The following is a 57,671-nucleotide window of genomic DNA, read 5'->3' as shown; positions in this document are numbered from 1 at the left end:
GGTTGCGATCATCGTCGCACCTTCAGGTAAACGCTCTACCAAAGGTGCAGAAACAAATTCATAAATGTGGTTGGAGAAATAAATTAGCCCAACAAACACGACCAATACTGCGGCAATTGCTTTTAGCAGTCGATTGCGAAGTTCTAATAGATGACTAATTAAAGGTTGTGTCTGCTCGACGGTAGACATGGCAAACCTCTTTTTAAAAACCAGATCAAAAAGGAGCTACCAATATGTCTAGTAGCTCCTCCTAATGAGACTATTCGGCTTTCTTATCTGCCGCTGTAACCTTAATCTCTTCCGCTTTCTCAACGGTTTCAGTCGCTTTTGCAGCTTCTTGCGGCTCTGCGTCTGATTTGGTTGGTTCCGCGTAAGGGCGGTTTACAGATTGCGCGGCTTTCTTCAGTTCTTCAACAGAAGACTTTAGCTCAGGAGACAGATCATCCATCCCCATTTGCTCAGCTTTACGCAAGTTTTCTTGCAGTTCTTGGACTTTTAGCTCGTGTGACAATTCGTCTTTGACGCTATTTGCCATACTCTTCGCTGCTCCGACAAAACGAGAGACACTGCGGATGGCATGTGGCAAACGCTCGGGACCAAGAACAACCAGACCAACAACAGATATTAATACCAGTTCCCAAAAACCGATATCAAACACGTTTTACGCCTGCTCTTTGTCTTTTTTCGTTTCAGGAGCAGCTTCTTTCTTTTGCTGCTCTTCTAAACTTTTTGGCTCGAAGTCTGCGTCTTTGTCTTCTTTCTTCGCAGAATCATCTTCGCTCATCGCTTTCTTGAAGCCCTTAACGGCACCACCCAGATCGCCACCGATACCGCGCAGTTTCTTAGTTCCGAATAGCAATACAACAATTACAGCAATGATTAAAAGTTGCCAAACACTGATACCACCCATTCTTTTTACCTCGGGTCTTTAAACAAAATTATTTCAAGAGTTTAACGTCTATCGACGATAAGCTCGCCAACTAAGCAGCCAAAATGTGACACCTGCGATACCGCTGGCCATCGATAGCTGCTCATAAGCGTTATCCACCAATATTGCCGAGCATACGACTAAAGTGGCTCCAACACCAAATAAAAACTTTCCTGTCGCCTGCTGACGCTTGCTGTGACGGTAGCCTTGATAGAGCTGATCCATGCGTTGATTCATGGCTTTACCTTGTTTAAGGCTATCGTAAAGCAGCTCAGGCAGTTCCGGTAACTTCTCTGCCCAAAACGGCGCACGGTCTTTAATGGCATTCACTAAAGCTTGCGGACCGACTTGGTTCATCATCCATTCTTCAAGGAAAGGTTTCGCGGTCTCCCACAAATCTAGTTGCGGGTACAACTGGCGACCCAGTCCTTCGACGTACAACAGCGTTTTTTGTAGCAATACAAGCTGCGGCTGCACTTCCATATTGAATCGACGCGCAGTGTTGAACAGATTCAACAGTACGTGACCGAAAGAGATTTCACACAGTGGTTTAGCAAAGATTGGTTCACACACGATGCGAATCGCAAATTCAAATTCATCGACATTGGTATCGGCAGGTACCCACCCCGAATCAACGTGCAATTCCGCTACGCGGCGGTAATCACGATTGAAGAAAGCGAGGAAGTTTTCCGCCAGATAGCGTTTGTCTTCAGTGTTAAGTGTACCAACGATCCCGCAATCCAGCCCAATCCACATCGGATTATCGGGATGCTCCGGTTTAACAAACACGTTGCCCGGGTGCATGTCGGCATGGAAAAAGCTGTCTCGGAACACCTGAGTGAAGAATACACTCACACCGCGTTCCGCGAGCAATTTCATATTGGTGCCATTCGCTTCCAAGCCTTCAATATCAGAGACTTGGATGCCATATATTCGCTCAGAAACCATGACAGTTTCATTACTAAAGTCAGGAAAAACTTCTGGTACGTAAAGCTCTTCACTGCCTTCGAAGTTGCGACGCAGTTGAATCGCGTTCGCCGCTTCACGACGCAAATCGAGTTCATCAAGTAAGGTTTTTTCGTACTCGCGAACCACTTCAACTGGTTTCAAACGACGTGCTTCAGGCATCGCTCCGGCGACTATACGCGCCATTCGGTGCATCAGTTTTAGATCTGAATCAATGACCGGACGAATATCTGGACGGATGACCTTTAATACCACTTCTTGGTTAGTGTCTTTTAATCGCGCGGTATGCACCTGAGCAATCGACGCAGACGCTAACGGTTTGATATCAAATTCAGTAAACCAATTTTCTAATGGACCGCCCAGAGCGAGTTCCATTTGTTCTTTCGCTAACTGCCCATCAAATGGCGCAACTTGGTCTTGCAAAAGCGCAAGAGGATCAGCGATATGTGGAGGGAAAAGGTCACGGCGGGTCGACATCATCTGACCAAACTTAATCCAAACCGGACCTAGTTCTTGCAGAGCGAGACGAAGACGCTCACCTAACGGTTTCTCTGGGTGCTTGTTCTTAATCCAGAATAAGCTTTTGCGCATCAAAAGCGGCGCTTTGGTCAGTTGATGATCAGGCAACAACTCATCCAAGCCGTATTCCAGCTGAACTTTAATGATTTGATATAAGCGCTTTATTTCTGCTGGCGTCATGAGTTCTCCAGCGCAGGCTTATCCGAGTCGAACTTATTTAGTAGTACGTTTAGGCGCGCTTCGACACGAGAAGCTTGACTGCGAACGTCATCTACTTGGTCACAGAAGTGGGCGATTTCCAGCGGTGCTGGCGCCAATTTCCATTCTTCTGTTACCACTTGAGCAAGGTGGCGTTGGTGTTTTTCCGCTTGAGAAGCAAAGAAACCGCCGACGTTTTTGGTGCCTTGCACAAAGGTATGTGCCACGACATCCCCCGTCACTCGAGACAGCCACTCTTCAATATCTGGCTTGCAATCAACCATCAATTGAGAGAATTTCTGTGCAAGTTGGATGTCACCTTCAAGCTCAAGCTTATCTTGCTTAATAAGGCGAGTGATGTTGGCTTGATCGCGCAGCTCAGGAAGTACGCTTAGATTCAGCGACAGATAACAATCTGGCTGACCTTCGTAATTGCCCAAAACATCGATTTGCTGGCTGAAGATGAACGTCAGCGTCTTATTGATTTCTTTGAGGTGAATTTGAATCACCTGACCTTTAAGACGTGACAAACGACGATCCAATTCAGGATCGTCTTTAATCAGCGTATTTAGTGTCGTTTCAATAACGGCAGTGATAAGAGGTTCAAATGGCATACCGCTTATCCTTAGAATTTGTAGCCGCGGTGCAGCGCCACAATACCACCCGTTAGGTTGTAGTATTTGGTGTTTTCGAAGCCCGCTTCTTTCATCATGCCTTCCAGTGTTTCTTGGTCTGGGTGCATACGGATAGATTCTGCTAGGTAACGGTAGCTGTCTGCGTCATTTGCCACTAGCTCACCCATTTTTGGCAATAGGTGGAACGAGTACGCGTCGTACACTTTTGATAGTGGGTCTAGGATTGGTTTTGAGAACTCAAGTACCAACAAACGACCACCTGGCTTCAATACGCGGAACATAGAGCGCAGCGCTTTGTCTTTATCGGTGACGTTACGTAGACAGAAGCTGATAGTGATCACGTCAAAGTAATCATCTGGGAACGGCAGTTCTTCTGCGTTCGCTTGAACGTAATGCACGTTACCCACAATGCCGTTATCACGCAGTTTGTCACGACCGACATTCAGCATTGAGTTGTTGATGTCCGCTAGGATCACGTGACCTTGGTCGCCAACAATGCGTGAGAATTTCGCTGTTAAATCGCCTGTACCACCACCTAGATCGAGAACGCGTTGTCCCGGACGAGCGCCACTGCAATCAATAGTAAAACGCTTCCAAAGGCGGTGAACACCACCTGACATCAAGTCATTCATGATGTCGTATTTTGCTGCCACTGAGTGGAAAACTTCGGCAACTTTGGTCACTTTTTCGTCTTTTGCCACTGTGGTAAAACCAAAGTGGGTAGTGTCGTTATCTAACGCTGTATTTGATTGCACACTTGTGTCCGTCATTCTGATTCCTCTTGGGCAGCACTTTTTCACTTCGGGGCGGTTGATAACAAATAGGGTCGCCCACTGTACTGCGGGCGATTAGTTTACTTTATCCTCAGCCGGATGTCTTTCTACTAAAGAAGCATTTTCCGAAAATGACTCTGTCTGCGCCAACTGAGCAAGATCTGGCGAGATTGGACGTTTTACTTCTACTCCTAGTTGCTTAAAGCTTTCCGCTTGACGGATCACGTTGCCTCGCCCTGTTGCTAGCTTATTCATTGCGCCTTGGTACGTTTGGTTGGCTTTGTCTAGTGCACCGCCCAGCCCTTCCATATCATCAACAAACAAACGCAGTTTGTCGTACAATTTTGCCGCTCGTTCAGCGATCAACTGAGCGTTTTCATTTTGGCGTTCGTTACGCCACAAGTTATCTATCGTACGTAGCGCCACCAGCAAAGTGGTAGGGCTGACCAAAATAATGTTTTGCTCCATCGCGTCTTTGACCAAGCTCGGGTCAGCTTGTATCGCCACTTGAAATGCAGGTTCCACCGGAATAAACATCAGTACGTAGTCTAGGCTCTGAATGCCTTTTAGCTGATGGTAATCTTTAAGGCTCAAGCCTTTGATGTGCGCGCGCAGCGCGGCTAGGTGATCGCTCAGCGCCTGATCTCGTTGAATGTCGTTCTCTGCGTTGAAGTAGCGCTCGTACGCCACCAGCGCCATTTTCGAATCGACCACCACTTGTTTGTTTTGCGGTAAGTGAACTATCACATCCGGCTGATAGCGCTTGCCTGCTTCGTTTTGCAAGCTCACCTGAGTTTGGTACTCGTGCCCTTCACGCAAACCAGATTCTGCCAATACACGAGCCAGAACCACTTCACCCCAGTTGCCTTGCTGCTTGTTGTCACCTTTCAAAGCTTGAGTCAGATTGACCGCTTCTCGGGTCATATGCTCATTCAAACGTTGCAGGTTCTTCAACTCATGCACCAAGGTGTGACGCTCTTTGGCTTCTTGGCTAAAGCTGTCGTTGACTTGTTTCTTGAACCCTTCCAGTTGCTCTTTGAGTGGAGACAGCAAACCTTCCAAACTCTGACGGTTTTGCATGTCGACTTTGGCGGTTTTCTCTTCAAACAACTGATTCGCTAGGTGTTCAAATTGCTGCTTCAAACGCACTTCTGCTTGCTCAAGAATTTGCAGTTTTTCAGCATTGGCTTGGTTGATTTGTTCGTGTCGCGCTTGCTGCTCACCAAGCTGGGTTTCAAGACGCGATTTGTGTTCACGCATCTGTCCTAGCTCATCAAAATACTGCTGACGCTCTTGCTTCACCGCTTCGAAATAGCGCAGCTTTTCCATCGCGGCCATCAATTTACCGTGAGTTTGGCGCACTTCGAATGCTGCTTTGTCGCGCTCGTCATCAAGTTCATCGAGTTCTTGCTGCGCATCGGCGAGACTTTGCTTCACTTGTTCAAGTTGTTGTTGATGAAGTTGTTTTTCAGAAGAGAGTTGTTGTTCAAGCAGCTGGGTTTGAGTGGAAAAGCGTTGTTTAACCCACCAACCCACAGCAACACCGCTGATGGTCGCGGTAAAAAGAGAAGACAGAATGAGAGATTGATACTCAAGAATCCATTGCATAATAGCGAGTTAGCCTGTGTTTTTTATCTTTAATAATGGTATTTACATACTGGATAAATGTCCAGTTTGTTGGATGAAAAATCCTCGCATACACTAGGCGCTCCGTACAACATACTCACCCAAGCTCAAATCAGCATCAATGAGCAGCACTTCATCACACAGAGGTATCATGAACGAGCGTCGCGCCCTAGGATTTGGGCTATCAGCGGTATTACTTTGGTCAACAGTAGCGACCGCATTTAAATTGACTTTGGCGGAATTTACACCGATTCAGATGCTTACCATAGCGAGTATTGTTTCGGCTATCGCACTTATCACTGTGTGTGGTGCACAGGGCAAGCTCAACCAACTGGGTAACACATTTTTATCTAACCCTTGGTATTACCTATTGCTTGGTTTGATTAACCCACTGGCTTATTACCTGATCTTATTCAAAGCTTATGACTTGCTACCTGCGTCTCAAGCACAAGCAATTAACTACAGTTGGGCAATTACCCTTACCTTAATGGCGGCGGTTTTCTTGGGTCAGAAAATCCGAGGTAAAGACTGGATCGCTTGTGGTTTTAGTTACCTCGGCGTGATTGTGATTGCGACTAAAGGTAATGTGTTAGGAATGGATTTTGAAAGCCCACTGGGTGTTGGCTTGGCATTACTTTCGACCCTGCTTTGGGCAAGCTACTGGATTCTTAATACCAAAAACAAAGCCGACCCTGTGGTAGGTGTCTTACTTGGCTTCTTGGTTGCGATTCCATTTGCGATTGGTTTAAGTATTTATGAAGGCGCGAATTGGGGCCAAATCACAGCCAAAGGCTGGGCAGCAGTGACTTATGTCGGCTTGTTTGAAATGGGCATCACCTTTGTATTGTGGTTATCCGCACTCAAACTGACCGAAAATACCGCGCGTATCAGCAACCTAATTTTCGCTTCACCATTTATATCTTTAATGCTGCTTGCCACCATCATTGGCGAAGACATTCATCCATCCACTTTGATTGGCTTGGTATTGATCATCAGCGGCTTAGTCATTCAGCAAGTGAAGTTTGGCAGAAAGCAAAAAAAAGCGAATACTGCCCAGTAGCCACATCCGAAACCATTGCAAAAATGAGACGGGATTTATAAAAAAGAGAGCTAGCTAACAGTTTACTCGATTAATGAAGTGTTCCTTGCTTGGATTTGTTCGGGCTTTGGATACGATATAGCCAAAGCCCGATATGAACGTCTAATCAGATGTTAACAACACAAATCCAAGGGCGCTCAGGATGCTTTATTAACTATGTTTCGCTTCGCTATCTCTCCTGCATTGATGACAGACTGGAAACTCGCTCTGCAACAGTGCTGTGATGCCACTAAGGCGCACGGTCAGCTCTATAAATTTAGCTACACTCATCAATGGCGACTGAGTGAAGTCGCCACATCACCGCAGCAGCACCGCGAAATTGTAGCGATTTTAGATATCGCGACCGACCGATTCCAACCTGCTCACTTCGATGCTGAGCAAGTTTCCTTTGAGTCACAAACATTAAGCTACTGCCCTGTTTGGTTGCCCAACGGAAAATTGTTTGCAGCTCTGGCTTTGGTTCATCCAAACCAACAGAAGCAAACGGTGGCGGCTTGGTTAAGCGCCATCGCTGGACGAATTAGCTTTGACATAAGCCAAACCTACCTTAAAGAACAACAGCGCCATCAAGTTCAATTGCCAGAATCGCTGCCGACCCTGCAAGAGTTCATCGATTGTTTAGAAGATCATACGTGGATAAAGAGTACCGACGGTCGCTATGCCATGACCAATCGCAGCGTGGAAAACTCATGGCAAATGACCGGCAGCGACATTGTTGGTAAGAATGACTTTGAATTGTTCAGCAGCAAACGAGCTAAGAAGTTCATCGACACCGACCAATTAGTGATCGCGACAGGCAGCCAAAACACCGTTGAAGAATGCACCCTGATAGATGACAACAACAACCCCACTTGGCTTGAAACCATCAAATCGCCGATCCGAGATCACAGTGGTGAATTAATTGGTATTTTGGGGATGACAAGAAACGTCACACGCCGAAAAATGGTCGAAACTCAGCTCTCACTCGCATCGAAAATCTTCGACAACTCCCATGAAGGTATGGTGATTACTGACCGCAAAGCGAACATCCTCGATGTAAACAGTGCCTTTACTCATATTACAGGCTATGCAGCCGAAGAAGTGATTGGTAAGAACCCTAATATTCTGCGCTCAGGGCATCATGATGGAGCCTTTTACAAGACACTTTGGCACCAGTTGGAAACCAAAGGCCAATGGAAAGGCGAATTCATCAACCGCAAAAAAGATGGCAGCATTTACCCGCAATTAGCCACTATCAGTGCGGTGATGGACGATAAAAATCATCTGATAAACTACATCTGCGTGTTCGAAGACATCTCAGTACGTAAAGCGCACGAAGAAAAGCTGCAACGCATGGCATTTTATGACCCACTAACAAACCTTCCCAACCGAACACATCTGATTAGCCTTCTCGAGCAACACATTGAAAGTGGACAAAAGCACGACCACGCCTTTGCAACGTTATTCCTCGACATTGACCATTTCAAACACATCAACGACAGCATGGGGCACTTCTGTGGTGATCAATTACTAACGAAACTCGCAGAACGCTTTCAAGAAGTCCTACATTTGCGCGCGCACATTGCACGAATAGGCGGTGATGAGTTTGTCATCATATTGCCGAATATCGACTCTGAATCACAACTTATCAACACCATTGAAGACATTCTTAGCTTATTCAATCGACCTTTTGAAGTCAGTAAAAACGAAGCGTTACGCATCTCCACCAGCGTGGGCGTAGCACGTTACCCGCAAGATGGCCAAGACAGCGAAACCTTGTTGAAGAATGCAGACACCGCTATGTACTTGGCGAAGAAAAATGGTCGAAATGGCTACGCATTTTACTCTCCAGACTTAACAGATAAGTCGGTCACTCATGTCAGAATGCAATCGGCCTTGCATGAAGCCATCGAGAAAAACCAACTGCATTTGGCATACCAACCGCAGTACAACCTTAGTGAGAACGAGTTGGTTGGCGTCGAAGCATTACTGCGCTGGCAGCACCCAGAGCTTGGGGTTATTTCTCCGGCAGACTTCATTCCAATTGCAGAAAAAACAGGCCTTATTCAAAGCATTGGAAAATGGGTACTTGAACAAGCATGTTTACAAGGGCGAGCTTGGCTAGATAGCGGCATTGATTTTGGTAAGCTCGCGGTTAACGTATCGGCACTCCAACTTCAGCAATCCGATTTTATTACTAAGCTGGGCGTCATTCTTAAAGAGACAAAATTCCCAGCTCATCGTTTAGAGTTAGAAATCACCGAAAGCTTTTTATTAATAGATCCACAACAAGCGATCGCATCACTTAACTTACTACGCGAGCTAGGTATTGAGATTTCTTTGGATGACTTTGGTACTGGTTATTCGTCATTGTCGTACTTGAAAGGCTTACCAATCAATAAGCTGAAAATCGACCGTTCTTTTGTTAGCGATCTACCAAGCAACACCGACAGCAACGCGATTGTGAATGCCATCATCGCCATGGGCCAAACCCTATCACTTAAGGTAGTCGCGGAAGGCATCGAAACCGACGAACAAGCACAATACCTATATGAGCACGGCTGTATCTACGGACAGGGCTTCCGTTTTAGCGCCCCAGTTCGCGCCGAGAAGTTGTTCAAATAAAAAGACCGAGCATTTGCTCGGCCTTTTTCAATTCTTTTACTTAGCTAGTTACACCCACTGCCCTGCGACAAAGCCGCTCGACCAACACCATTGGAAGTTATAACCACCTAACCAGCCGGTTACGTCCATCACTTCACCGATGAAGTACAAGCCTTTGATGTTCTTACATTCCATGGTTTTTGAAGACAGGTGATCAGTATCTACGCCGCCTAGGGTCACTTCTGCAGTGCGGTAACCTTCCGTACCGTTTGGTGCTACTGCCCAGCTCTCTAAACGCTCAACGATGGTCGTCATCTCTTTCTGGTTGAACTGCTTAAGTGGTTTGTCTGCTAATTCTTTACGTTCAATCAACACTTCAACCAAACGCTTTGGTAGCACTTTTGCTAGCGTGTTCTTTAGGGATTGGTTCGGATGCTTCTCGCGACTGCGTTCTAGTAGTTCAGCGATGTCGTCGTTTGGAACGAGGTTAATCGTCACCTTTTGACCCGCTCTCCAGAACGAAGAGATTTGTAGTACCGAAGGGCCCGACAAGCCACGGTGAGTAAACAGCAACGCTTCTTTGAACATCGTGCCATCTTGCGCGGTGATTTCTGCTGGAATCGCAATGCCCGATAGCTCAGCAAAATCTTCTTTGTCTTCTTTATGCAGCGTAAACGGTACTAGACCTGCCGTAGTCGTAATCACCGGAAGCTCAAACTGCTCAGCAATCTTGTAGCCAAATGGCGTCGCACCAAGCTTGGGCATCGACAGACCGCCGGTAGCCACCACCAAAGATTCACACTCGATGTTTTCAGTACCGGCATGCAGACGAAAGCCCGCGTCGGTTTTCTCAATTGAATGTACATCACATTGGTAACGTTGTTGGATGTTTGGCATATCGCATTCTGCTAGCAGCATCTTAACAATGTCTTTTGCAGTAAATGCATCAACACAGAATAACTGTCCATGATCGCGCTCTTCAAACTCAATGCCATGCTTGCTGACCATCGAGATAAAGTCCCAGTTGGTGTACTGCGATAGCGCCGATTTCACGAAATGTGGGTTTTGACATAAGTAGTTGCTCGCTGAGACGTCGTAGTTAGTGAAGTTACAACGACCACCTCCTGAGATAAGGATTTTACGTCCTGGCTTTTTTGCATGATCCAGCACGAGCACACTACGTCCGCGTTTGCCGGCTTCTGCCGCACACATCAAACCTGCCGCACCTGCGCCAATTACAACAACATCAAATTTCTTACTCATTGGTAACGCTCAATTACTTATTTAAATTGGTTTATACCCAAGTAACCTCGAGATGCTTGGTTCAGCGAGGGTGACTTGGTTTGTAAACGCGGCGGCGATTTAAAGGTTTAGTGGGTCTAAATCAAAAATCGACAACAAAGTATACAAACCAAGGCAACTCGCCCTTCGGGAGCGTGTCATTGACCCGATTTCTACGTCAAACAACTTGGAAAGAGCTGGCTATTACGCTGCGTTGTTTTCCTTGAAGTCAAATCAATGACAATGCTCTGAACTCTGCATCTTGAAGTCACTTGGGTATATAAGTCCACAAATAAAAAAGGATGTGCTCATTGCACATCCTTGCTTTCTGCGGGCGCTATTCTAACGACAAATGTCGAATGGGAAAAGCGCTTAAATTCCAAGCACTGCTTGATGACCTAGAGAATAAAGGCCCCCAGTAGGGTCACACCGAGTAAAGCGGTCGATAAAATGAATAATCCGCGAACCCTTTCACACTTGCCAGTAAAGACTTCGTCATGATGATGGTCGTACTCTTTACTTTTTATGTAATGGAACAACCTCACTTGTTTAGTGACATTGCCATGGGTGGTGAAAAATCCATTGCCATCCACCTGCTGATAAAGCAAAGGATGCGCTTCACGCATGATGTAAATAAGAGAACGAAGAGCGGTGAGATAACGGACCATATTAACTCCCGTCACCACCATTAGCGCAAATAAGATTGTGTCTCCACTGATCATCTTTTCCTCCCTACATCTTCAATGATGCTCAAGAGAAAAAGACGATCAATGCTTCGTCCTTTACCCGCTACTTAGCGCGTTGAGAACGCGTTATGCAGCTGGAGCATCCATAATTGAAGATGAACCTTCTTTTGCCATTTGTGCCAGATCTTTGTCAATGAAGAACAATGCTTTGCCGTCTTCACCTACCAATTCGATCTTATCTAAAATCCCTTTAAACAACTTCTCTTCTTCGTGCTGTTCAGCCACGTACCACTGCAGGAAGTTAAACGTTGAGTAGTCTTGGCTTGTAAATGCAACATGCGCCAATTTGTTGATTCTTTCCGTGATCATTTGCTCATGTTCGTAGGTTTCACGGAAAACATCGCCTAGGCTTGCGAAATCATGCTTAGGAGCTTCAATTGCACCTAGGATTGGCATTGAGCCGGTTTCGCTTACATAAGTGAAAAGACGTTGCATGTGCTCCATTTCTTCTACGGCGTGTGCACGTAAAAATTCAGCCGCACCTTCAAAACCTTTGTCTTCACACCAAGCACTCATTTGTAAGTATAGATTGGATGAGAAAAATTCTAGGTTAATTTGCTCATTCAATTGTTCAACCATAGTTTGAGACAGCATGTTAACTCCTATTAATGTGCATGCAATATACCCAAGTAACCTCGAGCTGAGCAGGCTCAGCGAGGATGATTGGTCTAAAGTCACTTGGGTATAACCCACTATAACATGATTACTGAGGCAAGAGTTTGTACCCACGATATTGATATGAGATCACTTCAGCAAAATTATCTGACACTTAGTGCTAATCTGACACTATGACCTTATCAAGGAGATATCAATATGAGTTATAAACACATACTTGTGGCAGTCGACCTTTCAGACGACAGTAAAGTATTGATTAAGAAAGCCGTATCACTGGCTAAGCCTCTTGATGCGAAAGTCTCTTTCATTCATATCGATGTGAATTACGCCGAGCTTTACACGGGTCTTATCGATATCAATATGGCCGAGGCACAACATCAAGCGATGGAAGCATCCCGTACACAGCTGGCCAATTTTGAAGAGTTCGCAGAATATCCAATTACACATACTTTAGTGGGTAGTGGGGATCTGAATAATGAGCTGTGCGATACCATTCAAGACTACAACATCGATTTGGTCGTTTGTGGTCATCACCAAGACTTCTGGAGCAAGATTCTGTCCTCGACGCGTCAACTTATTAACTGCTCGCCTGTCGATATGCTGGTCGTACCGCTAAAAGACTAATTTGGATTGGCGCAACGATAAAACTTGGTTAGACTGCGGGCACCTTTGTTGTTGATAAAGATTCTCATCTATTATGGCTTATCTATCCGCAGTTACCCTACTTTGGGCATTCTCATTTAGCCTGATCGGCGTTTACCTTGCCGGTCAGGTCGATTCTTGGTTTTCTGTCTTCATGCGTGTCGCACTGGCGAGCGTCGTGTTCATACCTTTCTTAAAATTCCGTGGCGTAAGCAAATCTCTGATCGCGAAATTGATGATCGTTGGTGGCTTCCAACTCGGGTTAATGTATTGCTTCTACTACCAATCTTTCTTACTCCTTTCTGTACCAGAAGTGCTGTTGTTCACCGTATTTACCCCTATTTACGTCACCTTGATTTATGACTTTTTGAAAGGCCGTTTCTCGCCTTGGTATTTGGTCACAGCAGCAATTGCAGTACTGGGCGCTGCGTGGATTAAATTTGCAGGCATCAATGAGAACTTCTTGATCGGCTTCTTGGTCGTACAGGGCGCCAATTTGTGCTTTGCTATTGGCCAGGTAGGTTATAAATACATTATGGAAACCGAACCTGTGGAATTGCCACAGCACACAGTATTTGGTTACTTCTATTTAGGGGCATTGTGCGTAGCGACCGTCGCCTTTGCTTTGATGGGTAACTTAGACAAGATGCCGACAACAGCAACGCAATGGGGCATTTTGACTTACCTTGGTTTGATTGCATCAGGCTTTGGTTACTTTGCGTGGAACAAAGGGGCAACCATGGTCAACGCAGGTGCGCTTGCGGTAATGAACAATGCGTTAGTTCCAGCAGGTTTGATAGTGAACATTGTCATTTGGAACCGTGATGTTGATGTAATGCGACTCGCCATTGGCGGCGCGATCATCATGCTGTCGCTGTGGATTAACGAGACTTGGGTGAAGAAGCGCGTAGAGATGAGTTACGCCAATAAGTAACACATCGATCCCAACAAACATTCCAACAAATAAAAAACGCTCTCCAACTGGAGAGCGTTTTTTATTTGTTGATTCGATTAATGCATTTTGGCTTGCGAGCTTGCACTCATCAACGCAGTGGATGGCGTTGGTAACAATACTTCTAGTTTGGCATTACGCGCTTCAAGCTTGCGCTGACGTTTGAGCAATTTTTGCTGCTTTTTGGCTAACTTAAGCAACTTCTTTTGCTGCTTATAGTGTTTCTTAACCGCTTTCTTCGCCTTTTTCAGCGCTTTTTTATCTGACAAATCAAACATAGCTGGCGTCTCTAGCTGGGTAGTTGCGGCTGCTACTTTCGCTGCCAATTTTTTCTCTTTAACTCGTTCCACTACGCGCTTAACGATCGCCGCTTTTTCAATATTTTGCTCAGCCGTCATCATAATAGGTGCCTCTTGAGCAAGAGAATGACTTGGCAACGCTTCTGCCAATAACCCACAAGCTTGTTGTTCGACAATTGGTTTATCTTGGCAACTCTGAGGAGGAATCGCAGCAGGCTTACACAAAGAATCTTTTGATGCAGAAGAGCGGGCACAAGAACGACAAACGAATTTAGGCGCAACCACCAAGCGGTGAATATCACCCAAACTCTCAGCGATTTGCTTTCGGCTCATCTTACATAAACGTTTCGCCATGCTACTACTCCAGCTATCTAGTTTCTGACTATCAGCGACTGCATCAAACAAAGTGTAATAATAATAATTCTTAGTTAGATATACAGTCAGAGTGCCGAATTAGCAAGAGAAAAGTATCAATAAGCTGAGCAAACGCCAGATACAAATACAGCGCCAAATCGGGCGCTGTAAGAAGAAGTTTTTTATTGTCAGTCGTTTAGTTGAATTACGCCATAGACGCCTTCACATAGACATCGAAACGATTCTTTTTAGTCTCAATCGCCATGCTTGGTTTTTGTTCATCTAACCAGTTGGCGTAATCAGGGCGCTTCACCACCACACGTTTGCTCGCCAATGCCATTGCTGGTGCCAGCAAGCCATCTGCATCAAGGTCGGCACCCACCAACGATTGAAACACACGCATCTCTTTCTTCACGAGTGCCGATTTCTTTTTGTTCTCAGGATGAGGGTACATTGGATCAAGGTAGACTACATCTGGCTGCACGAAGTCTTTGTCTTGCGCTAATTGGTCGAGGGCGTCATGACTAGAAGCGTGGATCAGCGACATACGCTCTGACACCCAAGCACCAATTTCTGGATCGTGCTTCGCGCGAGCCAAACCATCATCCAGCAACGCTGCTACGACAGGGTGACGTTCCACCATTTGGACTTTGCAACCTAATGACGCCAAAACGAATGCATCACGACCCAAGCCGGCCGTGCCATCTAGAATGGTTGGTGTTGCTCCTTTATTTAGACCCGCCGCTTTTGCGATCGCTTGCCCTTTACCGCCACCGAACTTACGGCGATGCCCCACTGCACCACCAATCAAATCAACAAAGATCGCACCCAGCTTTGGCTCGTCCACTTTACGTAGCTCTAAACGATCTGTCGTTAGAACTAAAGCAAAGTCACTGTCGTCTGTGTGAGAAAGCTGCCAACGCGCAGCGAGTTCATCAAGGTGAGACTGTTGAGATGGGTCTTCACAAATCAATTGCAGTTGCAAAAGGAGGCTCCAGTAAAAATCGGTTTAACTGGCGCTGAGTGTATACCCAACCCGCCTCCAATTGCTAGGTTGAGGACAATCTAGGTAGAGAATAGTGTCGTCCGTTTAAAGTGGTTGAAGTGCTTCGACCAATTCAGCCAATGGCTGAGGGTGACCAATCGCATAGCCTTGTCCGTAATCCACACCCAGTGCTTTTAAGTGTTCGGTAATTTGGTCGTTTTCCACAAACTCAGCAACTGTGACCTTACCTAATTGCTTCGCAAGGTCGTTAATCGAGCGCACCATGACACGATCCATTTCGTTCGTGTTGATATCTCGCACGAAAAGGCCATCAATTTTCACGATATCGACAGGAAGTTGCTTCAAGTAGCCAAAAGAAGACAGACCAGAACCAAAATCGTCCAATGCAATCAAGCATCCCAACGCTTTAACCCGAGTGAAGAAGCCAAGCGCTTGGTCAATATTGCTCATCGCAGCGGTCTCGGTGATCTCTAAACAAATCTTCTCACAAGGAATAGAAGACAGCTGCAAACGCTCCAATAAGAAGTCGATAAACTCTTGATTACCCATCGATTGGCCGGACAAGTTAATCGCGCAGCGACCGAGCTTTTCCACCACCTCGGGACGCGCTTCAAACCACTCAAGTGTTTGGGTGATAACTTGCTTATCAATCCAGTGCGCGATGTTGTAGCGCTCTGAAGCTGGCATAAAAATACCTGGAGACAAGTAGTTGCCTTGAGCATCACGGATACGTACTAGAATCTCAAAGCACAGCGGCGAACCTTCACCACGCAAATTCAGTATTTGTTGAGCAAACAATTCCAAACGCTTATTCGACAATGCCTCATGCACTAAGTTAACGCTCTGCATTTCGAGCTGGCGACGCTGCAGCTCTTCATTGTCTAAACTGAACAGGTTATAGCGATTACGACCCTGCTCTTTGGCGACGTGACACGCAGAGTCTGCCTGAGCGTGAACCATTTGTGGTGTCTCGGCGGTGTGGTCAATAATACGAATGCCCACCGAGCAACTCATGAACAAACGCGTGTCTTCCCAACGAAATAGCTGCTCGCTTAATGTTGAGATAATGTGTTTAGCAACGCTGATCGCGCCATATTCATCGCAATCCTTGAGCAATACGGCAAATTCATCACCACCCATGCGCGCAAGCACCGCGTTATGAGGCAGCACTTCTTCAAGCATGCTAGCGCAAAACTGAATGGCCGCATCGCCTGCGTCATGTCCCACCGTATCGTTCAAGACTTTTAACTGATCGAGGTCGAGATAAAGCATGGCATGCACACGACGATGGCTTTCCACTTCTCGTAACGCTGTTTGCAGTTCGAGTTCAAAATAGTTGCGGTTGTAGGTATCGGTCAGCAGATCGTAACTTGCTTGATATTCCAGTTGTTTAGCAAGCTTTTTGGTTTCCGTGATGTCTTCACCGACGATCAGCAATTGGTCAGAATCCCTCAATGGACGGATATTTTCACGAACCCAAACAGAATGACCATCGGCATGACGATACTCAATTTCACGACGCCAAACCCCATGCATCACTTGCTGTGGTTGAAGTAGCACTTGGCGGGGGTACAGTGCTTTTTCGTCAGAGTAGAATGCACACAAGTGATGACCCAGCATATCCAACGGTTGATAACCTAAAAGCTGCTGAGCAAAGCGGTTCACCTCTTGAATCCGATTATTATTATCTAATGTCACCATCATCACAGGTTGCTGTTCGTAGTAACTACGCAAGCTCGACTCACGCTGATAAAGCTTGTCTTCCATTGCTTTTCGGCTAGTGATATCACGCGCTTCAAACAAGTATTGTTCTTGGTCACCCACTTGTTGAGAAAACGGCTTTAACGACACTTCCAGTACCATCGCGCCATGTTCTGTGCTCCAAATTTCAGCTTCAAAGGTCGCCACATTACGATTCTGAGACTGAAAATAGTTGGCGAGCAACTGACGTGCTTCTTCACTCCAGTGTTTATGATGCCAAAGTGGACGATCGAGACGTATATCCTGATGATAAAGCAAAGACTGCAGACGATCGTTGCCCGAGTTGAGCAAACCATGGTGGTCGAGAATCCCCATATACTGCATGCTCTGGTCGAATACCGACTCCAAAATCGCTTGGCTTTCACGGGCAATGCTCTCGCTACGGCGAATACGCTGCAAGTAGTAACTCAGCAGCACAATCACCATCACCATCACCATCACCATGACGATAAATAGGCTACCAAACAATTTGATCTCTTTTGCATAGCGCTCTGTAAATTCTGCGGGCTTATTGAAGAACACCGACGATGCCTCTTGTTCAGCCCCCAATCCCCAGCGAACGACCGATTGGTAATCGAGTTTAATGTCCGATTCCGCGCGCACTACCGCTGGCAACGGCTGCGTTGGGTTACCCAGCACATAGGCCAATAACTTTGCCGCCTCAAAACCTTGACGATAACCACTTTGAATCACACCACCCACAGCACCATGACCCAACCCAATATCGTGCACCATAAATAAAGGCGCGTTCGATGCTTGATTGATGTCTCGCCAATCTTTGTCCGTGGCAACATTGCCATCAATATCGCGGTAGTAAGTCCAAAATAGCACCACATTCTCAATGTTCAGTCGCGAAACTTCCTGTTTCAACATATCGACATTGTCAGGAACAAGATGACGAACTTTGTCGCGATATTGCGGGTTTTTATCAAGAAATTCTTCTATTTGAGCTCGAAGCGCTAATCCAGTGACCGAATGGTCACTAACGACAAGAATCTGCTTATGCTTTGGGTGTAATCGCTCGATAAGCGTAAGGTTGGCAAGCAAATCAATATCTTCGATCACGCCTGTGGCTTTTAGTCCCTGATGCAAAGTAGGAATGTAATTGTTGATGCCACTAAAAATGACTGGCGTATTTTGCAATACATCTGACAAACGCTGCATCAGAGCAAGTGCATTGTTATCACTGACGACAATCGCATCGAAATGCTCTTCGCTCAGCTTGGTGCGATAAAGTGATTCGAGTTGATTGAAGAACTGCTGGCTTTGGCTGCGCTTAGAGTCAAGGTACAAAACTCGAATATCGAGTGGGTGATCTTCAAGTTGCTGGGCAAAACCGCGCTGAACAGAGTCGGTCCAAAAGAAACCTTGGTGGTAGGAATGTACAACAAGTACTTTTTGCTCTTGCGCCGATACGATCGCACTGAACAATATCGCGATAAAAAACAGAAAAAGTGGCACATCAACTCCATGACATCAGAGCTACCTCGCGGTTATCCCTGCTAAAACCTTGTGAATCCGGCCCGCTGTGCGTATAAAATGAATTTTACACCTCATACCCAACGGAAAACATTGTATGAATGCGACGCTGCCGAAACTCGACGATCTTGATCGTGCCATTCTAAAAACGCTGATGGCCGATGCTCGAACGCCTTATGCAGAAATGGCAAAACAATTTGATGTTAGCCCTGCAACGATCCACGTTCGTATCGAGAAAATGAAAGCGGCGGACATCATCGAAGGTACTGAGGTGATCGTCAACACCAAAAAGCTAGGATATGACGTATGTTGCTTTATTGGCATTAATCTCAATGCCGCACGTGACTATCACTCTGCGTTGGAAAAACTCAACGCCCTCGATGAAGTGGTGGAAGCTTACTACACCACGGGCGCGTATAACATATTCGTCAAATTGATGTGCAAATCGATTGAAGAACTGCAGTTTGTATTGATTGATAAGCTGCAGGCTATTGATGAAGTCCAATCTACAGAAACCCTGATTTCGCTGCAAAACCCAATTAATCGCAACGTAAATCCGTAAGACGCTGAATCCATAAGATAAAAACCGAATCAAAAAATAAAAAGGGCAGCCACTTGGCTGCCCTTTTTCATTCTCAATCGAGATTATGCTGCGATACCGGAATGACGCAGTAGTGCATCGATTTCTGGCTCACGACCTCGGAAGCGTTTAAATAGCTCCATTGGCTCTTCACTGCCACCCATTTCTAAGATGTTGTTCAGGAAGCTCATACCCGTTTCTTTGTTGAAGATACCTTCTTCTTCGAAACGAGAGAACGCGTCTGAAGACAATACTTCTGCCCATAGGTAGCTGTAGTAACCCGCGCTATAACCACCAGCAAAAATATGACCAAAGCTGTGTGAGAATCGAGCCCACTCAACCGCAGGCAGTACCGCAACTTTCTGCTTCACATCTGCCAAGGTTTCAAGAACGCGAGCACCCACTTCTGGGTCGTACTCTGTGTGCAGAGTGAAATCGAATAAGCCGAATTCAAGTTGACGTAGGATGCCCATCGCCGACTGGAAGTTCTTCGCCGCAAGCATCTTATCTAACATCGCTTTTGGTAGAGGCTCGCCAGTCTCGTAGTGGCCAGAAATGAACGCCAGCGCATCTTCTTCCCAACACCAGTTTTCTAAGAACTGACTTGGTAGCTCAACCGCATCCCAAGGCACACCATTGATACCCGATACCGCGCCTGTTTCTACTTGCGTCAGCATGTGATGGATGCCGTGACCGAACTCGTGGAACAGAGTCACCACTTCATCGTGCGTAAACAGCGCTGGCTTATCACCTACAGGGCGGTTGAAGTTACACGTTAGGTAAGCAACCGGCGTTTGTAGCTCGCCAGATAGCGTCACTCGACGACCACGACAGTCATCCATCCATGCGCCGCCACGCTTGTGCTCACGTGCGTAAAGGTCTAGGTAGAAACTGCCTCGTAATGTGCCTTCACTATCAAAGATATCGAAAAAGCGCACTGACTCGTGCCAAGTGTCCACACCTTCGCGCTCAGTCACAGTCATACCGAATACGCGGTTTAGCACTTCAAACAAACCACTTACTGCCTTTGATTCAGGGAAGTAAGGGCGCAGTTCTTCATCCGAGATTTGGAACAAGTGCTGCTTTTGCTTCTCGCTGTAATAGGCAATGTCCCATACGTTTAGCTCAGTCACACCGAATTCACTCTCAGCAAACTGACGCAATTCTTCCACTTCATGTTCGCCTTGTGGCTTCGCTTTGGTCGCTAAATCGTTTAGGAAGCCAAGTACCTGCGAAGGATTCTCGGCCATTTTGGTTGCCAGTGACTTTTCGCTGTAAGTGTTGAAACCCAACATGCGAGAGATTTCATGACGCAGTTTTAGCTGCTCTGTGATGATTTCTGAGTTGTCCCATTTGCCTGCGTTAGGGCCACGATCAGAAGCGCGCGTTACGTACGCTTCGTACAACTCTCGACGTAGTTCTTGGTTGTCACAGTACGTCATGACTGGCAGGTAAGAAGGGATATCTAAAGTAATTAGGTAGCCGTCGAGCTCTTTCGCTTCTGCTGCGGCTTTCGCTGCAGCAAGCGCTGACTCTGGCATACCCGCAAGATCTTTTTCGTCGGCAACGTGCTTAGTCCATCCCATGGTGGCATCCAGCACATTGTTAGAGAATTTTGAGCTCAACTCAGACATACGCTTGCTAATTTCACCGTAGCGATGTTGCTCGTCTGATGGTAAACCGATGCCTGAAAGCTCGAAGTCACGCAGTGAATCAGAAATAGTCTTCTGCTGTGCACGCGTCAGCGTCGTGTACTCTTCACTTGCTTTGATCGCTTTATACGCTTCGTACAGACCTTTGTGCTGACCAACCCAAGTGCCGTATTCAGACAAAATTGGGAGACAACTTTCATACGCTTCACGTAACGCTTCACTGTTTACGACCGAGTTCATATGGCCGACAGGGGACCAAACACGACTCAAACGATCATCAGCTTCTTCAATAGGAGCAATAACACTTACCCAGCTTGGGTTGGCGTTGTCTTTCAGTACCTCGTCAATCTTGGCACGACAATCCGCAATCACCTGCTCGACTGCAGGTTTAATATGTTCTGGTTTGATTTGCGAAAACGGAGGAAGATCCGTAAACGTAAGAAGTGGATTAGACATGAATAATTCCTTTTGTGTTTTGGCTCTGTAATTGCCTATTCGTATTTGCATAAAAATAAGCGCACCCAATGCACAGGCAAGCCAACAACATGGATGGGGGGATTTCCGTTCCCTTTCTCTATGCTGCGATGACCGAAGGGGCCAAAGAGAGCTTACTCTGTCCTTGAGTGTTGTTATGCCTAAGTCAAGCTAAGCACTCTGTTGGAGCATGGCAATTCGACTTAGGTTCAATTTGTTTACTCATACTAAGTATGGGTGACTTAAAGAAATTTCAATACCATCCTTCTATCAGTTCAACTGATTTGAATCGAAGTTCTACATCTTCAAGTTACTTGAGTATAATACCGCCATCGCGCAAAAATCACAGACCACACTCAGTCAAAGAGTGTTTCGAGAGTTTAATTTGTTAAGTTACCGCCACAGCTTCCACGCTGGCAACCATGCTGACGTGGTAAAACACATCGTTCAAAGCCTCATTCTTGATGCACTAAAGCAGAAAGATAAGCCGTTTGTTTATCACGATACCCACTCGGGTGTGGGACGTTACGATCTGACTCACGAATGGTCTGAGAAAACGGGCGAATACAAACAAGGCATCGCACGCATTTGGGACAACCCAAACATCCCTGAAGAGATTGCAAGCTACATCGATTCAATCAAAACATTGAACAACGGTGAGACCCTGCGTTACTACCCAGGTTCACCACGCGTTGCACGTGCGCAAATCCGCCCGCAAGACCGCATGGTTCTAACTGAATTGCACCCAGCCGATCACCCGCTACTAGAGCAAGAGTTCCACCGCGATCGTCAAGTGAGCATCTACAAAGAAGATGGCTTTAAGCGTCTGAAAGGCAGTTTGCCACCGCAAGAACGCCGTGGTTTGGTGCTGATTGATCCTCCATACGAGCTCGCAAAAGAGTACCGTGACGTAGTACAAGCGATTTTCCAAAGCCATAAACGTTGGGCGACGGGTATCTACGCAATTTGGTACCCAGTGGTAAACCGCTGCGATATCGAAGATATGATTGAAGGCCTAGAAGGCTTGGGGATCACTAAAATCCTGCAAATCGAGCTTGGTGTCTCTCCCGACACCAACGAACGCGGCATGACCGCATCAGGTATGATCGTGATTAACCCGCCGTGGAAACTGGAAAGCCAGATGAAAGAGATTCTGCCATTCCTACAAGAAGCGATCGCGCCAGCAACCGGCCACTGGAAAGTTGACTGGATCGTTCCAGAATAAAAAAACACTGAATTTCAGAATCTTAAAGCGCAACGATGACCTCGTTGCGCTTTTTTATTTTCTAAAAATTTTCGTCTGCGCTTCGTCTTTTCTTTTTTGCCTGCGTCTTAGGGATGTAAACAAGCTAAAACATAGAGAGAAATGACCATGCTTAAAGTTATCAGTTTTAAAATTTGCCCATTTGTTCAGCGCGTAACCGCGGCACTAGAATCAAAACAGATCCCTTACGAGATTGAATACATCAATTTAAAAGACAAACCACAATGGTTCCTAGACATCTCACCAAACGGTCAAGTGCCTGTGATGGTGACAGAATCTGGCACGGCACTGTTTGAGTCGGATGCAATCATCGAATACATCGAAGACGAATACGGTCCGTTAGAGCAAGGCGTGACAAACGAACAACGCGCACTAGACCGAGCATGGAGCTACCTAGGTTCTAAACACTACTTACCTCAGTGCGGCACCATGGGCAGCAAAGACCAAGCAACCTTCGAAGAACGTGCAGAGAAGCTGTTCAAAGCGTTCCAAAAAGCAGAAAACCAACTGTCTAGTGAAACCAAGTTCTTCAAATCCGATGAACTAAGCAATGTAGACATGGCTTGGTTGCCGCTTCTGCATCGCGCTGCCGTCGTCAAAGCGCACTCTGGTTACGACTTCTTCTGTGGTCTGCCAAAAATGCAGGCATGGCAAAAACACATCCTAGAATCAGGATTGGTAGAGAAGACAGTATCGGAAGATTTCGTGCAGCTGTTTAGCAACTTCTACCTCACCAACACTTATTTAGCAGATGGTAAGGACGTGCAAGCCCAGTCAGGCTGTGGCACATCAAGCTGCTGCGGTTAATGCTTTTCCTCTCCCCTGAGCATGAAAAACACCAAGCGGAATAGCGCCTTATTCCGCTTTGCTATCCTTTCATCGCTATTTGTCATAAGCAATGTCACTTTTTCCCATTTAGGAAATTGCTAGACTCGATTTATGATAGGGACATGGAATTAACAACAATTCCGTTGGGCTGTTGAGTTCATCACCCAGCACCCCAATGTAATTATTGTCAGACAAAATTAATAAGCTCTTGGAGAAAGTAATGGCGACTCATTTTGATTATATCTGTATCGGCGGCGGCAGCGGCGGTATCGCATCAGCAAACCGTGCGGCAATGTACGGTGCTAAAGTAGCGCTTATCGAAGCTCAAGACCTTGGCGGCACGTGTGTAAACGTTGGTTGTGTGCCTAAGAAAGTCATGTGGCACGGCGCGCAAGTTGCAGAAGCAATGAACCTGTACGCAGAAGACTACGGCTTCGATGTAGATGTAAAAGGTTTCGACTGGAGCAAACTGGTTGAGAGTCGTCAGGCTTACATTGGTCGTATCCACCAATCTTACGACCGTGTTCTTGGCAACAACAAAGTAAACGTTATCAAAGGTTTTGCTAAGTTCGTTGACGAGAAAACAGTTGAAGTAAACGGTGAACACTACACAGCGGATCATATCCTGATCGCAGTGGGTGGCCGTCCAACAATTCCAAACATTCCAGGTGCAGAATACGGCATCGATTCAAACGGCTTCTTCGAGCTTGCTGAGCAACCAAAACGCGTTGCAGTGATCGGCGCGGGTTACATCGCGGTTGAAATCGCGGGCGTTTTACATGCACTTGGCACAGAAACACACCTGTTCTGCCGTAAAGAATCACCGCTACGTAGCTTCGACCCAATGATCATCGAAACGCTAGTAGAAGTAATGGAAGCGAAAGGCCCAACGCTGCACACCCACTCTGTACCAAAAGAAGTGGTGAAAGAAGCAGACGGCAGCCTAACTCTGCACCTAGAAAACGGTGAAAGCCAAAACGTAGATACCCTAATCTGGGCAATCGGTCGCCACCCAGCTACAGATGCTATCAACCTAGCATCAACTGGCGTTGCAACGAACGACCGTGGCTACATTAAGGTAGACGAATACCAAACAACTAACGTTCCTGGCATCTACTGTGTGGGTGACATCATGGAAGGTGGTATTGAGCTAACGCCAGTGGCTGTTAAAGCGGGTCGTCAACTTTCTGAACGCCTATTTAATGGCAAAACTAACGCGAAGATGGATTACGAATTGGTACCAACCGTGGTATTCAGCCACCCACCAATCGGCACAATCGGTCTAACGACTCAAGAAGCAGAAGAGAAATACGGCAAAGACAACATCAAAGTCTACACGTCTGGCTTTACTGCGATGTACACAGCGGTTACTAAGCACCGTCAACCATGTAAGATGAAGCTAGTATGTGCTGGCGAAGAAGAAACGGTTGTTGGTCTACACGGCATCGGCTTTACCGTTGATGAAATGATTCAAGGCTTCGGTGTAGCAATGAAGATGGGCGCAACCAAGGCGGACTTCGACTCTGTTGTGGCTATCCACCCAACAGGCTCTGAAGAGTTCGTGACAATGCGTTAATCACGCGTGGATCGCTTTGCTGATTTAAGCAGATAAACAAAAAGGGTCATCAATTACTTGATGACCCTTTTTCTATTCACGTTTTAAAACGTTCGGGGGTATTTCGGAGCCGTTTGCGCGTTTTACTTAACTGCGCGAACCAATTCTGCAATACCTTCCCAATCGCCGTTGTCCATCATAGCGGTTGGCACCATCCAAGTACCGCCACAAGCGACAACCGATTTCAGCGCTAGGTAATCTTCCACGTTAGATGGGCTTACACCACCTGTTGGCATGAATTCCACTGGGTAAACCGCCGTTAGTGCTTTAAGCATGTTTACGCCGCCTGAAGGCTCAGCAGGGAAGAACTTCAGGGTACGTAGACCCATTTCCATCGCTTGCTCAACCAAGCTTGGGTTGTTCACACCCGGTACGATTGTAACGTTGCGTTGCTGACAGTATTTCACTGTGGTTGGGTTGAAACCTGGACTCACGATAAAGTCCACGCCCGCTTCAATCGCGATGTCCACTTGCTCTGTTGTCAGCACAGTACCAGCACCGATCAGCAGTTCTGGGTACGCTTCACGCATGATGCGGATCGACTCAGCCGCCGCTTCAGTGCGGAATGTCACTTCCGCACATGGTAAACCGTTTTCTACCAACACTTTTGCCAGTGGCAGAGCGTGTGCTACATCGTTGATTGCGATAACTGGGACGATTTTGATTTCTCTTAATCGTTGTTCAAGTGTTGCCATGGGTAACCTCTAAAGAATAAAGCTTAATGTTGCTACGATAATAAACGCGATACTACCAAGTAACGTTTCCATTACCGTCCAAGTTTTTAGCGTTGTTTTCTCATCCATCTCTAGTAGACGAGATACTAGCCAGAAACCAGAGTCGTTGAAGTGAGAAAGCACTGTTGCACCACCTGCAATCGCGATAACGATAAAGCATAGGTCTAGCTCGCTCAAACCAGTTGATGCTGCCACTACTGGCGCGATAAGTGCTGCAGTTGTCGTTAGTGCTACAGTTGCTGAGCCTTGAGCAACACGCAAACAGGTAGAGATAACAAACGCTGCTACGATCACTGGCATACCCGTGTCTGTCAGAACGTCTGCTAGTGCATCACCGATGCCACTTGCACGCAATACGCCACCGAACATACCACCCGCACCTGTCACTAGGATAACGCCACAGATTGGAGCTAATGAGTCGCCACACAGCTTCTCAAGTTTTGCCATGCCGTAGTCTTTTGCGAATATCGCAAGAGATACAAGCAGCGTAATCAGAAGTGCTACTGGTGTTTTACCTAGCATACGTAGGAACTCAACCAGAGCTGTTTTGCCATCAATCACACCCGCAACCGCTAGCGTGTTCAGTACTGTGTCTAGACAGATTAGCAGTACAGGCAGTACTAGGATGGTCATTACTGTGCCAAATTTTGGCAGCTTAGATTCATCAACTTGTGTTTCACCGTTGAAGAACGCTTTTGATAGTGGAATATCGAATTTCTTACCTGCGTACAAACCAAATAGGTAAGCGCCTAGGTACCAAGTTGGGATAGCGACTAGGATACCAACAACAAGCAGTAGGCCAATGTTTGCGCCTAGGAATTCAGCGGCTGCAACAGGACCTGGGTGCGGAGGAACAAAGCCGTGCATTACAGCAAATGCACCCGCCGCTGGTAGCGCGTACTTGATTGGCGAACCACCAAAGCGTGCAGCCACACTTAGGATGATTGGCATCATAACCACTAGGCCAGCATCAAAGAAGATTGGGAAACCAAACAGTAATGATGCCACACCTAATGCTAACGGTGCGCGCTCTTTACCGAAGCGTCCAATCAAAGTGTCTGCCAGTACTTTTGCACCGCCAGTCACTTCCAAAATCTTACCGATCATTGCGCCAAGACCAACCAGCAATGCAACTGATGCCAGTGTGCCACCAAAACCACTCATCATGGTTGGGACAACTTGATCAGAAGAAACGCCAGTAGCAATCGCAGTACCTAAACTCACCATAGTTAGGGAAGCGAAAGCATGCACTTTTAGCTTAATAATCAATACAAGTAACGCTGCAATCGCGAGGACGGCAATCGTTAGTAGGAACGTAGGGTCTGGAGCTTGGGTTAGCTGTTCCATGGGTTCACCTTTAAGAATTATTGTTTGTGTCGTGGTTCACATTTATTTGAGTTACCGGTAACATGTTACCGATAACATGAATAAGATAAACCCATATTTTAAAGTGAATTCAAAAATTGAGATCACGCGCAAATTTGTTATGAGGATAAGTTATGGCTGGTAGTAGTGTCGTCGTTATGGGCGTTTGTGCGAGTGGCAAAACCACAATTGGTGAGCACTTAGCAGAAAAGCTAGGACGTAAATTCATTGATGGAGACAACCTTCACCCACGAGCAAACATTCAGAAAATGGCATCAGGTCAGCCTCTGAATGACGACGACCGCAAACCATGGCTAGAACGCATCCGCGACGCAGCTTATAGCTTAGAAAGCAAAAACGAGCACGGCATTATTGTCTGCTCGGCACTAAAAAAGATTTACCGTGACCAAATCCGCGACGGTAACGAAAACGTTAGTTTCCTATTCCTAGACGGCAGCAAAGAATTGATCCTTGAACGCATGCGTGCTCGCCAAGGTCACTTCATGAAAGAGAACATGGTCAACAGCCAGTTTGAAACGCTTGAGCGCCCAGAGAACGAACCTCGTACCATTTTTGTTGATATTGATGCCACGATCGAAGAAGTGGTAGCTAACGCAGCTGAACTCATTCGAGCTCAAAATGAGGTGACCGCATGACTCATCAAGTAATTTTAGATGTTACTCAACGCTTAGTAGAGCGCAGCCAAGAGGCGCGTGCGGCGTTTCTTGCTCGCACTGAAGTCCAAGCAGAAGCCGGCAAAGGTCGTGTCGGTCTGTCTTGCGGTAACTTGGCGCACGCCGTTGCGGCATCTTGTTCTTCAGAAAAGAAAAGCATTCTGGATTTCACTCATTCGAATGTGGCGCTGATCAGTGCTTACAACGATATGCTGAGTGCCCACCAGCCTTACCAACACTACCCTGATCAAATCAAACAAGTGCTGTCTGGCTACGGTCACACTGCGCAAGTTGCTGGCTGCGTTCCGGCAATGTGTGATGGCGTGACTCAAGGTCAAGCTGGCATGGACATGTCGCTGTTTTCTCGTGACTTAATTGCTCAATCGACGGCACTTTCACTGAGCCACAACGTGTTCGATGCGACTCTGCTTCTGGGAATCTGCGACAAAATCGCACCAGGACAATTGATGGGCGCGCTGTCTTACGCACACCTACCAACGGCATTTGTGCCAGCAGGTTTGATGGCAACGGGCATCAGCAATGAAGAGAAAGTCGACGTTCGCCAAAAATACGCGGCGGGCGAAGTTGGCAAAGACGCACTACTTGATATGGAGTGTCGCGCTTACCACTCAGCGGGCACGTGTACTTTCTACGGCACCGCAAACACCAACCAGCTTGTGTTTGAGGCAATGGGTTTGATGCTACCAGGTTCGGCCTTCATCCATCCACATACTGAGCTACGCAAGGCGCTAACCGATCATACAGCTCTGAAAATCGCGGCAATGAATGCGGGTTCAGCCAACTTCCGTCCATTGTCTGAAGTGGTCACCGAAAAGAGCCTAATCAACGGCATTATTGCGCTGTTGGCATCGGGCGGTAGCACCAACCACACTATCCACATGTTGGCAGTGGCGCGTGCAGCAGGTTTGATTCTGACATGGCAAGACATCAGTGATCTATCTGAAGTCGTGCCACTATTGGCGCGCGTTTACCCGAATGGTCCAGCTGACATGAACGCATTCCAAGAAGCGGGCGGCGTACCTGCGCTATTGCATCGTTTGGACGAGTCGGGCTTGCTTCATCGTGACGTGAAACCGGTATTCGGCGAATTCGAAGACCAAATGACGCTACCTACGCTAGTTGACGGCAAACTGACTTGGACACCATGTGGTGGCAGCCAAGACGGCGAAGTGATTGCTGCGCCAACGCAAGCTTTCCAAAACACCGGTGGTACTCGCGTACTTAACGGTAACTTGGGTAAAGCCGTGGTAAAAGTGTCTGCGGTGAAAGAAGAGCAGCGCATCATCGAAGCGCCTGCGATCGTATTCCAGTGCCAACACGAAGTGGAAGCAGCGTACAAACGCGGTGAGCTAAACCAAGATTGCATCGTGGTTGTGACGCACAACGGTCCTGCAGCGAACGGCATGCCAGAGCTGCATAAACTGATGCCAATTCTTGGCAACGTACAGAAAGTGGGCTTTAAAGTCGCGCTAGTGACGGACGGTCGACTATCGGGTGCATCCGGTAAGATTCCATCAGCAATCCACGTTTCTCCAGAAGCGATTCGTGGCGGCGCGATTGGTTTGGTGCGCAATGGCGACATCATCCGCGTTGATTGCCAAACTGGCGAGTTGAATAACCTAAGCGATGTTGCTGGTCGTGAAAGGTTAGAGATGGACACTGAAGCGAAACAACAGACTTGGGGTCGTGGTTTCTTTAGCGTGATTCGTCAAAGCGTTTCGAGCGCAGAAGAAGGCGCAAGCTTTATTGTGTAAGGCGGGAAGCCCCTCAAAAACAGAAAAAGCGGAGTGTTGCGCACTCCGCTTTTTGTTTCGTAGACTACTTTCAATCATCAAGCCGTCTTCATCACCACAACCGCTGCAATCACCACAAAAATACCAAACCAGCCAATCGGCTTAAGCTTTTGTTTGAACAGCAAAGCACCACCAATCGCGGTACCTAAGATACCTATCGCGCCCCAAGAGGCGTATGCGATCGCAAGGTCAATCTCTTTTACCGCTTGAGCAAGCAAGGTAAACGCCGCCATCACCAATACAATCGCAGTGATGCCCCACCCTTTGTGCTTAAAGCCTTTAGAGCGAGTCAGCGCCATGTTCGCCATGATGTCGACCAACGCCGCCATAACAACAAATCCAAATGAAACAGTAAAAAATTGGCTCATGATTAACCCCTCGCATTCGATGAGCGTGACAACTCATCTTTTTGTTGAGGCTGACCGTGTGATTCGCCGAGCGTCACACACACGATACCGACCACTGCCAACGCCAAACCAAGCAACTGCTGCGCGCTTAAGTTGGCATCAAATAAAACGATAGAAACTAGGGTAATCAAGGCGATACCCAAGCCTTCCCACGTTGCGTACGCGACACCGATAGAGATTTTCTTTGCTGCTTTCGACAGGAAGTAATAGGAAATGGCGATCAGAACGTACATCACCAGATAGCCTTCCCACGCATTACTTTCGCCGATATACGACATGGTGCTGGTGCCAGCAACTTCGGCTACAATGGCAAGCAATAAAAATAGACGTGCAATGAGCATGATTCATCCTCCCCAGAAATTAAAAAACTGCATAATGGAGAATGGTGAATGTCCTTTAAGAATCAGACATTCAAAGAATTGATTATATAAAAAGAGCCGCTTCTCCTGACTATTTGCAGTCAGATTAGCTCTTCTTCAGTAAAACAGACAGGTAATTGAGATATTCATTTTTGAATATCTCAAAGGACAGTTTGCTTATCCGATCACGTTAATGGCGTATTGAGGGTTTGCTGCACCACTTGGTGCAAATGGCGGTGCAATGGGTGGTTACGGTAGGTCTGTAAATACCCCCCCGAAACAACAAATTGGCTGAACTCTCGGTTGACCATCGGCATTGGATAAGAGGCAAGTTCGTGCATCAAGTGCGCGGTACTTTGGCTAGCATACATGATGGCATCAGTCTCAAGCAGCATTTGGCAAGCGACGCGCAAGTTGTAAGATTTAAGCAGTACGACAGGCTCGTAACCCATACGGCGATACTCAGATTCAACTGTACAAAGTGGATTGTAAGACGCAGGAGCAGGCAGAGAGACCAGTGGCAATTCCGACACCGTATCCCAGTCATTGCTGATTTGAGATAAGGTTGGATGGTCTTTACGAGCCAAAATCACCCGTTTTTCGACAAACAATGGACGCATGTAGATGTCTTTCGACAACTCAGTTTCTTGGTCGAGAATACAGTAGTCATGCTCACCCTCTAACATCTCGTCTTGGGAATAGATATTCCAACTAGAGAAGACAAACGAAGCTTGAGGAAAGGCTTGATGGCAACCGCGCAATAAACGCTGACCTTGTTCATCCATCAAATAGGGGTCGGTCACAATCGCAATCTGACCTTGGTATTCGAGCGGGTCAAAGTCCGAAAACTCCTGGACCACTTTTTCTAGCGGCGACAGCATGTTATCAAACTCCGCAGCTAAGCGAATTGCCATTGGGGATGGCTCCACCCCGTGCGCTTTACGCACAAACAATGGATCATCAAACACGTCTTTCAGCTTCATCACACCACGGCTGGCACTGGGTTGCGAAATACCAAGCTGCATCGCCGCCAACTTGATGCTGCGGTTATCCACCACGGCTTTGAGTAAGCGCATTAAATTGAGGTCTAGCGCATCAAGTTGATGTGGCATAACGGCACCCTAGTGATGAAACTGAAATAATGGCGGACTACACGCTCTCGCCTGCGGTAATTCGGTAACCCATATCGACCATTTTGTCGTCTTGAGCTTCCCCTTTTAGACGCGCAATCAACAACTCTGCACTCTTTTCACCAATTTCAAAACGCGGCGTATCCACGCTGGTCAGTTTTGGACTGATGCTTTGGCCAATGTCTAAAGCGTTGTAGCCAACGACCGCAAGTTGTTCTGGTACTTTGATGCCACGTTGTTGAGCACTCAACAAGGTACCAATAGCAATATCATCGTTGGTACAGAAAACGCCATCAAGATCAGGGTAAGTTGCAAGTGCACGCTCTAATAAATCATGCGCTAGCGAAAAGCTTGAGTGATCACCCGTTAGGACGTGTTTTGGCTCCAAACCCGCTTCAGTCATTGCGCGGTCATAGCCCTGCATACGCAATTTTGTTCGCGTATCCAAGCGAGCGCCGAAGTAAACGATGGTGCGCTTGCCAGATTCCAACATACGCTTTACGACGCTGTAAGAGGCATCTTCGTGATCCATGCCGACCGCCATATCAATCGGCTGCTCTGGCAGTTCCATGGTTTCGACCACGGGCACACCGGCGTTCTTGATCATCTGTAAAGTGCGTTGGGTATGGTGGCTTTCGGTTAGGATTAAGCCATCAACTTGGTAAGAGAGCAGCGACGCGATTTTGCGTTCTTCTTCCAATTCGTCATAGCTAAAGTGTGCGAGCAGTGTTTCGTAACCATTAGCTTTAGTGACCGTTTCAATGCCCTGAACAAAAGAAGCAAAAATTTGGTTGGACAGTGAAGGCAGTAAGATACCAATCGCTTTACTGGAAGACTTAGATAACATCGCCGGAGCACGGTTTTCGATGTAGCCCATCTCTTCAATCGCTGCGGCGATCTTTACTCGAGTCTTTTCTGCCACAGATTCCGGATTACGCATATAACGCGATACCGTCATCTTAGTTACGCCAACTTTGTCTGCGACATCCTGCAATGTCGTGCGTGATTTTTTATTATGTTGAGCCATAAATATCTAATTTATCAGTAATGTTACTAGTAACATTATGACCAATACGCCCGCTCGCGACAAGCCAAGTAGAGATTATTCACCATATAACCAACAAAATCATAAGCTTAATAAAAGCACAGTAACCAAATTGCGCTCTCATAATTGTGATTCAAAGCCGAATAAATAAATGACATTAATATTAAGTTTCTTATAAACTGCCGTACCTAAAAAAATAAGATAAAAAGTATAGTGCAGTTAGGCTCCAGCAAAACCCAGATTTACTATCACCTGCTTGATCTGGACGACTCTCAACAACAGCAATACCTAGCAACATTGCAGAAGAGTCAACCTGAGCTTTACCTCCAAATCGCCCCTCTTTTGGCTATCGACCAACAACAGGAACAACTCACTCAGTTGCTCGGTTTTTGCGCGCATCAGGCCACGAGCCATGAAGTCGATCTAAGTGGAGAAGTGATCAGTAAATATCGCCTTACCCATGAATTAGGTCGTGGTGGCATGGGGGTAGTCTATGCGGCACAGCGCGCTGATGAGACGTTTGAGCAAGACCTTGCAATCAAGTTTATCCAAAGCAATTTGAGTCAGGTTTTAGGACAACGAGCATTGTTTGATGAAGCGCAGTTGCTGGCTCGCTTGAATCACCCATACATTGCCAAAGTGTTCGATGGCGGTCTACACGATGATTCGGTTTACATCGTGATGGAACGAGTTTTTGGCCAAACCCTGGACGCTTACCTTTCGTTACTGCCAATGGAAGACGACGATAAGTTACTGCTGTTCAAGCAGATCTGTGAGGCCATGGAACACGCCCACCAGCATCAGGTCTTGCATGCGGATCTCAAACCGGAAAACATTCTGATTGATCGCAACAAGCGGCCAAAACTGCTCGACTTTAACCTAACACAAAAAGCGCAGTCGAATTCTGAAGAATCGCATTCAGGCTTAATCGCCTTTAGTGAACATTACGCCAGCCCCGAACAACAAAAGGGCCAGTTCTTAACGGAGCAAAGTGATGTGTATTCTCTGGGTAAGATTCTGGCGCTGATGTTTCCAAACCCACCAGTTTGGTCTGATGTGTATTGGGTGATCCGTCGAGCAACTCGCTCTATAGCAAAGCAACGCCACCGCAATGTGCGCACCTTACGGTTAGATATTGAGAACATTCTTGAGCACCGTCCAATCGAACAAAAGAAGCACTGGCCTCTGTACAGCATACTTCGTCTAGTACAGCGCCGACCGCTGCCATCGGTATTGTCCGCAATCTTAGTGTTATCTGGTTTGTTGTTTAGTAACACTCTGATTCAAAAGAACATCCAACTGCAACAAGAGAAGAAGATTGCAGAAGACATCATGTACGAAGTAACACGCCTTGTCTTCCATGCCAAGGGGCAAAATGTCGAGCATATGTCCGTCAGTGCCATGATGGAGCTGACACGTAGGCGGATTCTGTCTAATCCAGATATCCCCAAACACATAAAACAAAAAATGTTATTGGCGATGATGACACCGGTGCCAGAGAAGCACCTAACAAACGCAATAAGTTGTCAGCCAAATTGTGCACCTGATATTCGCACTAAACAGAAAGGCTAAAACACAAAAAGGCTTAAACACAAAGATGTACACACGTTCCATGGCGATTTGGCTATCCGCTTTAGCGATGGCCCCAGCTTGGGCGAACATGACTTCTGCACCCGAGGTGTCAGAAGCAGTCACGCCTACCATCAAGCAAGGTTTTTTCATCGACTCTCCGGTGACGGGACTGTATTACAAAACGACCTCCAACCTTTCTGGTTTTACACAGAAAGGTGCATTTGATTATCATCCAGGCGATGTCATCAGCTTTTTCCTCGGTAATGACGACAAAGGCTATCTACTGACGACTATGTCCAGCCAAGAAGTCTTGACTCCAACCATGGCAACCACCAAGCCAAGTCGCAGTATCAATATGACCCGCTTGTTGCTTTCTCTCGATAGCACACCAGAAAATCGTCAAGAGATTGTGTTAGCCAACAAGGTTCTCTCTGACCCAGCCTTCCAAGCGCAACTCAAACGCCTCGATCTCAATGTCATTGATAATGCCAAACATCAGCTCAACTTAGATTGGGTTTCGGTAGAAGAAGCGGTGGAGCATCTCAATGAAAGCCAAACCTATATTGAGAAAAACTTTGCTTCGAATGAAATCATCTTTGAGCCCAAAAACGTGCGCTTTAAGAACATCATCATCAAGAAAAAGGACTGGCAAGGCCGCGCTTGTGCATTTGATATTCGTTACCAACATCATCCACGTTATCGCCCACCGATTGGCGAGGTTAACTTCACCATTACCGAAACGTCTCTTATTCAGCATCCAAGCATTGGTGATTACTTCCAAGGTTGTTTCTTAGCACGTAACCACAGCATAACCGAAGACATTGTCGAGCCTATCGAAAAGTTTTCTGAATGGGAGAGCTTGGTTGGCTGTTCCGATACCGGCTGCACACGTAACGATCTCAACGGTTTCTCACTGGAAGACTACGACGATGAAGGCGATTGGAAATATCGTTCTGTTGCCCTCAACTTTGACCCAAGCACCCGACTTTTGATGGAAAAAGTGCAAGGGTTAGGTCAAAACGAGCACATCCAGCACCAAAACCGTACTGAAATGCTATGGTTCACCTACCCCGATTCCATCGATAGCCAAATTGCCTACCAAGGTGTGTGGCAACAAACCCAGTACCTACGTGATTCAATGAAACAATCTTGTTTGTTGATGCGTTACAACCAAGTATTGCGTCTACCTGTTGATGCCATCACCTGCCCTACCGACACCCGCTTATATACCCAAGATGTCACCAACGACTATTTGGATATGTGGTGGGTCAACAACGATGAGCCGAGCGCAGAACTAGCGCAGATGAATGTGATGGTACGTTGGTCACCAACCCCTTCTGAAATCAACTACACCACGTGGGAATACCTGCCAGCAGGCAAAACGTGGGAACAAGGTATTTTGTATCGCTACCAGCAAGACATCAGTCGTAACCGTGATGGCTCTGACCATATTGAAACCCACACCATCTCTGAGTTTGTAAAAGTAAGTGAGGACGTATAACCATGGCTTCCAATTCCACCCTGACGCAAATCATTCAACAATGGCAAGCTGGTAACAAACAAGCGGAAAGTGAGTTATACCAATTCGCTTATCTTCAATTGCGTAAAATTGCTCAGCAAGAGCGCGAACGCAATGCCGAAAAATACGGCACCGACAATAAGGTACTGGCAGACAGCGTGAACAGCACCACGGCGCTAATCCATGACGCCTACTTAAAGATGTCTAGTTGCGACATGAGTGAGATTGAAACCAAGCGCGATTTCTTCTTGATGGCCGCCAAGGTAATGCGCCAGATTTTGATCGACAATGCACGTGCTCATCAAGCGCAGAAGCGCCAACACATCACCTTGATGAAAGAGGAAGAAGATCGCTTCGAGCAACTCATCATCATGGACAAAGCGCTCGACAACTTTAGTGTACGCTATCCACGCCAATCTAACGCATTAAAACTCAAGTATCTGATGGGCATGAAAAACCAAGAGATCTGTGAACTGCTCGAATGCAGCGCCAGTTTGATTGAAAAAGACCTTAAGTTCTCGCGCAGCTGGCTGCAATCTAGAATGGCGCACGCGTAATATCATGACGAAAAAATACTGGATTGCAGGCGCACTGGGTGTTTGCTTAATGGCAAGCTACTGGCTTTCAGATGAACAAGCAGCCGCTGCGGCTGCCAATATAGAGCCAGCACAAAATGGCCTAGATAAGAGAAAAACGTCCCAAGGTGAGCGCACTTCGTTGATTGAAGTAAAGCAAGCCTTAACCTCATCAGTCTTGGAACGAAACAACGAACTTGCCTTTGAAAAAGCACTCGAATCTGCGTTATCAGAGCAACCTGAACAGGTTCAAGATGCTTTTGGATCATCGGTGGTCAATTACTCCGGAGACCTGACTCAAACTTACATCAGTAACAACCAAAATAACGATGCGACAAACAACGGCAAGCCGATCATTAACCTTGCCGTGGAACAACAACTACAAACGATCATCTTTGGTTGGGAGCTTACACAAAACAACCCCATCAACTACTCGCTAGGGTTAGATCAGCTATTTGAAGATCCGGAAGGTGACCTGCTCACAACTCGTATTTGGCTAGAAAATGCCAACGGGTTAAGTGTGCTCAATCAAGGGCAAATCATGCTTCAAGGTGCGCCAAAAGCCTTCGACCAAACCACCTTCTTGGCTGTATCTGCACGAGATGACCACCATGGCTCGGAAGATCATGCATGGGTTACCACACGTTTTGAACTGCCAGCGGTGATTGAAGAACAAAATAACACTGAGCACCCTCTCATTGATGGCATTGTCTATCGTCTTGAATCCACAACTTTGCTTGGTGGGAAAAAATTCGAGTATGAAGTCGTGTATTGCGAGGCATTTCAGTTTATCGATGACGACGTTTTTTATGCCGCAGCCAACAACAAAACTCGTTGCCCAGAAGAGAATGAACTAAAGAAAGTGGGCAGCTATCAGATCAGCGATGATTCACTGATTGTGCAAACCAACAGAACGCAACAAATATGGACCACCAAAAAGGTCTATACCTCGCGTGTGCATAAAGAAACCGAAAACTACTTTATTACTGTCTTCGACAATAAACGTTTCGAAAGCTACACCATGCAGAAAAACAAACGCTCGATGGAAGAACGTTTGAACGTCAATACTGGAAAGGATCTTGAGCACTTCACACTGTTTGATTTGCTCATCCCGACTGAAGGGGGTTATCGCCATACACTCGCCAACAACTACATTTTTGATAGACGGTTTGCTCAAGGTGATGAGTATTACGATGGTTTCGACTCCGACCTCAACATAAGTGCACCCAATAGCGACTTCTTCAGTCATGAAATGTGCCAATTTTGGGACGCTTCAATTGTCGCGGGCGAAGGCATGTTCAATGATATCGTGTCTTATTCCAACAACACCCATTGTGCCACTGCACCAATACCGTCCGCGTATGCCTTTGTTTACTTCAACAATGATTACCATGCCAATGACGTCTTTCTTCATGGGGAAGCTTACAGCTATATTTTACGTCCCTTACCTAAGTACGCCAGTGAAGTTGAAGAACTTAAGCTCAATATGATTTATCACGATCCTCTTGGTACGAAAACCAATCAAAAATTAACTAAAAACTCAAAATAAGTCGTTGTATTCCATAATCAGCACCACTATTGATAATTTAGACAACTAATCTACTCAACAAAAAAATATTCAAAGTTTTTTTACGGTTTTTTTGCGGTTTTTCGTATCTTGAAGCTGCTTCCAAAATCGATCCAAAATGCGCAGCTTTTCCAATCTCACTAGTGAGATTTGGAGATAAAACAATAAAAAGCGACTTTCTCATTCGGAAACGAAACAAGGATTAAAAACAATGAATAAGGTGAGTTTACTAGCAGCGTCAGTGGCTATCGCGCTAACAGGTTGTGGTGGTTCAGATAGTAGTTCAAACGGTGGTAATTCTGGTGTAGTGATCACAGGCTTTGATGGTTACTTCAAAAACGCGGTGGTATTTGAAGATCTGAACAACAACGGCCAATGGGATACCTCTGATACCTTCCTTGGTCTGACGAATGAGAAAGGTCAGCTTACCATCAAAGCAAAACCAGAAGCGACGCTGGCTCTACAAACCATCACGCCAAACGGCTTAAAGCAGAAACAACTTATTCAGCTTGATCCAAAACATGCAGGCACTTACACCGTAGATATGGATCACCCAAGCCAAGCAATGGCGCACGAATTGGTTTTCCGAGCACCAAACTCGTCTAACGTTATTTCACCAATCACAGACCTTGTCGCGATTGAGATGGCAAACAACGACGCGCTAACAGAAGAAGAAGCCGCAGCAAAAGTTAACCAAGCACTTGGTGGTACTGAAGAGGCTCCTATCGACCTATACAGCGACTTCGTTTCGGGCGTAGATAAAAGTGCCGAACTACATAAAACCGCTCAGATTCTGACTGAATCTAAAGCGCAAAACCCTGCGAACTACGAGAAAAAAGCGACTGAATTCGCGCAAGCAGCTGATCAAGAAGTAGACCGTCTGGTGGAGTCTGGTGCAGATATCAATGATCCAAACCTACGCCCAGTGATCACTGACAGCACACCAGAAAGCGAAAACCTAGCGCCAGAAACCGTAGTCAACAACAAGCTTGTTGTCAGCGAAAACGTTGAAGAAGCAGCCGAAGATAAGCTAGATAACTTACCAGAAATCGTAAAAGGCGCAGGCTTCGATGGTGTTGAACTAAACATTGAAGGTCTATTCAAAGACAAAGACCAAAACTTAGTAACACCGAAACTGACTCACAACCTTACTGGCACAGGTATCGAAGTTAGCATTGTAGGTGAACAACTGATTCTTTCACCAACAACTGAAGTCACCAAAGCGGGCGAGTTTAAAATCATCCTTACAGCAGAAGATAAAGACTCTTCTGGAAAAACACTAGCTACTGTAAGCACAGTATTCGAATTGGATATCGAAACCGCTAACCAAGCGCCAATCGTCATTGAAGCAGAGCAAAAACGCCTTCAAAGCATCGTTGATGACTGGCAACTGCAGCAAGGTGAAGCTTTTGAGCAAACTCTAGACATTTCTGGTCTGTTCAAAGACGAAGATGGCCAACTAGAAGAGTATTCAGCGGAGTCGATCTCTATCGAAGGCTTGTCTATCAATGAAAACGACAACGCAATCATCACTGTCGAAGGTACACCAGAAAAAGCTTACGCTGCAGGTCAAACATTTACCGTTAGTGTAGAAGACAACGAAGATGGTGAAGCTCGTGTAACCTTTAAACTACCAGAAGTAAAAGAAGGCACTACACCACCACCAGTCGTACCAACACTAGGCTTCACTATCGACCATTTTAACGGTAAAGCGGCAAAAATGGGCAGCTTTGCACGCAACGATGGCGAAATTGGCCATGCGATTCTTATGAAAGATGCCGAAGGCCTACTATGGTGTTGGGGTTCAAACGATGATGAGCAAGGCGAAGAGTATTCGGCAAACATCAGTGATAACCTAAGCAACTCTTGGGAATCAGAGTACGACCCATACGCGATTTTGGCAAAACTGGACAAGCTACCAAGCTACGCGGCTTACCAAAACAAAGATTGTTGGGATGTAGAGATCAAAGATGGCAAATTATACGACGACGAAGGTTCTGAGTATGAAATGCTTTACCAAAACAAAACCGCGCGTGGCGACCAAATCCTAGTGAAAATCGATGGTGACGAGTTATTCTGGTTGGATTCGACGGATGCACCTTTCGCACAAGCACTACCAGTGAGCGAAAAGGTCGCAAACGGTAAGGTTGAATTTGATATGACGGTAGAGAGCGAGACCGTTGCAGAAGAGGAAACAGAGCTATTCTACGCAGCGGGTAAGTTTGAATACGCAAGCGATGTTTACGAGTATGAGTCTATCAAACCAGAAGGCTTCTACACACCAGGTAACTGGACAGTCTCTCTAGATAGCGCAGCAAACCGCGAAACTCTGATTCTAGAAGAAACTGGCGCAGATTCTGATTACAAGACTCGCCACCGTAACGTAAACCGAGAGTTTGGCGACTTCTACATCGGCATCAACTCAAGCGTTGAACAAAACGGTTGGGTATCTGCTCCAGAGTTCGGTCTGTACTCACACTCTCAAGAAGCAATAGAAAAAGTGATGGAATCACTGCCTTTAATTGAAGACTAATGAGTAAAGATAAACAAATACTATCGAAACCTTGTTGTAGCCAGATCCACCTGCATCGTCGACGCAGAACTTTCTGGGAAAAGTGCAAAGGTATCAAAGAAGTATACTGTTGCGCGAATTGCCACAGGGAAACCAGTCTCAAATAGCTCCTCTGTTTGAGGCCGCAAAAAAAGCCCCGCTCAAGCGGGGCTCTTTTGTATCAGTTTAGCTACTTCACACAAATCACATTCAGCAACGAGGTGCCTGTTAACTGATTGGGCTCTCGGTCAGCAAATAGCCCCTTCTTATCTTTACCCCAGTACGGCAATTGTAATGGCCAATTATTTTTTTCCATCACACCAGAACCACGCAACGTTTTAAACTCAGGCGCGCTCGCCAAGTTCATTCCCAATTGCTGACACACTTGCTTCGAACTCGCGTAATTTAAGCGATTCCACGGTTTGCCATGTTCCATGTAGAACTGGTTGTTATTCTCGACCAAGTACGGCACCACAAACGTCTTACCTTGTAAGATAGTTTTCAAACGAACCTGAACGTTCTTACTGCTGATCGCAGGTTGAGCAGGCTTAGTCATTTTGGCAGGCTTTGCGGCAACTTGGGTCACCGAAGTTTGCTTAACAGTTTGTTTTGTGGGTGCCTCTTTGGCCTGAAATGCCCCCGTATCAGGTCGAGAGGCGGCCACTGGCTCGACTGGTTTTGGTTTCGAAACTGGCTTGGGCATTGGCTTAGTTTGCTTCACTGGCTCTGATGTACCTTTGCCAACCACACGAATAAAGGCTTCTTTGTATGTCGACAAGGTTTTGACTCGTTGTAAGTCCTGCGAGGCTTTGGCAAATTCAGTATAAGGACCAATAAGACATCGGTAGCCTTTTTGCTCCGGCTTCATCCAAACATCAGTGGTGATTTTGCCGTAGATCGGCTTGGCTTTGGCTAAAGACATCGGTTTTGGCAACAAACCACATTGAATCCAGAAGAAATCATTGCCTCCCTGCGGCACTTTCTTTCCCCATGCCCCTTTTCCGATCGGACAAGATTGCTCAAGTACTGGCAGTTCTTTGTTACTCGCTTGAGAAGCTTGGCAAAGAAAACCTTCCGCGAATACCGGGGGCGAAAACTGGGCGCACGCCACCAGTAACCCAAGGCTCAGCCCGGATTGGACGATACGAGAGGAGTAGTGTGCCTTCTTCATTTCCATACGCTTCACTCTAAACAGTAGGTGATGAAATTATCGCGACAAAGCGTCAATAAAACATGCATAAGAACAGATAAGCAAAAAAAGAGCCGGAATTGCATCCGGCTCTCAGTTTAGAAAGAAATTTATTAAATTGGCAACCTACGCAGCCTAATTTATTTGTTGATTAACCTTTGTAGATTTTCGGGTTAAACACATCACGTAGCCAGTCGCCAAGTAGGTTAATCACCAATACCAGAGTCACGAGTACGATACCTGGGAAGGCGGTAATCCACCACGCACCAGAGAAGATGTAGTTAAAGCCGATGCTGATCAGCGCACCTAATGATGGTTGGTCTACCGGAAGACCTAAGCCTAGGAATGACAGTGCCGCTTCCGACATGATTGCGTTCGCTACCTGTACTGTCGAGATAACCAAGATTGGAGATAGACAGTTCGGCAGAATGTGACGGAACATGATGCGAGGCGCTTTAAAGCCCATAACACGCGCCGCTTCGACGTATTCTTTCTTCTTCTCCGCCAGTACCGAAGCACGAATGGTTCGTGCGTATTGCGGCCATTCTGCCACACCAATAATCACCACAAGCATGACTACTGCATATTGGCTGTAGAAATCACTACCAAAACTGGCTTTGAAGATTGCCGAGACGATGATCGCCACCATCATGGTCGAGAACGATAACTGTACGTCTGCAAAGCGCATCAAGAAGCTATCGATACGGCCGCCGAAGTAACCCGCCGACAAACCAATAATGATACCCAGTACCAACTGAAGACCAACTGCAAGAAAACCGATAGTCAAAGACAGGCGAGAGCCGTAAAGAATGGTCGATAAAATATCGCGACCTTGCTCATCCGTACCTAACACAAAACGCTCGTCACCGTCTTCCATCCAAGAAGGCGGCAACTCCGAGTCCATGATATCGATGGACGTGAGATCATAAGGGTCAGTCGGTGCAAGTACAGGGGCAGCAATCGCCAACACCAAAAACACCATAAATACGGTGAAACTGGCCATCGCGACTTTATCGCGCTTAAAGTAGTACAAGAAATCCGAGTTTTTAAAACGTTGCCACGCAGAAGGTACTGCTTCAGGAGCGGCCGTTACATTTGATTGGCTCATGATTAAGCTCCTTTTCCAGTTAGGTTCACTGTTGGGTTGATGATGCCGTACAGCAAATCAACAATGGTATTGGTTACCACGAAAATCAGACCAACAAAGATAACGTAGGCAGTGATCAGCGGTGTATCTACACGGTTGATTGCCTCAAGGAAAAGAAAGCCCGTACCCGGCCACTGGAACACGGTTTCAGTAAGAATGGTGTAAGCCACCATGGTACCAATCTGCACACCACCCACCGTCAGAACAGGTAGCATGGTGTTCTTAAGTGCATGTTGGTAATAAATTTTGTTTAAGTTCAGGCCTTTTGCTTTGGCGAACTTGATGTATTCCGAGCTCAGCACTTCCAACATTTCTGAACGTACCAAACGAATGAACAGCGGCAACATGATCGAAGCCAGTGCCACACAAGGTAGAATCAAGTGCTTGATGCCATCAATGGTAAAAAAGCCAGATTCCCAACCAAGAATATTAGCCGTTTCACCCCGCCCGTAGGAAGGCAGCCAACCCAGCTCAATGGAGAATACATACATCAGCATAATCGCGGTTAAGAACACCGGAATCGAGATACCGACACTACTCATCGCCATGACAAATTTGGTAAAGATGCTCTTCGGATGAATCGCGGAGTACACCCCAAGAGGAATTGAGAGAAGAATGATAATGAGCGTCGCACCAAACACGAGCTCTAGCGTCGCCACCAGCTTATCGAGAATGACCTCAACCGCAGGTCGCTTGAAGAAGTAAGATGTACCTAAATCACCTTGTAGCGCATTGCCCACAAAGCGAGTGTACTTTGTGATAAAGGGATCGTTCAGGCCCAGTTCGTCACGCAGCGCTTGACGCTCCGCTTCTGAAACCGACTGACCTACAAGCTCACGCAGCGGGTCACCCAGGTTGTCCTGAATGGCAAACGCCACCAAACTGATCACAAACATCACTATCAGTGCCTGAAACAGGCGCTTGACCAGAAACGAAAACATTCCTTGCCCCTTAACTATCCATAGATCTCTATTCAGAGAAAAAATTCAGTCTGTAAAACCAACTCAGTCCGACTGAAACAAAACTGAGTCGAGTGCTTTAAGTTGAGGAGGGACATCCATCCCTCCTCAAAATCGACTAACCGTGATTATTCAACCACCAGGTCACCGAAGTAAGGCATTACCATTGGGTTAACGATGTCTGCCGCTTTCACGTTAGACTTCGCGCCCCACGCTTCACTTTGCCAGTGTAGCGGTACGAATGCTGCGTCGTTGTATAGTGTTGCTTCTACGCCTTTCAGCATTTCTGCACGCTTCGCTGGATCCGTTTCTACGTTCGCAGCTTCAACCACTTTGTCCATTTCTGGGTTTGAGTAGTAACCACAGTTGTACTGACCACGACCAGTATCTTCGTTACGAGTCATAGTTAGGAACTCGTTGAAGTTCGCTGAATCTTCCGTATCTGAGTGCCAACCGATCATCAGCATGTCTGCTGCACACTTGTCGAACTCTGGCCAGTATTGCGCTTTTGGCATGGTCTTCAGATCAACCTTGATGCCGATCTTAGACAGCATTGCCGCTGCCGCTTGCGCTACTTTCGCATCGTTCACGTAACGGTTGTTCGGTGCGATCATCGTCAGCGTTAGGCCATCTTCGTAGCCCGCTTCTTTCATCAGTTCTTTCGCTTTCTTCAGATCGTAGCGAGGAACCAGTTTGTCATCGTGACCTACGTAACCTGCTGGGCTTTGCTGACCAGCTGCCGTTGCGAAGCCTTTCATGATTTTCTTCACGATGCCTTCGTTATTGATTGCGTGAACAATCGCTTGGCGAACGCGAACGTCTTTCAGTGCTTCGTTGCTGTTTTGGTTGAGTTGGAACGTGATGATACGTGTACCAGGTAGTGTTACTAGGTCGATGCCGTCTGCATCTTTCACACGTTTGTGATCGTTTGGCGCTACTGGGTGAATCATGTCAACGCCGCCAGAAAGTAGCGCAGCTACACGAGTTGCGTCTTCTTTGATTGGTACAAGCGTTAGCTTATCAACGTTACCTTTCGACTCTTTGTCCCAGTAATCTTTAAAACGTTCGAATTCCACTTTTACGCCCTGCTCACGAGAAGTCACAATGAATGGCCCCGTGCCAGATACGTTAGTCGATGCAAATGAGTTACCGTGCTTCACTAGCTCAGACTTGTCTTTGCCATCTTCTGTCTTACCAGAGTAGAACTTGCTGTCCATTGGGAAGATGTAAGTCGCCGTTTGCAGCACAAGCGGGTAAGGACCTTTAGTCACTAGATCCACTGTGTAGTCGTCAACCTTCACGATTTTTTCGTACGGGTCGAAGATAGCTTTGAAATCTGGAGAGCTTTGTAGACGTTCGAAAGTCCATACTACGTCGTCAGCCGTCATGCCGTTACCAGAGTGGAACTTAACACCTTGGCGTAGCTTGAAGCGTACCGTTGTATCGTTCACACGTTCCCAGCTTTCTGCTAGACGAGGTTCAAAGTCCATGTCTTTTGTGAAACGAACTAGTGGATCAAATACCATGTGTGACATTTGCAGCGTACCGCCTGATAGCTGCTCATGCGGGTCTAGCGATACTGGGTCAGCTGCGTAGCCAACTTTGATATCTGCTGCCATTGCGTTAAAGCTTAGGCCCGCTGCCATTAGCGCCACTGCTAATTTGCTTTTCATGGTTTTCATTTGCATAACTCCTTCATGCGGGAATTCGAATCCCTTGTTGTGTTTGCGTCTTTGTTATGACTAAGGTTTGTTGACCTTGATGGTCAGCCAAGCGAAAAACTTGGTTTATGCCGTTTTGATTTCTTCTCTCAAACCTGTGAATTCAGGCATCAGAGAAATCAGCTTTTTACTGTATTCATGCTGAGGAGCGGTAAACAGTTGCTCAGTCGGCGCCACTTCCAGTAGCGTACCCATCTGCATCACACCCACTCGGTCACACATCTGACGAATAACAGGTAAGTCGTGACTGATAAACAGCATCGTTAGGTTCAGTTCACTTTGCAGATCTTTCAGCAAGTTCAGAATTTGTGCCTGTACCGATACATCCAATGCTGATGTCGGTTCGTCACAAATCAGTAGTCGAGGACGGGTCGCCAGTGCGCGCGCAATTGAAATACGTTGACGCTGACCACCGGAGAATTCATGAGGGTATTTCACGCCCGCCATTTTGCCCAAACCTACGTGATCAAGCAGGTCATTCACAATCTGACGCGTTTCCGCTTCATTCTTAGTGAGCTTATGGAAACGAATTGGCTCCGCGATGATGTCAAGAATCTTCATTCGCGGGTTCATTGAGGTGTATGGGTTTTGGAAGACCATCTGCATTTGACGACGCAGCGGACGGCGTGCTTTTTCTGATTTCAACGCCGTTAGGTCAATGCCTTCAAAGCTTACTTGGCCTGAGTTTGGTTCATACAAACCTGCAATCACACGTGCGATGGTCGACTTACCTGAGCCAGATTCACCCACCAAACCAAACGTCTCACCTTCGTGCACTTCAAAGCTGACATTGTTCGAGGCCTGCACGTATTCGCGGCGGCTTTCAAACAACGAATCTTTGGTCACGAAGCGTAGATTTACGTTCTTCACATCCAATAGAGGGCCTGTGTATTCGCGTTGGTCTTGGCTTTGGCCTAACCAGTGGTTCTTGATGTCCAGTTCTTGTAGCTCTGTTGCTTCTTCGATGTAGCTCACTAGCGGGAAGCGATCGAGTTTAATGTCAGAACGAGGAACCGCAGAAATCAAGCTGCGTGTGTATGGGTGGTCAGGATCGCCCAATACCTTAGCGGTTGGGCCAAACTCCACCAAATCACCGCGGTACATAACCGCAACACGGTCAGTCACGTTTGAAACCACACCCATGTCGTGCGTCACCAGCATACAACCTACGTTGTTCTTGATACACAGTTCACGGATAAGGTTTAGGATTTGGTCTTGGATTGATACGTCGAGTGCCGTAGTTGGCTCATCTGCGATGATAAGTTCTGGCTCACCAGCCAGTGCGATAGCAATAACCACACGCTGGCGCATACCACCAGAGAATTGGTGTGGGTACTGTTTAAGACGGTTTTCAGGTTGCGGAATGCCAACCTGTTGCATTAAAGAAAGCGCACGTTGATATGCCTCTTCATCCGACACCTTCATGTTGGCGTGGATGGTCTCTTTCAATTGCTGCTCAACCGTAAATAGAGGGTTAAGCGAGGTCATTGGGTCTTGGAAGATAAAGCCAATCTTAGAGCCGCGAACCTTACGCATCGCTTCTGGCGTCAAACCAGAAATTTTCTCTCCATCAAGGTACACGTCACCACTGGCAACACGACCCGGAGGGCTAAGCAAATCAATAACGGCGTTACCAACGGTGGATTTACCCGCACCTGATTCGCCAACAACACCCACAATTTCGCCACGATCGATATGAAAAGAAAGCGACTTCACGGCCGCATGGACACCGTGACGGGATGGATATTCTATACGAAGGTTTTTCACCTCTAATAGTGACATTTCAGACCTCTACTGCCTTGTCTGTGGTATCGAATCGCGCAATAAAAGCGCCATTCATTACCTGAATGAATCCGTTCAAATTCAGAATAATACTCTGAATTCTTAATGCGGAAACAATTTGGCAAAAATCACACAAAAAAGCAACAATTAAAGTATATTCCGCCGAAAAAACATTATTTACACGCACAATGAGCGAATAAAAATGCATTAACAAGTATTTAACCATTTTCATAACACACCATTTTTGTGCGCTACGCACCAATAAAAACAGAAAAATGCTCTAAATTCACGCATAAACTCACTATTGATAGTATCCCTATTATTCACGCACCATCATTAACATTTACCAAACAATATTCCGTTCCCATTGGGACTTTTCGACATAAAATGTTACTAACAAAATAGTCTGCATACATAAAAAGCCAAAATCCCTCTACGCACATAGAGGTGAAAACGTGAGCAGATCTGCAAAACAAATGAAATCTGTCACCTAACCTTGGTTATGCGTCAGTTATGCGATTTTGTGATTAAAGTGATTTTGATGCAGTAGAAAACTCCGTATCAGCAACCTGATTAGCCCTTAAAAAGCACGTGTTGAACTGGTGACTTTGCGCTTTCCACTGTCATTTTGAGTAAGATAAGAGATAATTAAAGCCCAACGTCGAGTAGTGAATGAAGGAGCCCTTGTGCTTAAAGCGATATTTTTTGATATGGACGAGACTTTATGTGGCACATCTCAAGCCGATAAAGTGGCAGGGCAAGAGTTTGCCGATTGGATTACTCAAACTTACCCTCAGGTCGCTGACTCCACAGCCTTCGTACAGCGCTACTTGCAAGGCGTATATAAGAAGTTAAACGACGAATTCCCTCAACTTATCGCTCTTCTACCTAATGAAAATGCGTTCCGCTGCGGTTTAATCCAAACCATCTTGGCAGAACAAGGTATCGAGATCGATGCAGAACAAGCCCAGCAGGCACAAAGCTTCTTCGATTCAGCTCGCATGGGTGCTTTTACGTTCTTCCCTGGCGTGAAGGAAATGCTTACGGAGCTACGCCAACACTACAAGTTGGTGGTAATCACTAACGGCCCTATCTTCTCGCAACATCCAAAGCTCAAAGCGACACAAATGAGTGAATGGGTGGATCACATCATCGTCGGTGGCGAAGAGCCTGAAGAGAAGCCTGCTGCAAGTATCTTCCACAAAGCACTCAACCTTGTTGACGCAAAACCAGAAGAAGTGATTCATATTGGTGACTCTCTACCAGCCGATATTGCGGGTGCCAACAATATGGGCATTCCGAGTGTGTGGGTTAACGAGGCAGGCACAGTAAACCCAACCGATATCAAGCCAAACTATGAAGTGAAAGAGACCGTTGAGCTGAATGAAATTCTAAAAACGCTCGCTCAATAAAGCACTTAACTCAAGAAATACAAAGCCCCAGCCTCCGTGCTGGGGTTTCTTTTATCAGCTCGAAAAGCATTTGGATCATAGGTGGTCAAAAGCTCCCAAAGCTGTACATTTTTGGTGGAATTGAAAGCGGCGTGAGAGTTTTTGAGGATGAGAAATGTAAAAAAGCCCCAGTCTTTCGACTGAGGCTTTCAATAGCGGTCGATGAAGAGCCATATTCTAACTTCAGGCGAAGCCCACTTAGGTTCAAACCCATTGAAATACTGCCGACTAATCTAGTCAAAGCGAGATCATAAGCTCTAAAACGACGAAAGCCTGCTAAGAAGCAGGCTTTCTAATGGTGGTCGGTGAAGAGGGATTCGAACCCCCGACCCTCTGGTCCCAAACCAGATGCGCTACCAAGCTGCGCTATTCACCGAACTGTATTTGCTGATTCTCTCAAATCAGGCAGGATACTTCAACTAAGAAGTCACCTTAATTAATGGGGTGGCTAACGAGATTCGAACTCGCGACCACCGGAATCACAATCCAGGGCTCTACCAACTGAGCTATAGCCACCATCAATTTGTGTTGTTTACCGCTCTAGTATAGCCATAAACTAAATGATGGTCGGTGAAGAGGGATTCGAACCCCCGACCCTCTGGTCCCAAACCAGATGCGCTACCAAGCTGCGCTATTCACCGACGAATTTTGTTTCGACTCTTGGGATATTTGAATCAAAACTGGAAACTTCATCAATTAATGAGTTACCAAAATAATGGGGTGGCTAACGAGATTCGAACTCGCGACCACCGGAATCACAATCCAGGGCTCTACCAACTGAGCTATAGCCACCACTATTTTGTGCCGTTAATTTGTATTCCGGAATGGCACGCCCGAAAGGATTCGAACCTTCGACCTTTGGCTCCGGAGGCCAACGCTCTATCCAACTGAGCTACGGGCGCATGCCCCATCGGCGGAGAGGAATAATACGGATATCACACTATGCCGTCTAGTACTTTTTTTATTTTTTTTCTCGTTTGGTCTCTTTTTCGACAGTTATCTGCCTTTAAAGTGAATTTTTGATGTGATTCACGCCCTGTCATGGATAACTTGTTGTTTATTGCAACAACTTATCGGGATATAATCACCCATTATTTACATTGATTTAACAGTCGCAACCAGATTGTTCAATCACTTTAGACCGTTAGGAACGGTTTTCTGCATAGTATTCAGGCCATGCAGCAAAACCGAATCCAACAGGGCTAAATACTCTAACTATATAAATAGGTAAGTCACTTACCTTTGGAATGTGAAGTGGGTTTAATGGATATGTCTCGACGAATGATTAGCGTTTTGTTCGCTGCCTTAACTTTTTCTACGGCAGCTTTAGCTTCTGACATCAGCCAAACTGAATACGATGCGATCGCAGAACGCATCAAACCTGTCGGTGATGTTTATCTAGCAGGTGCAGAACCAGTAAAAGCAGAACCAACTGGTCCACGTGATGGCGCCGCGGTTTACGGTACTTTCTGTATTGCTTGTCACGCATCTGGCGTAAGTGGCGCACCAAAAACAGGTGATGCTGCGGATTGGGCACCACGTATTGCACAAGGCAAAGACGTGCTAACCAACCATGCGGTCCAAGGCTTCAATGCAATGCCAGCAAAAGGTACGTGTATGGACTGTTCTGATGACGAAATCATCGCAGCCATCGACCACATGATTGAAGGTCTGTAATAAAGACACCAACGAAAAAGGCTTGCCACTTGGCAAGCCTTTTTGTTTTTAGCAAATTAGAACAACGCTGTCCTACTTCTTAAACATCGCTCGAATATTAGCGATGTGAGCTTGGCCTTTTGCCATGCGCTCTTCTGCCGATACTGGTTTTTTGTTTACTTCCCATTCAACGTCATCAAATGGCAGTTCATCTAAAAAACGACTTTGTGTCGGTTTGATCAATTCACCAAACTGGCGACGCTCTTTACACATCGTAAAGGTTAATTCTCTTTGAGCACGCGTAATTCCCACGTACATCAATCGACGCTCTTCTTCGACGTTATCTTCATCAATACTGGTTTGGTGCGGTAAAATTCCCTCTTCCGAACCAATCAAATATACATAAGGAAACTCGAGACCTTTCGATGCATGAAGCGTCATCAATTGAACGGCATCACTATCTTCATCATCTTCTCCGCGTTCCATCATGTCTCGCAATGTTAAACGTTGAACGACTTCTTTGATGGTCTTCTCTTCTTGATCGTAGTTGTCACCTTCTAGGTCAGCCACAATCCAAGAGTAAAGGTCAGAAACGTTCTTCATACGCATTTCAGCCGCTTTCGGGCTTGCTGACGTTTCGTATAGCCAATCTTCGTAATGAATATCACGCACAAGCGAACGCACCGCTTCAACCGTATCGCCACGCTCAGCTTGATCGGCAATCGCAACCAACCATTGAGTAAAGCGGCGTAGGTTCTCTAAACCACGACCGGCTAGGTGCTGCTCTAGTCCCATTTCAAAGCTGACTTCAAACAAGCTCTTACCACGCATGTTGGCGTAGCTACCCAGCTTCTCTAGAGTCACGGGACCAATTTCACGACGCGGCGTATTCACAATACGTAGGAACGCGTTGTCATCATCTGGGTTCACCAACACACGTAGGTAAGCCATGATGTCTTTGATCTCAGCTCGAGCGAAGAAAGATGTGCCGCCAGACAGTTTGTATGGCACACGGTTTTGCATCAGTGACTTTTCAATCAAACGTGATTGGTGGTTACCACGATATAGAATCGCATAATCTTTATATTCGGTGCGGTTTAGGAACTTGTGCGCAATCAATTCACCCGTCACGCGCTCCGCTTCGTGCTCTTCATTTTTCGCCAGCAACACTTTGAGTTTTTCACCGTCAGGAATTTCCGAGAACAGTGATTTCTCATACACGTGTGGGTTATTCGCAATCAAGATGTTAGCTGCGCGCAGAATACGGCTAGTCGAACGATAGTTCTGCTCCAACTTAATCAAACGCAAATTTGGATAGTCTTCACCAAGCAACACCAAGTTTTGCGGCTTAGCGCCACGCCATGAATAGATGGATTGGTCATCGTCGCCTACCACAGTCAAACGACCACGCTCACCGACAATCAACTTCACTAAGTCGTATTGGCTGGTGTTGGTATCTTGATATTCATCCACCAACAAGTAGCGAATGCGATTTTGCCAGCGTTGGCGCACTTCTTCGTTATTGCGCAGAAGTTGCACTGGCAAAGAAATCAGATCGTCGAAGTCGAGCGCGTTGTATGCCTTCATCTGCTTTTGGTACATCTCAAAACAGAACGCGAACAATTGCTGCTGCTCACCTTGAGCAAGCGCTTTTGCCTGTTCTGGTGTCAGCATGTCGTTCTTCCAGTTTGAGATACTGCTTAGTAGTTGACGTAATAAATCTTTATCGCCATCTAGCTGCTTTTCTGTCAGCTCTTTCAGTAGTGCAAGTTGGTCTTGATCATCAAAGAGGGAGAAGCCTGCTTTCAAGCCAAGATGCTTGTACTCACGCTTGATGATGGTCAAACCTAAGGTGTGGAAGGTCGAAACCATCAAACCTTTCGATTCTGATTTACCTAACGTTTGACCGACGCGCTCTTTCATCTCACGCGCCGCTTTGTTGGTAAAGGTAACCGCAGCAATATTGCGTGCCTTGTAGCCACACTGCTGAACCAAATAAGCAATCTTATTGGTAATTACACGAGTTTTACCCGAACCTGCACCAGCCAGCACGAGGCATGGGCCTGATACGTACTTAACGGCTTCATCTTGTCTAGGGTTCAGCTTCATAGAAATTCTCTGCGGGTGGTAATTGTGGCGCCTATGATAAAGGGGTGACCGCGTGAAAGCTACGGAGATTTTCACGTAACTTTTACACAGATAGATGCAACATTTTGTTGCATACGTGGCCAGAGTTTAAGCTATAATGAATGAACGTTCATTCATTGGGTGGTGGCGTTATGTCCAATAACACTGCTGGAGATAAATACGGACAAATCATTGCAGCAGCCGAGCGCTTAATCGCTGAATCAGGTTTTCATGGTCTTTCCATGCACAAACTTGCTACAGAAGCAGGTGTCGCAGCTGGCACGATTTACCGATATTTCTCAGATAAAGAACATCTTTTGGAAGAGGTTCGCCTTACTGTAACTAAACGTATTGCGGACGCCGTTCAAGCGGATGTTCATGACGATATGCCCCTGAAAGAGCGTTACCGCACCATGTGGCTCAATATTTGGCACCTTGCAGGATCAAATTTAGACACCTTAAGTAATCGTGTCCAATATGAATCACTGCCTTGTGGAAATCGTAAAGGGACGAGGGAACTTGAAAGGCAAATGTTTGCCCAAGTAGATCGTCTTTTTAATCAAGGCAAAGCGGAAGGGGTATTCAAACCCCTCGATAACGAAATTCTATCAGGGTTAAGTTTCGAAGCTAGTGTTGCGCTTGCGAGAAAACATGCTTTGGGATTTTATCAGCTGGACGACAATGCGCTGGAAGCAGCCGTTGAAGCCAGTTGGGATGCAATTATTAAACACTAACTTGGAGTTCTTAATAGAATGAAAAAGTGGACTTTCTTTATGTTGCTTATCGCGGTTCTTCTGTTCGGAAGCGTGATAGGTTTCAACTTATTCAAGCAACAGAAAATTGCTGAATACATGGCGAATCGTCCGGAGCCAGAGTTCCCTGTTACCGTTACGGAAGTAAAAGCGGTAGATTGGGTTCCTGTCATCGAAGCGATTGGCTTTATCGAACCTAACCAAGGTGTCACTGTTGCAAACGAAACCAGCGGTGTGATTGATAAGATTTCTTTCGACTCTGGTACCCAAGTGGAAGAAGGCCAACCTCTGGTTCTTCTAGACTCTGATGTTGAGAAAGCAAACCTAAAAAGCTCTCAAGCAAAACTGCCAGCAGCTCAAGCTAAGTACAAACGCTACCAAGGTCTTTATAAGAAAGGATCGATTTCTAAAGAAGCGTACGACGAAGCTGAAGCAAACTACTTCTCACTTAAAGCGGACATTGAGAGCTTGAAAGCGACCATCGACCGCCGTGAAATAAAAGCACCTTTTGCTGGTGTGGTTGGTATTCGTAATGTGTATCTTGGTCAATATCTACAAGCAGGTACTGACATCGTACGTCTCGAAGATACAACAGTCATGCGTTTACGCTTCACTGTGCCTCAAACAGATATCTCACGCATTAAGCTAGACCAAGAAGTGGATATCTTTGTAGACGCTTACCCTGACAAGCCTTTCAAAGGTTCGATCTCTGCGATTGAGCCAGCAGTAAACGTACAAAGTGGTTTGATTCAAGTCCAAGCAGACATTCCAAATAGCGATGGCAAGCTTCGCAGCGGTATGTTCGCACGTGCAAACATCATCCTGCCTAAGCTAGAGAATCAAGTGACTCTGCCACAAACGGCAATCACCTTTACGCTATACGGCGACAACGTGTACATCATTACTGAAGAAGACGGTGAAAAACGCGTTAAGCAACACGTTGTGAAAGTGGGTGAGCGTACTAAAGACATCGCGCATATTCTAGAAGGCGTGAAACCAGGTGACGTAGTGGTAACGTCGGGGCAAGTACGCCTTAGTAACCATGCGAAAGTGACCATCGTTGAAGATTCGGCACTGACACCACCTGCTGAAACACCAATGCTTTAATTGGAGGCATCATGCGCTTTACCGATGTTTTTATTAAACGTCCAGTTTTAGCGGTATCGATCAGTTTTTTGATTGCGTTGCTTGGTTTGCAAGCCGTATTCAAGATGCAGGTTCGTGAATACCCTGAAATGACAAATACGGTGGTTACTGTAACCACCAGTTATTACGGTGCCAGCGCCGACTTAATCCAAGGCTTCATTACTCAGCCTTTGGAACAAGCCGTTGCTCAGGCCGATAATATCGACTACATGACTTCATCCTCGGTACTCGGTACTTCTACCATCACCGTAAACATGAAGTTAAACACTGATCCGAATGCGGCGCTGTCTGACATTCTGGCGAAAACCAACTCGGTTCGTTCACAGCTTCCAAAAGAAGCGGAAGACCCTACGGTAACCATGTCGACAGGTTCGACAACGGCAGTACTGTATATTGGTTTCACCAGTGATGAGCTGTCTTCAAGCCAGATCACGGACTACCTTGAGCGTGTAATCAACCCGCAGTTATTCACGGTAAACGGTGTATCGAAAGTTGACCTATACGGTGGTATGAAATACGCACTGCGCGTATGGCTAGACCCTGCAAAAATGGGGGCACTTAAGCTAACAGCAACTGACGTAATGACCGTACTAAACGCCAACAACTATCAGTCGGCAACTGGTCAGGCGACAGGTGAATTCGTACTTTACAACGGCAGTGCAGATACTCAGGTATCCAACGTTGCAGAACTAGAAGCACTTGTTGTGAAAACCGGTGAAGGTGATGTAATTCGCCTTGGTGACATTGCGAAAGTGACGCTAGAGAAGAGCCACGATATTTACCGTGCTAGTGCTAATGGTCAAGAAGCCGTGGTTGCAGCGATTAACGCAGCACCAAGTGCCAACCCGATCAATATTGCAGCAGATGTACTGACGTTGTTACCTCAACTAGAGCGTAACTTGCCAAGTAACATCAAAATGAATGTGATGTACGACTCGACTATTGCTATCAACGAATCGATTCACGAAGTTGTGAAAACCATTCTTGAAGCAGCAGTCATCGTACTTATCGTTATCACTTTGTTCCTAGGTTCATTCCGTGCGGTAATCATCCCTATCGTTACCATCCCATTATCATTGATTGGTGTGGCAATGGTGATGCAAGCGATGGGTTTCTCTTGGAACCTGATGACACTACTGGCAATGGTACTCGCCATCGGTCTGGTGGTGGATGACGCGATCGTTGTTCTTGAGAACGTCGATCGACACATCAAGGAAGGGGAATCACCGTTCCGAGCTGCGATCATTGGTACACGAGAAATTGCTGTCCCAGTAATCGCGATGACACTGACGTTAGGTGCGGTATACGCGCCTATCGCTCTGATGGGTGGTATTACAGGCTCACTATTTAAAGAGTTTGCTCTTACCCTTGCGGGTGCGGTATTTGTGTCCGGTATCATCGCATTGACTCTGTCACCGATGATGTGTTCAAAAATGCTGAAGGCAAACGAAGAGCCAAGCAAGTTTGAGCAAAAAGTTCACCACGTTCTTGATGGCATGACCAACCGCTACGAGAAGATGCTAACTGCAGTCATGGCTCATCGTCCGGTTATCATTGCTTTTGCGATCATCGTGTTCGCGAGTCTACCGATCTTGTTTAAGTTCATTCCGAGTGAACTGGCACCATCGGAAGATAAAGGCGTTGTGGTCTTAATGGGTACAGCCCCATCAAATGCGAACTTGGATTACATCCAAAGCACCATGAACGATGTAAACAAGATTCTGTCTGACCAGCCAGAAGTAGAATACGCTCAGGTGTTTAACGGTGTACCTAACTCGAACCAAGCATTCGGTCTAGCAACACTGAAACCTTGGAGTGAGCGTGAGGCAAGCCAAGCGGACATTACCAAACGTGTGGGTGACTTAGTTTCTCATGTACCAGGTATGTCAGTAACGGCTTTCCAAATGCCAGAACTTCCAGGTGCAGGTTCAGGTCTACCAATTCAGTTCGTTGTGACTACGCCAAACAGCTTCGAAAGCCTGTTTACTATCGCAAGTGATATTCTGACCGATGTATCGAAGAGTCCACTGTTCGTGTATTCGGATCTGGATCTGAACTACGATTCAGCAACGATGAAAATCAGCATCGATAAAGACAAAGCCGGCGCTTACGGCGTGACCATGCAAGACATTGGTGTCACGTTAAGTACCATGATGGCCGATGGTTATGTAAACCGTATCGACCTAAATGGTCGTTCATACGAGGTAATCCCTCAAGTTGAACGTAAGTGGCGTCTAAACCCAGAGTCGATGAAGAATTACTACGTACGTTCAGTTGACGGCAAAGCAGTACCATTGGGTAGTTTGATCACAATTGATGTGGTCGCAGAGCCTCGTGCACTGCCTCACTTCAACCAGCTAAACTCAGCCACTGTTGGTGCTGTACCAGCTCCTGGTGTTGCAATGGGGGATGCGATCAACTGGTTCGAAGACGTGGCACAAAACAAACTGCCGTCAGGCTACAACCATGACTACATGGGTGAAGCGCGTCAGTTCGTAACTGAAGGTAGTGCGTTATACGCAACATTCGGTTTGGCACTAGCAATCATCTTCCTAGTACTGGCGATTCAGTTTGAATCTATCCGCGATCCAATCGTAATCATGGTATCAGTACCACTTGCGGTTTGTGGTGCGTTGATAGCTCTGGCGTGGGGTACGGCATCGATGAACATCTACTCGCAGGTTGGTTTGATTACCCTGGTTGGTCTGATCACCAAGCACGGTATCTTGATCTGTGAGGTAGCGAAAGAAGAGCAGTTACACAACAAACTGTCTCGTATCGATGCGGTAATGGAAGCAGCAAAAGTTCGTCTTCGTCCAATCCTGATGACGACGGCAGCGATGATTGCAGGTCTTATCCCATTGATGTACGCAACAGGCGCAGGTGCTGAGCAACGCTTCAGTATCGGTATCGTAATCGTTGCTGGTCTGGCGATCGGTACACTATTTACACTATTCGTACTGCCAGTGATTTACAGCTACCTTGCTGAGAAACACAAGCCACTACCAGTGTTTGTTGAAGACAAAGACTTGGAAAAGCTAGCTCGAGTGGATGAGGCGAAAGCAGCTCACCGCGAATTAGCTGATAACAAGTAAGTATAAAAGCACTAAGAAAAAGGTCACTTCGGTGACCTTTTTTATTGCTGCTCTCTTTTTTACCATCTAAATGGCGACTTTCACGTATCAATTAAATAGAATGTGGGCAAATCAAAAGGAGTTTTAGCCACTATGTTTGACCCAAAGAAATTAGAGCAAATCGCTAAACAAATTCACGAATCAATGCCACAGCCAGTAAAAGAACTAGGCGCGGATGTTGATCAAAAAGTTCGCCAAGTCATCCAAGGTCAGCTAAACAAGCTAGACGTTGTTAGCCGTGAAGAATTCGACGTACAAACTCAAGTTCTGCTGCGCACTCGTCAAAAGCTGACAGAAATGGAAAAGAAATTGGCTGAGCTTGAAGAAAAGCTAGCTGATAAATAAGCGAGAAGCGAGAAGCGAGAAGCGAGAAGCGAGAAGCGAGAAGCGAGAAGCGAGAAGCGAGAAGCGAGAAGCGAG

The 57,671-nt window shown here is 46.4% G+C and carries 47 protein-coding genes and 5 tRNA genes (1 of these 52 running past the window's edge); 21 read left to right on the top strand and 31 right to left on the bottom strand.

Translation table 11 applies throughout. The features are described 5' to 3' along the window. From tatC to rmuC, 7 genes are all read right to left on the bottom strand, one after another. Window positions 1-189, bottom strand: the 5' portion of a protein-coding gene (gene tatC / locus OQJ86_RS18660) for a twin-arginine translocase subunit TatC (protein WP_038870004.1). It extends 564 nt beyond the left edge of the window; only the first 189 of its 753 coding nucleotides appear in the window; its start codon is at window positions 187-189; its stop codon lies off the left edge, out of view. Between the two features lie 70 nt (window positions 190-259). Beyond that, window positions 260-658 carry a Sec-independent protein translocase protein TatB gene (gene tatB / locus OQJ86_RS18655; protein WP_038870003.1) on the bottom strand — a complete coding sequence of 133 codons (399 nt, stop codon included), beginning with the start codon at window positions 656-658 and terminating at the stop codon, window positions 260-262. A gap of 3 nt (window positions 659-661) precedes the next feature. Then, complete coding sequence (tatA, locus tag OQJ86_RS18650; RefSeq protein ID WP_038870001.1) at window positions 662-910, bottom strand: Sec-independent protein translocase subunit TatA; 249 nt, start codon at window positions 908-910, stop codon at window positions 662-664. A 48-nt stretch (window positions 911-958) separates the two neighbouring features. After that, a complete protein-coding gene (ubiB, locus tag OQJ86_RS18645; protein ID WP_039975930.1) occupies window positions 959-2,593 on the bottom strand; it encodes a ubiquinone biosynthesis regulatory protein kinase UbiB in 1,635 nt (544 codons plus the stop codon). Beyond that, a complete protein-coding gene (locus OQJ86_RS18640; protein ID WP_038869999.1) occupies window positions 2,590-3,225 on the bottom strand; it encodes a ubiquinone biosynthesis accessory factor UbiJ in 636 nt (211 codons plus the stop codon). Before OQJ86_RS18640 ends, ubiB begins: the two co-directional genes overlap by 4 nt. 11 nt (window positions 3,226-3,236) lie before the next feature. Further along, the gene (gene ubiE / locus OQJ86_RS18635) at window positions 3,237-4,016 is read right to left on the bottom strand and encodes a bifunctional demethylmenaquinone methyltransferase/2-methoxy-6-polyprenyl-1,4-benzoquinol methylase UbiE (protein WP_038869997.1); all 780 of its coding nucleotides are present in this window, start codon (window positions 4,014-4,016) and stop codon (window positions 3,237-3,239) included. A gap of 78 nt (window positions 4,017-4,094) precedes the next feature. Continuing rightward, the gene (rmuC, locus tag OQJ86_RS18630) at window positions 4,095-5,627 is read right to left on the bottom strand and encodes a DNA recombination protein RmuC (RefSeq protein ID WP_265989113.1); all 1,533 of its coding nucleotides are present in this window, start codon (window positions 5,625-5,627) and stop codon (window positions 4,095-4,097) included. A gap of 169 nt (window positions 5,628-5,796) precedes the next feature. On the opposite strand from rmuC, the gene OQJ86_RS18625 reads away from it, so the two are divergent. Both OQJ86_RS18625 and OQJ86_RS18620 read left to right on the top strand, forming a co-directional pair. Continuing rightward, entirely contained in the window at window positions 5,797-6,705 is a 909-nt protein-coding gene (locus tag OQJ86_RS18625; protein ID WP_038869987.1) for a DMT family transporter, read from the top strand. A gap of 195 nt (window positions 6,706-6,900) precedes the next feature. Beyond that, window positions 6,901-9,348 (top strand): GGDEF and EAL domain-containing protein, encoded by a 2,448-nt coding sequence (locus OQJ86_RS18620; RefSeq protein ID WP_265989110.1) that lies wholly within the window; start codon window positions 6,901-6,903, stop codon window positions 9,346-9,348. Between the two features lie 48 nt (window positions 9,349-9,396). On the opposite strand, the gene OQJ86_RS18615 is transcribed toward OQJ86_RS18620, so the two are convergent. The 3 genes from OQJ86_RS18615 to ftnA form a co-directional block, all read right to left on the bottom strand. Then, on the bottom strand, window positions 9,397-10,590 hold the full coding sequence (locus tag OQJ86_RS18615) for an NAD(P)/FAD-dependent oxidoreductase (RefSeq protein WP_265989108.1): 1,194 nt from the start codon (window positions 10,588-10,590) through the stop codon (window positions 9,397-9,399). A 416-nt stretch (window positions 10,591-11,006) separates the two neighbouring features. After that, window positions 11,007-11,330, bottom strand: a complete 324-nt coding sequence (gene uspB, locus OQJ86_RS18610) for a universal stress protein UspB (RefSeq protein WP_038869975.1) — start codon at window positions 11,328-11,330, stop codon at window positions 11,007-11,009. Between the two features lie 90 nt (window positions 11,331-11,420). After that, entirely contained in the window at window positions 11,421-11,948 is a 528-nt protein-coding gene (gene ftnA / locus OQJ86_RS18605; RefSeq protein ID WP_038869973.1) for a non-heme ferritin, read from the bottom strand. Between the two features lie 219 nt (window positions 11,949-12,167). Between ftnA and uspA the strand changes: the two genes are divergently transcribed. Both uspA and OQJ86_RS18595 read left to right on the top strand, forming a co-directional pair. Next, the gene (gene uspA / locus OQJ86_RS18600; RefSeq protein WP_038869971.1) at window positions 12,168-12,593 is read left to right on the top strand and encodes a universal stress protein UspA; all 426 of its coding nucleotides are present in this window, start codon (window positions 12,168-12,170) and stop codon (window positions 12,591-12,593) included. Window positions 12,594-12,666: 73 nt separating this feature from the next. After that, the gene (locus OQJ86_RS18595; RefSeq protein WP_038869969.1) at window positions 12,667-13,545 is read left to right on the top strand and encodes a carboxylate/amino acid/amine transporter; all 879 of its coding nucleotides are present in this window, start codon (window positions 12,667-12,669) and stop codon (window positions 13,543-13,545) included. 77 nt (window positions 13,546-13,622) lie between these two features. Here OQJ86_RS18595 and OQJ86_RS18590 read toward each other — a convergent pair whose 3' ends face one another. The 3 genes from OQJ86_RS18590 to OQJ86_RS18580 form a co-directional block, all read right to left on the bottom strand. Further along, the gene (locus tag OQJ86_RS18590; RefSeq protein ID WP_038869967.1) at window positions 13,623-14,216 is read right to left on the bottom strand and encodes a hypothetical protein; all 594 of its coding nucleotides are present in this window, start codon (window positions 14,214-14,216) and stop codon (window positions 13,623-13,625) included. A 205-nt stretch (window positions 14,217-14,421) separates the two neighbouring features. After that, window positions 14,422-15,201 (bottom strand): class I SAM-dependent methyltransferase, encoded by a 780-nt coding sequence (locus OQJ86_RS18585; protein ID WP_038869965.1) that lies wholly within the window; start codon window positions 15,199-15,201, stop codon window positions 14,422-14,424. A 105-nt stretch (window positions 15,202-15,306) separates the two neighbouring features. Further along, on the bottom strand, window positions 15,307-18,444 hold the full coding sequence (locus tag OQJ86_RS18580) for an EAL domain-containing protein (RefSeq protein ID WP_265989096.1): 3,138 nt from the start codon (window positions 18,442-18,444) through the stop codon (window positions 15,307-15,309). Between the two features lie 115 nt (window positions 18,445-18,559). Between OQJ86_RS18580 and asnC the strand changes: the two genes are divergently transcribed. Continuing rightward, the gene (gene asnC / locus OQJ86_RS18575) at window positions 18,560-19,024 is read left to right on the top strand and encodes a transcriptional regulator AsnC (protein WP_038869962.1); all 465 of its coding nucleotides are present in this window, start codon (window positions 18,560-18,562) and stop codon (window positions 19,022-19,024) included. A gap of 83 nt (window positions 19,025-19,107) precedes the next feature. Here asnC and prlC read toward each other — a convergent pair whose 3' ends face one another. Further along, the gene (prlC, locus tag OQJ86_RS18570; protein ID WP_265989094.1) at window positions 19,108-21,150 is read right to left on the bottom strand and encodes an oligopeptidase A; all 2,043 of its coding nucleotides are present in this window, start codon (window positions 21,148-21,150) and stop codon (window positions 19,108-19,110) included. A gap of 403 nt (window positions 21,151-21,553) precedes the next feature. Here prlC and OQJ86_RS18565 point away from each other — a divergent pair, with 403 nt between their 5' ends. From OQJ86_RS18565 to gorA, 3 genes are all read left to right on the top strand, one after another. Next, the gene (locus OQJ86_RS18565) at window positions 21,554-22,393 is read left to right on the top strand and encodes a 23S rRNA (adenine(2030)-N(6))-methyltransferase RlmJ (RefSeq protein WP_038877048.1); all 840 of its coding nucleotides are present in this window, start codon (window positions 21,554-21,556) and stop codon (window positions 22,391-22,393) included. Between the two features lie 141 nt (window positions 22,394-22,534). Beyond that, window positions 22,535-23,239 (top strand): glutathione S-transferase family protein, encoded by a 705-nt coding sequence (locus OQJ86_RS18560; protein ID WP_265989091.1) that lies wholly within the window; start codon window positions 22,535-22,537, stop codon window positions 23,237-23,239. A gap of 241 nt (window positions 23,240-23,480) precedes the next feature. Then, the gene (gene gorA, locus OQJ86_RS18555; RefSeq protein ID WP_265989089.1) at window positions 23,481-24,836 is read left to right on the top strand and encodes a glutathione-disulfide reductase; all 1,356 of its coding nucleotides are present in this window, start codon (window positions 23,481-23,483) and stop codon (window positions 24,834-24,836) included. A 122-nt stretch (window positions 24,837-24,958) separates the two neighbouring features. Here gorA and OQJ86_RS18550 read toward each other — a convergent pair whose 3' ends face one another. Together OQJ86_RS18550 and OQJ86_RS18545 are read right to left on the bottom strand one after the other, a co-directional pair. Continuing rightward, window positions 24,959-25,570: a bifunctional 4-hydroxy-2-oxoglutarate aldolase/2-dehydro-3-deoxy-phosphogluconate aldolase gene (locus OQJ86_RS18550; protein WP_265989088.1), complete on the bottom strand. Its 612-nt coding sequence runs from the start codon at window positions 25,568-25,570 to the stop codon at window positions 24,959-24,961. A 9-nt stretch (window positions 25,571-25,579) separates the two neighbouring features. Next, window positions 25,580-26,956: a GntP family permease gene (locus OQJ86_RS18545; protein WP_039975958.1), complete on the bottom strand. Its 1,377-nt coding sequence runs from the start codon at window positions 26,954-26,956 to the stop codon at window positions 25,580-25,582. Window positions 26,957-27,108: 152 nt separating this feature from the next. On the opposite strand from OQJ86_RS18545, the gene OQJ86_RS18540 reads away from it, so the two are divergent. Next, window positions 27,109-27,630, top strand: coding sequence for a gluconokinase (locus tag OQJ86_RS18540; protein ID WP_039975960.1), 522 nt, complete (start codon window positions 27,109-27,111; stop codon window positions 27,628-27,630). After that, window positions 27,627-29,423 (top strand): phosphogluconate dehydratase, encoded by a 1,797-nt coding sequence (gene edd / locus OQJ86_RS18535; protein WP_265989085.1) that lies wholly within the window; start codon window positions 27,627-27,629, stop codon window positions 29,421-29,423. Before OQJ86_RS18540 ends, edd begins: the two co-directional genes overlap by 4 nt. A 77-nt stretch (window positions 29,424-29,500) precedes the next feature. Here edd and OQJ86_RS18530 read toward each other — a convergent pair whose 3' ends face one another. The 4 genes from OQJ86_RS18530 to OQJ86_RS18515 all read right to left on the bottom strand — a co-directional run bounded on the left by OQJ86_RS18530 (window position 29,501) and on the right by OQJ86_RS18515 (window position 32,385). Further along, window positions 29,501-29,830 (bottom strand): SMR family transporter, encoded by a 330-nt coding sequence (locus tag OQJ86_RS18530; RefSeq protein WP_005429986.1) that lies wholly within the window; start codon window positions 29,828-29,830, stop codon window positions 29,501-29,503. A gap of 2 nt (window positions 29,831-29,832) precedes the next feature. Further along, on the bottom strand, window positions 29,833-30,210 hold the full coding sequence (locus OQJ86_RS18525; RefSeq protein ID WP_038869949.1) for an SMR family transporter: 378 nt from the start codon (window positions 30,208-30,210) through the stop codon (window positions 29,833-29,835). A gap of 203 nt (window positions 30,211-30,413) precedes the next feature. Next, window positions 30,414-31,340, bottom strand: coding sequence for a LysR family transcriptional regulator (locus OQJ86_RS18520; protein WP_038869947.1), 927 nt, complete (start codon window positions 31,338-31,340; stop codon window positions 30,414-30,416). A 37-nt stretch (window positions 31,341-31,377) separates the two neighbouring features. Beyond that, window positions 31,378-32,385, bottom strand: a complete 1,008-nt coding sequence (locus OQJ86_RS18515) for a LacI family DNA-binding transcriptional regulator (RefSeq protein ID WP_265989081.1) — start codon at window positions 32,383-32,385, stop codon at window positions 31,378-31,380. Window positions 32,386-32,616: 231 nt separating this feature from the next. On the opposite strand from OQJ86_RS18515, the gene OQJ86_RS18510 reads away from it, so the two are divergent. The 5 genes from OQJ86_RS18510 to OQJ86_RS18490 all read left to right on the top strand — a co-directional run bounded on the left by OQJ86_RS18510 (window position 32,617) and on the right by OQJ86_RS18490 (window position 40,169). Further along, complete coding sequence (locus OQJ86_RS18510; protein WP_265989079.1) at window positions 32,617-33,975, top strand: serine/threonine-protein kinase; 1,359 nt, start codon at window positions 32,617-32,619, stop codon at window positions 33,973-33,975. A gap of 25 nt (window positions 33,976-34,000) precedes the next feature. Beyond that, entirely contained in the window at window positions 34,001-35,476 is a 1,476-nt protein-coding gene (locus OQJ86_RS18505) for a chromosome partitioning protein ParA (RefSeq protein WP_265989077.1), read from the top strand. Window positions 35,477-35,478: 2 nt separating this feature from the next. Further along, window positions 35,479-36,051, top strand: coding sequence for a sigma-70 family RNA polymerase sigma factor (locus OQJ86_RS18500; protein WP_038877068.1), 573 nt, complete (start codon window positions 35,479-35,481; stop codon window positions 36,049-36,051). Window positions 36,052-36,055: 4 nt separating this feature from the next. Then, window positions 36,056-37,618, top strand: a complete 1,563-nt coding sequence (locus tag OQJ86_RS18495) for a hypothetical protein (RefSeq protein ID WP_265989074.1) — start codon at window positions 36,056-36,058, stop codon at window positions 37,616-37,618. Window positions 37,619-37,847: 229 nt separating this feature from the next. Then, window positions 37,848-40,169, top strand: a complete 2,322-nt coding sequence (locus OQJ86_RS18490; RefSeq protein ID WP_265989072.1) for an acid phosphatase — start codon at window positions 37,848-37,850, stop codon at window positions 40,167-40,169. 208 nt (window positions 40,170-40,377) lie between these two features. Here the strand turns inward: OQJ86_RS18490 and OQJ86_RS18485 are convergent, their stop codons facing one another. From OQJ86_RS18485 to OQJ86_RS18465, 5 genes are all read right to left on the bottom strand, one after another. Further along, entirely contained in the window at window positions 40,378-41,364 is a 987-nt protein-coding gene (locus tag OQJ86_RS18485; RefSeq protein WP_265989070.1) for an SPOR domain-containing protein, read from the bottom strand. A 163-nt stretch (window positions 41,365-41,527) separates the two neighbouring features. After that, the gene (locus tag OQJ86_RS18480; RefSeq protein WP_038869936.1) at window positions 41,528-42,484 is read right to left on the bottom strand and encodes an ABC transporter permease; all 957 of its coding nucleotides are present in this window, start codon (window positions 42,482-42,484) and stop codon (window positions 41,528-41,530) included. Between the two features lie 2 nt (window positions 42,485-42,486). Further along, complete coding sequence (locus OQJ86_RS18475; protein WP_038869935.1) at window positions 42,487-43,464, bottom strand: ABC transporter permease; 978 nt, start codon at window positions 43,462-43,464, stop codon at window positions 42,487-42,489. A 146-nt stretch (window positions 43,465-43,610) separates the two neighbouring features. Next, window positions 43,611-45,164 carry an ABC transporter substrate-binding protein gene (locus OQJ86_RS18470; RefSeq protein WP_104035421.1) on the bottom strand — a complete coding sequence of 518 codons (1,554 nt, stop codon included), beginning with the start codon at window positions 45,162-45,164 and terminating at the stop codon, window positions 43,611-43,613. A gap of 105 nt (window positions 45,165-45,269) precedes the next feature. Continuing rightward, window positions 45,270-46,985: an ABC transporter ATP-binding protein gene (locus OQJ86_RS18465; protein WP_102389088.1), complete on the bottom strand. Its 1,716-nt coding sequence runs from the start codon at window positions 46,983-46,985 to the stop codon at window positions 45,270-45,272. Between the two features lie 686 nt (window positions 46,986-47,671). On the opposite strand from OQJ86_RS18465, the gene OQJ86_RS18460 reads away from it, so the two are divergent. Then, on the top strand, window positions 47,672-48,397 hold the full coding sequence (locus OQJ86_RS18460; protein ID WP_038877082.1) for an HAD family hydrolase: 726 nt from the start codon (window positions 47,672-47,674) through the stop codon (window positions 48,395-48,397). 338 nt (window positions 48,398-48,735) lie between these two features. Here OQJ86_RS18460 and OQJ86_RS18455 read toward each other — a convergent pair. The 5 genes from OQJ86_RS18455 to OQJ86_RS18435 form a co-directional block, all read right to left on the bottom strand. Further along, window positions 48,736-48,812: transfer RNA gene (locus OQJ86_RS18455), tRNA-Pro, on the bottom strand. Between the two features lie 64 nt (window positions 48,813-48,876). Then, a tRNA-His gene (locus tag OQJ86_RS18450) sits at window positions 48,877-48,952 on the bottom strand. A 48-nt stretch (window positions 48,953-49,000) separates the two neighbouring features. Next, a tRNA-Pro gene (locus OQJ86_RS18445) sits at window positions 49,001-49,077 on the bottom strand. A 75-nt stretch (window positions 49,078-49,152) separates the two neighbouring features. Then, window positions 49,153-49,228 (bottom strand) — tRNA-His (locus tag OQJ86_RS18440). 33 nt (window positions 49,229-49,261) lie between these two features. Beyond that, window positions 49,262-49,338: transfer RNA gene (locus tag OQJ86_RS18435), tRNA-Arg, on the bottom strand. 361 nt (window positions 49,339-49,699) lie between these two features. Here OQJ86_RS18435 and OQJ86_RS18430 point away from each other — a divergent pair. Then, complete coding sequence (locus OQJ86_RS18430; protein WP_265989064.1) at window positions 49,700-50,113, top strand: c-type cytochrome; 414 nt, start codon at window positions 49,700-49,702, stop codon at window positions 50,111-50,113. A gap of 72 nt (window positions 50,114-50,185) precedes the next feature. Here the strand turns inward: OQJ86_RS18430 and rep are convergent, their stop codons facing one another. Next, window positions 50,186-52,201 carry a DNA helicase Rep gene (gene rep / locus OQJ86_RS18425; RefSeq protein ID WP_265989062.1) on the bottom strand — a complete coding sequence of 672 codons (2,016 nt, stop codon included), beginning with the start codon at window positions 52,199-52,201 and terminating at the stop codon, window positions 50,186-50,188. Window positions 52,202-52,371: 170 nt separating this feature from the next. Between rep and OQJ86_RS18420 the strand changes: the two genes are divergently transcribed. From OQJ86_RS18420 to ubiK, 4 genes are all read left to right on the top strand, one after another. Continuing rightward, window positions 52,372-52,953 carry a TetR/AcrR family transcriptional regulator gene (locus OQJ86_RS18420; RefSeq protein ID WP_050566713.1) on the top strand — a complete coding sequence of 194 codons (582 nt, stop codon included), beginning with the start codon at window positions 52,372-52,374 and terminating at the stop codon, window positions 52,951-52,953. A gap of 18 nt (window positions 52,954-52,971) precedes the next feature. After that, window positions 52,972-54,078 carry a multidrug efflux RND transporter periplasmic adaptor subunit VmeC gene (vmeC, locus tag OQJ86_RS18415; protein WP_038869923.1) on the top strand — a complete coding sequence of 369 codons (1,107 nt, stop codon included), beginning with the start codon at window positions 52,972-52,974 and terminating at the stop codon, window positions 54,076-54,078. Window positions 54,079-54,089: 11 nt separating this feature from the next. Continuing rightward, window positions 54,090-57,212 carry a multidrug efflux RND transporter permease subunit VmeD gene (gene vmeD, locus OQJ86_RS18410; RefSeq protein ID WP_038869922.1) on the top strand — a complete coding sequence of 1,041 codons (3,123 nt, stop codon included), beginning with the start codon at window positions 54,090-54,092 and terminating at the stop codon, window positions 57,210-57,212. 132 nt (window positions 57,213-57,344) lie between these two features. Next, a complete protein-coding gene (gene ubiK / locus OQJ86_RS18405; RefSeq protein ID WP_005427244.1) occupies window positions 57,345-57,596 on the top strand; it encodes a ubiquinone biosynthesis accessory factor UbiK in 252 nt (83 codons plus the stop codon). Window positions 57,597-57,671: the final 75 nt, after the last annotated feature.

This window comes from Vibrio sp. Sgm 5, from assembly GCF_026241575.1.
GTDB classification, from domain to species: domain Bacteria; phylum Pseudomonadota; class Gammaproteobacteria; order Enterobacterales; family Vibrionaceae; genus Vibrio; species Vibrio jasicida.
Note: the sequence above shows the minus strand (reverse complement) of the source record. Positions and strands in the feature narration are given on the sequence as shown.

Coding starts and splice junctions, on each gene's coding strand:
- OQJ86_RS18500 (WP_038877068.1), top strand. CDS start 35,479: ATGGCTTCCAATTCCACCCTGACGCAAATCATTCAACAATGGCAAGCT.
- OQJ86_RS18595 (WP_038869969.1), top strand. CDS start 12,667: ATGGCTTATCTATCCGCAGTTACCCTACTTTGGGCATTCTCATTTAGC.
- OQJ86_RS18465 (WP_102389088.1), bottom strand. CDS start 46,985: ATGTCACTATTAGAGGTGAAAAACCTTCGTATAGAATATCCATCCCGT.
- OQJ86_RS18545 (WP_039975958.1), bottom strand. CDS start 26,956: ATGGAACAGCTAACCCAAGCTCCAGACCCTACGTTCCTACTAACGATT.
- OQJ86_RS18530 (WP_005429986.1), bottom strand. CDS start 29,830: ATGAGCCAATTTTTTACTGTTTCATTTGGATTTGTTGTTATGGCGGCG.
- edd (WP_265989085.1), top strand. CDS start 27,627: ATGACTCATCAAGTAATTTTAGATGTTACTCAACGCTTAGTAGAGCGC.
- OQJ86_RS18540 (WP_039975960.1), top strand. CDS start 27,109: ATGGCTGGTAGTAGTGTCGTCGTTATGGGCGTTTGTGCGAGTGGCAAA.
- vmeC (WP_038869923.1), top strand. CDS start 52,972: ATGAAAAAGTGGACTTTCTTTATGTTGCTTATCGCGGTTCTTCTGTTC.
- OQJ86_RS18550 (WP_265989088.1), bottom strand. CDS start 25,570: ATGGCAACACTTGAACAACGATTAAGAGAAATCAAAATCGTCCCAGTT.
- tatA (WP_038870001.1), bottom strand. CDS start 910: ATGGGTGGTATCAGTGTTTGGCAACTTTTAATCATTGCTGTAATTGTT.
- OQJ86_RS18615 (WP_265989108.1), bottom strand. CDS start 10,590: ATGAGTAAGAAATTTGATGTTGTTGTAATTGGCGCAGGTGCGGCAGGT.
- OQJ86_RS18625 (WP_038869987.1), top strand. CDS start 5,797: ATGAACGAGCGTCGCGCCCTAGGATTTGGGCTATCAGCGGTATTACTT.
- OQJ86_RS18620 (WP_265989110.1), top strand. CDS start 6,901: ATGTTTCGCTTCGCTATCTCTCCTGCATTGATGACAGACTGGAAACTC.
- OQJ86_RS18475 (WP_038869935.1), bottom strand. CDS start 43,464: ATGTTTTCGTTTCTGGTCAAGCGCCTGTTTCAGGCACTGATAGTGATG.
- OQJ86_RS18430 (WP_265989064.1), top strand. CDS start 49,700: ATGGATATGTCTCGACGAATGATTAGCGTTTTGTTCGCTGCCTTAACT.
- ftnA (WP_038869973.1), bottom strand. CDS start 11,948: ATGCTGTCTCAAACTATGGTTGAACAATTGAATGAGCAAATTAACCTA.
- rmuC (WP_265989113.1), bottom strand. CDS start 5,627: ATGCAATGGATTCTTGAGTATCAATCTCTCATTCTGTCTTCTCTTTTT.
- uspA (WP_038869971.1), top strand. CDS start 12,168: ATGAGTTATAAACACATACTTGTGGCAGTCGACCTTTCAGACGACAGT.
- vmeD (WP_038869922.1), top strand. CDS start 54,090: ATGCGCTTTACCGATGTTTTTATTAAACGTCCAGTTTTAGCGGTATCG.
- rep (WP_265989062.1), bottom strand. CDS start 52,201: ATGAAGCTGAACCCTAGACAAGATGAAGCCGTTAAGTACGTATCAGGC.
- OQJ86_RS18515 (WP_265989081.1), bottom strand. CDS start 32,385: ATGGCTCAACATAATAAAAAATCACGCACGACATTGCAGGATGTCGCA.
- OQJ86_RS18480 (WP_038869936.1), bottom strand. CDS start 42,484: ATGAGCCAATCAAATGTAACGGCCGCTCCTGAAGCAGTACCTTCTGCG.
- uspB (WP_038869975.1), bottom strand. CDS start 11,330: ATGATCAGTGGAGACACAATCTTATTTGCGCTAATGGTGGTGACGGGA.
- ubiK (WP_005427244.1), top strand. CDS start 57,345: ATGTTTGACCCAAAGAAATTAGAGCAAATCGCTAAACAAATTCACGAA.
- OQJ86_RS18495 (WP_265989074.1), top strand. CDS start 36,056: ATGACGAAAAAATACTGGATTGCAGGCGCACTGGGTGTTTGCTTAATG.
- gorA (WP_265989089.1), top strand. CDS start 23,481: ATGGCGACTCATTTTGATTATATCTGTATCGGCGGCGGCAGCGGCGGT.
- asnC (WP_038869962.1), top strand. CDS start 18,560: ATGAATGCGACGCTGCCGAAACTCGACGATCTTGATCGTGCCATTCTA.
- OQJ86_RS18485 (WP_265989070.1), bottom strand. CDS start 41,364: ATGGAAATGAAGAAGGCACACTACTCCTCTCGTATCGTCCAATCCGGG.
- prlC (WP_265989094.1), bottom strand. CDS start 21,150: ATGTCTAATCCACTTCTTACGTTTACGGATCTTCCTCCGTTTTCGCAA.
- OQJ86_RS18640 (WP_038869999.1), bottom strand. CDS start 3,225: ATGCCATTTGAACCTCTTATCACTGCCGTTATTGAAACGACACTAAAT.
- OQJ86_RS18470 (WP_104035421.1), bottom strand. CDS start 45,164: ATGAAAACCATGAAAAGCAAATTAGCAGTGGCGCTAATGGCAGCGGGC.
- OQJ86_RS18525 (WP_038869949.1), bottom strand. CDS start 30,210: ATGCTCATTGCACGTCTATTTTTATTGCTTGCCATTGTAGCCGAAGTT.
- OQJ86_RS18560 (WP_265989091.1), top strand. CDS start 22,535: ATGACCATGCTTAAAGTTATCAGTTTTAAAATTTGCCCATTTGTTCAG.
- OQJ86_RS18590 (WP_038869967.1), bottom strand. CDS start 14,216: ATGGCGAAACGTTTATGTAAGATGAGCCGAAAGCAAATCGCTGAGAGT.
- OQJ86_RS18490 (WP_265989072.1), top strand. CDS start 37,848: ATGAATAAGGTGAGTTTACTAGCAGCGTCAGTGGCTATCGCGCTAACA.
- OQJ86_RS18505 (WP_265989077.1), top strand. CDS start 34,001: ATGTACACACGTTCCATGGCGATTTGGCTATCCGCTTTAGCGATGGCC.
- OQJ86_RS18520 (WP_038869947.1), bottom strand. CDS start 31,340: ATGCCACATCAACTTGATGCGCTAGACCTCAATTTAATGCGCTTACTC.
- ubiE (WP_038869997.1), bottom strand. CDS start 4,016: ATGACGGACACAAGTGTGCAATCAAATACAGCGTTAGATAACGACACT.
- OQJ86_RS18420 (WP_050566713.1), top strand. CDS start 52,372: ATGTCCAATAACACTGCTGGAGATAAATACGGACAAATCATTGCAGCA.
- ubiB (WP_039975930.1), bottom strand. CDS start 2,593: ATGACGCCAGCAGAAATAAAGCGCTTATATCAAATCATTAAAGTTCAG.